Source organism: Nocardia alni (assembly GCF_019038435.1).
Classification (GTDB): domain Bacteria; phylum Actinomycetota; class Actinomycetes; order Mycobacteriales; family Mycobacteriaceae; genus Nocardia; species Nocardia alni.
Window position 1 is genome coordinate 1 of sequence record NZ_JAGPOX010000046.1, and the last position, 57,428, is coordinate 57,428.

Sequence of the window (57,428 nt, forward strand, 5' to 3'; positions counted from 1 at the left end):
GGAGCAAGCAGCGGTGCCCGACCGACGCGCCCCCAGGGCGCCGAAAACCCGCCCCGGAGCGAAGCGGAGGGGCAAATAGACACAGCAAACGCAATAATTACAGTTGGGGGGATAGGGTGGGATGCGCAGGGTGATCTATTCCGAGACATAGGGGCGACACCGGTGGATTTCACTATCGTCGAGCGCCACGAGACGCTGGTGGCGGGTACGGTACTGCGCAGCCCAGCGCTGGCGGTCGAGGGGCCGCGTCGGCTGAGGGTCGAACAGGCCTGGCGGCACGTCCTCAAACGCGACTTGCCTGGACCGCTGGCGAGCGCGTTCGTCGACCATGCGCCCGAGATCGGTTCGTATCTGACCCATATCGTCGGCTATCGCTGCGAGAGCATGGACGATCTGCTGCCCGGCGATGTACTGGCACGGATCCCCGGCGGGCGGTTCGCCCGATTCGTCCGCAGCGGTGAGCATCTGGGCGACACCATCGTGTCCGTCTGGCGAGCGGTGTGGGACCTGGAGACGGCGGGGGCGCTGGTGCGCTCGTACACAGGCGATTTCGAGCACTATCCGGATCGGCATACGGTCGAGGTGTTCGTCGCGCTGGCCGACGAGCCGGACACCGCCGCGAGCGGCACGCCCGAGGCAAGCGACAGGTAGGGGCGCACCATGGATTTCGAGATCGTCACCCTGGACCAGAGCCTGGTCGGTGGGCTGACCATTCCGTTGACCGGGCGCGAGGTGACGGCCCGCGACCTGGATCTGGTCAACTTCACCTGGGACAGATACCTGTCCAGGGAGAAAGACGCCGCGCGGGTCGCCGCGTACATCGGCCAGAACGACCATGCGGTCGCGGTTCTCGGCTATGAGCTCGCGGCGCTGGACGACCTGGACACCGGAGATGTGCTCACCCGCGTCCCCTCCGGCCGCTACGCCAAATTCGTGGTCACCGACAAGCCCTACGACCTGTTGCGCACCGCATGGGCGAAGGTCGCCAAGGCCGAGGCCGCGGGCACCATCACCCGCTCACACGCCGCGGAGGTCGAGCGCTACACGGGCCCAACCTCCGTCGAGGTGTACGTCTCACTGGACTGAGCTGCGCCCCCGCCGACTGGTCCGGTCGTGATATCAACGCGACAACTGATCTCGCAAGATGCGGGTAACTTGCCGGGTACGGGCTGACTCTCCCCCGCCCGACCGCCGGCCGCCAACGCCACTGCCCTGGCACACGAGCCTGGCCTGAGGCGCGGAGAGGCGGATCAGTGCGATTTCGCCGCCGCGACCAGCGCGGTGCGATCGGTGACGATGATCCGGCCGCGCCGCAGTTCGACGATTCCGCGATCCTCGAGCTCACGCAGGATCTTGTTGGCCGTGACCCGGGTGGTCCCGGCCATCGACGCCAGATCGTCCTGGGTGAGCCGGATCTCGGCGATGGGCGCCCGGCCGCCGTACGTCCGGGCCAGATCCACCAGCCGCCGGACCACCCGCGCTTCGACCGGCAGATACAGCGCCTCGAGCACCATCGCGGACAGGCGACGGACCTGGATCACCAGGGTTCGGATGAGCATTCGCTCGATATCGGGATTCGCGGCACGCAACGCCGCCAGCTGTGCGCGGCTCAGGGTGAGGGTCTCCACGTTCTCGGCCGCCTCCACGGTCGCGGTGCGTTTGGAGTCGGCGCTCAGCAGCGCCAGCTCACCGAACGCATCGCCCGGTCCGATGATGGTCAGCGTGGCGGTGTACCCCATCGGGGTGGCCACCCGGATCAGCAGCAGTCCGGATTTGATCAGATGCAGAGTGTCTCCGGGATCGCCCTCATGACAGAGGATTTCGCGGCGTTTGAACTTGCGCGGGGTGCAGGAGGCGAGCACCTGGCGCCGCTCGCCGTCGTCCAGGTCGCGCAGCAGTGCGTAATCGATGGTCATCGCAATCCCTCGAGCACGTAGCAGGTCACCGGCTCCCGTCGGCCCTTGACGGTGATGGTGTCCAATGTGCGCACGGATACCCGATCCCCGAGCTGCGCACACGTCGAGGAGCTGATCACCACGGTGCCAGGCTCGGCCACGCCCTCCAATCGCGCCGCGAGATTGGTGGTGTCGCCGATCGCGGTGTAGTTACGCATCTGTGCCGCACCGATATTGCCGACCAGGGCGGGACCGGAGTTGATCCCGACCCGGAAGTGCGGCCATTCCGGATGCCCCGCGGCGATCTGCCCGACCGCCCACTGCAGTCCCAGCCCGGCCCGCGCCGCCCGGAGAGCATGGTCGGGCTGGGGATTCGGCGCGTTGAACACCGCCATCACCGCATCGCCGACGAACTGCACCACCGTCCCGCCCTCGGTGAGGATCACCGGCACGATCGCGCCGTAGTAGGTGTTGAGCATGTGCACCACCGCCGCCGGATCGGTGTTCTCCGAGAACGGCGTGAACCCGGACAGGTCCGCCATCAGCACGGTAACCTCGGCGATCCGGCCACCGAGGTCGGCCTGGGTGGGATCGGCGAGCAACTCGGTCGCCACCGCGGGGGACATATAGGACCGGAACAGCTCATCGAGCTGACCGTACAGCCGCGCGTTCTGCTCCAGGACCGCGAACTGCCGTTCGGTCATCCCGAACTGCCGCGACAGCCGCACGCCGAGCGATCCGAGGGGTTCGCGCTCGGCCACCCCGCTGGCGGTCCGCTCGCGCAGAATGCCCACCATCTCGGTCAGTGCCCGGCCGTAGTCGCGCTCCAGCGCCGCCATGGTCTGTTGCAGCGTCACGCTGTCGAACAGGCCCAGCGACGAGCCTTCCCTGCGGAATTGCAGGTGGCTGCTCACGGCGATCAACGCGAACGCGACCAGCATCAGCACATGCCATTCCCACCAGGAGGTCCGCCAGCTGCGCCCGAAGCCGATGGCGAGCAATGCCTCGATCAGCAGCACGAACGTGGTGACAATGGTGAGCAGCAGCAGGCCCCGGCGACGCGCGAACTGCCGCGCGTACGCGACCGCCGCGCCCAGGTAGCACAGCGAGCCGAAGAACGCGATGCCGACGAGCGGCCCCGAAGTCTCGGTGGGACTGGGCGTTCCGTTCAGCGGCGGTATCCGGGTCATCGAGATGGCCGCCCAGACCAGGAAACTCGCCGCCGGAAGCGCGGCCAGCAGCCACATCCACCGCTGCAACCGGGCGACGGCCTCGGGCCCGTATTCGACGGCCGAGGCCAGCGCGGCCATACCGCCGAGGGTCAGTCCGATCGGAACCGCGTAGACGAAGCCGGCATTGGGTGAGTTCAGGATCACCCCGGGCGTGGCCACCGCGTGCAGTGCCAGGAACCCGGCGGAGAACTGGAACATCAGCGATATCAGGATGAGTCGCACATCACGGCGGCTGCGCGCGGCCCGGAACAGGATGGTGCCCAGCGCCATCGACAGCAGCGCCGCCGACAACACAAGCCAGAAGTGCTCCACATGATGTTCGTAGTGCGCGTCCAGCATCGGGTCCGCGACGAGCAAGGAAAGTCCCAGCGCGGGCAGTGTTACCGCCACGGCCCAGGTGAGCGCTCTCACGTTGAACACCCGTCGAACCTACCCACCAACCAGATTCGCGGCCACTCGGTCCACGAGACACCGATGCCCCGGCAGCGAGGCTGCCGGGGCATCGGTGATATTCGGTTGTTCGGCGCTGCGGATCAGCGGCCGCGGAACCAGTCGAAGTCGTAACCCGAGTTGTGGTTATGGAAGTTCTGCCAGTCGTTGTGGTGGCTGCCGTGCCACTGGTAGCGGTCGCAGAAGTTGTAGTAGTGCCAGTTGAAGTTCGAGCCCCACGTGCAGTAGGAGTCACCCCACCAGGTCTTGGCGGGCTCGTTGGCGGTGGGCGAGGCCGAGGCGATTCCGGCGCCGGTTCCGGTGAGGACCGCGACGGCCGCCACTGCGGTGGCGATGCGGCGGAAGCTGTTCTTCATGGTGTGCTCCAAGCTGTTTCGTTCTGTCGGGCAACGTGAGACAAAGTTTGCCGTCGAAGCACGAAAGTCTCTGCCGCCCAGACGACACCCGGTGTGTATCCGTCGCGACACAACGCCGGCAGCGCCGGAAGACGACGACACGCCCCCGGTACGACCGGGGGCGTGTCGTGCGCCAACGCGATTCAGGACAGCTCAGGCTCCGATGATGAAGGCCTCGAGCTCGGTGCGGGCGATGTCGTCGGCCATCTGCTTCGGCGGGGACTTCATCAGGTAGGCCGAGGCGGGCAGGATCGGACCGCCCAGGCCGCGGTCCTTGGCGATCTTGGCCGCGCGGACGGCGTCGATGATGATGCCGGCCGAGTTGGGCGAGTCCCAGACCTCGAGCTTGTACTCCAGGTTCAGCGGCACATCGCCGAAGGCGCGGCCCTCGAGGCGCACGTAGGCCCACTTGCGGTCGTCCAGCCAGCCGACGTGGTCGGACGGGCCGATGTGCACATCGCCCGCGCCCAGCTCCTTCTTCAGGTTGCTGGTGACGGCCTGGGTCTTGGAGATCTTCTTGGACTCCAGGCGCTCACGCTCGAGCATGTTCTTGAAGTCCATGTTGCCGCCGACGTTCAGCTGCATGGTGCGATCCAGCTGCACACCGCGATCCTCGAACAGCTTGGCCATCACGCGGTGGGTGATGGTGGCGCCGACCTGACTCTTGATGTCGTCACCGACGATCGGAACGCCCGCGTCGGCGAACTTCTTGGCCCAGACCGGATCGGAGGCGATGAAGACCGGCAGCGCGTTCACAAATGCGACATTGGCGTCGATGGCACACTGCGCGTAGAACTTATCGGCCTCTTCCGAACCGACCGGCAGGTAGGAGACCAGGACGTCCACCTTCGCGTCCTTCAGCACCTGCACGACGTCGACCGCGTCGGTATCGGACAGCTCGATGGTCTCGGCGTAATACTTGCCGATGCCGTCGAGGGTTGGGCCGCGCTGCACGGTGATCCCGGTCGGCGGCACATCGGCGATCTTGATCGTGTTGTTCTCGCTGGCGTAGATCGCGTCGGACAGGTCGAATCCGACCTTCTTGGCGTCGACGTCGAAGGCAGCGACGAACTGCACGTCGCGGACGTGGTACTGCCCGAACTTGACGTGCATCAGGCCGGGCACGGTCGCGTCCGGGTCCGCGTCCTGGTAGTACTGCACGCCTTGGACCAGCGAGGAGGCGCAGTTACCCACGCCCACGATGGCCACGCGAATCCCGGTGACTTGTTCAGCCGTGTTGACATCACTCATGGCCGATATTTCCCTCTTTCTGTGGTGCCGCCTGCATCGACTGCTCGGCGGCAATCAACTCGTTGAGCCAGCGCACTTCGCGCTCGCTTGATTCCAGGCCGAGCTGGTGCAGTTGGCGGGTGTAGCGATCCAGGGTTCCGCTGGCCCGCTTGATCGCCTCCCGCAGTCCCTCCCGACGCTCCTCGACCTGCCGACGCCGACCCTCCAGGATCCGCATCCGCGCCTCGGCGGGGGTGCGGCCGAAGAAGGCCAGGTGCACGCCGAAGCCGTCATCGGTGTAGTTCTGCGGGCCGGTATCGGCGAGCAGTTCGCCGAACCGCACGCGACCGGGCTCGGTCATTTGATAGACCCGCCGCGCCCGCCGGGTGACCACCCCGGCCATGGACTCCTCGGCGATCAACCCGTCGGCCTGCATGCGACGCAGGGTCGGGTAGAGCGAGCCGTAGGAGAAGGCCCGAAACGGCCCCAAGAGGCCGGTCAGCCGTTTGCGCAGCTCATAGCCGTGCATGGGGGCCTCCAGGAGCAGCCCGAGAATCGCGAGTTCGAGCACGGGCTTCACCTCCTGTCTGTTCCGTATCGCTGGATACGATCAGCCACTATATCGCGCCGATATAGTTTCCGACAGATCCGCCCGACACATCGGATGTGACGAGCGTTCCGGGACGCCGGACCCGGGAGCGGTCGTCGGACCTCCGGGCTACTCTGGAACCCGTGCGAATTCAGCGGCAGGTAGTGGACTATGCGCTTCGGCGCCGGTCGCTGCTGGCCGATGTCTATGCGGGCCGCGTGGATGTCTCCGAGGTCTGCGATGCGAATCCCTATCTGCTGCGCGCGGCGAAGTTTCATGGACGAGGCAGTGATGTCACCTGCCCCATATGCCGAAAAGAGCAGCTCACTCTCGTATCGTGGGTTTACGGTGATGGACTCGGGCCGATCGCAGGCTCGGCTCGCGCGCCCGAGGAGCTGATCCGGCTGGCGGAGTCCCGCGAGGAGTTCTCGGTACATGTGGTAGAGGTGTGCCGCAGCTGCAGCTGGAATCATCTGGTGCAGTCCTACGTGCTCGGTCACCCGCCGGCGCCCACACGACGCCGCACCGGCGCCCGCCGGACCGCCGCGGAGTGATGGGGTAGGGGAGCTGAACCTAGCGGAGCACAGGCGTGCCCGCGGCGGCCACAACACCGCCAACCGGACCGTTTCGAGTTATGGAGATCCGAACTGTGACTTCGCCGTACGACGATGGACCAGCCGGCGGCCGTGGCCCGCGAGGCCCGCAACCGGGGCCCGGCGGCTATCCGCCGCCGCGGCCCGGCGGCCCACCGCAGGGCGGGCGTCCGCTGCCACCGGTGCGGCCGGGCGGGCAGGCGCCCGGCGCCGAGCCGCGCCGCGGTGGACCGCCGCCGGGTGATACGCGGGGCCAGCCGCCCAGCGGCGGAATGCGCCGGGTCCCACCGGGCGGCCAGCCGCCACGCGGCCCCGGCGGTCAGCCCCCCCGGCGGCCGGCGCCGGGCCCGCAGCGTCCACCCACCGGTGCGCAGGCCACACAGAAGATCGCGAACCCCGCGCAGGCGACGCAGAAGATCTCCGCCGGAACCCTGGGCGAGGCGATGGCCAACCGGGGTTCGGCGCGTTCCGGTTCCGGCACGGCCACCCGGCCGCGTCCGGGCGAATCCCGCCCGCGCACCGGCCCGTTCGCCGAGTCCGAGCGCCCCACTGCGGGCGGACCGCCCTCGGGCCCGCCCCGGCGGCCCGGTGCGGGCGGCCCGGGTGGTCGCGGTGGAGGCCGCGGCGGCCGGAAGAAGAAATCGCCGTGGCGGATCGTGCGCCGAGTCGTCTACGTACTGGTAGCACTGGGCATCGTGGTGCCCAGTGCGATCTTCCTGATCGCATACTCCGAGGTCTCGGTACCCAAACCTGGTGACCTCAAACCCAATCAGGTCGCCACCGTGATGGCCGACGACGGCACCACCCAGATCGCGAAGATCGTTCCTCCGCAAGGCAACCGGTCCGACGTCACCATCGATCAGATCCCCCCGCACGTGCGCAACGCGGTCATCGCCGCGGAGGACAGGTCGTTCTACACCAACCCGGGCTTCTCGATCTCCGGTTTCGCCCGCGCGTTCCGTGACAACCTGATGGGCAAGGCGACCGCCGGTGGTGGTTCCACGATCACCCAGCAGTACGTCAAGAACGTGATGGTCGGCAATCAGCACTCGCTCAGCCGTAAAATGCGCGAGCTGGTGATCTCGGCCAAGATGGCGCGGCAGTGGAGTAAGGACGACATCCTCGCCGCGTACCTCAACACCATTCCGTTCGGCCGCGGCACCTTCGGCATCAACGCCGCCTCGCAGGCCTACTTCGGCAAGAAGGTGCAGGACCTGACGGTCGAGGAGGGCGCGATGCTGGCCGCCACGATCAACCAGCCCTACGGCCTCGACCCGGCGAACAACTACAAGGGCGCAGTCCAGCGCTGGAACTACGTTCTGGACGGCATGGTGTCGATGGGCAACCTGCCGCAGGCACAGCGCGCGACGATGAAGTACCCGAACGTGCTGTCCCCGGACTCCGCGTCGGCCAACAAGCAGGATCCCGACACCGGCCCCAACGGCCTGATCAAGCGTCAGGTCATGACCGAACTCGCCGCGGCCGGGATCAGCGATACACAGATCAACACCGAGGGTCTGCAGATCACCACGACCATCGACGCCAAGGCACAGCAGTCCGCGGTCGACGCGGTGCACAAGAATATGGAGAACCAGCGGCCCGAGGTCCGCACCGCCGTGGTGTCGGTCGATCCGAAGACCGGCGGTGTGAAGGCCTATTACGGCGGCGACAACGGCCTGGGCTTCGACTACGCCAACGCGGGTCTGATGACCGGTTCGACGTTCAAGGTCTACGGCCTGACCGCGAATCTGGAGATGGGCAAGCCGCTGTCGGCCATGTACAGCAGTGACCCGCTCGACGTGCACGGGATCAAGATCACCAATGCCGAGGGTGAGACCTGTGGCGTCTGTACCATCGCCGAGGCGCTCAAACGGTCCCTCAACACCAGCTTCTACCGCATGGAGCTGGACATGGGCCCCGACGGCCCGTCGAAGATCGCCGACATGGCGCACCGGCTGGGCATTCCCGACACGATCCCCGGCGTCGGCAAGACGCTGGTCAATCCCGACGGATCCCCCCCGAACGACGGAATCATCCTGGGCCAGTACCAGGTTCGCGCACTCGATATGGCCTCGGCCTACGGGACGCTCGGCGCGGAGGGCGTCTATCGCAAACCGCATTTCGTGCAGAAGGTCGTCACCGCCGACGGGCAGGTGCTGCTCGATCGCGGGCAGGACTCCGGTCAGCAGGTCGTCTCCAAGGCCGTGGCCGACAACGTGATCTCCGCGATGGAGCCCATCGCGCATTACTCGTTCAAACACGACCTGGCCGGCGGCCGCGTCTCGGCCTCGAAGACAGGCACCACCCAACTCGGCGACACCGGCCAGAACCGCGACGCCTGGATGATCGGCGAGACGCCGTCGTTGTCGACCGCCGTCTGGGCCGGTACCGATAAGGGTGTCGCGCTGAAGAAGACGAACGGGGCCATCATGTACGGCTCCAACCTGCCGTCCGATATCTGGCAGGACACCATGGACGGCGCGCTGGACGGTACGCCGAAGGAAACCTTCCCGAAGCCGGATCCAATCGGCGGCCAGGCCGGTGTGCCGTCGTACTCGGCGCCCTTCACCCCTCCCTCGACGACCCCGCCGACGTATCAGCCGCCGCTCGAGGCCGCCCCGCCGTCGCAGATGGAGATCTTCCCGGGGCTGCGGATCCCGGTGCCGGGCGGCCTGCAGCCCAATCCGAATTACCAACAGCAGCAACAACAGCAACAACAGGCGCCCATGGGCCCCGGCCCGCTGCCCGGTCAGCCCGTCGCGCCCGACGGAACCTTCTCGGTCACACCGGTTCCCGGCGAGACAGACAGTCAGACGCCCAACGCGGGGCAATCCGGTAACACCGGGTAGCGTCGGTTGGCGTGTTCGAGCAGCAAGCGGTGACGGCGTCTATCGCCGGGGATGAGCCCGCCGAGTTTCCACTCGGGAACTCGTCCCCGGCGGCGCCGGAACCCGAGCCGCGTTCCGCGTCGTGGCGCGACAGACCCAGTCGCACCGATTCCCTCACCGCTCAGCTCTCCACCGCCATCGGCGGCCCGGTCGGCGATCATGCGCTGATCGGGCGTGCGCGCTTCTGGACTCCGCTGCGGGTCATGCTCGCGTTCGGGGTGATATTTCTCGCGCTGAGCTGGTCGGGTAAGGCGGCATGCATCCAGCAGACCACCACCCCCGACGGCCAGGTGACCCTCGACTGGAACAACGGCCGCCAGTACGTGGCCATGTGCTACTCCGACACCGTTCCGCTGTACGGCGCCGAACATCTGGACGAGGGCGCGTTCCCGTACAAGAAGCACTGGACCGAGACCGGCGCCGACGGGCAGCCGCACACCCGATACATGGAATATCCGGTGCTGTCGGGGCTCTACCAGTACGCCGCGATGGAGGTCGGCGCGCTGTGGGACAACCTGCCGCTGCCCGGAGCGCTGCCGGTCGTGGTGTATTTCGATGTCGCCGCGGTCGGCCTGGCACTGGCCTGGCTGGTAACCATCTGGGCCTCCACACAATTGGCCGGGCGGCGGGTCTGGGATGCGGCGCTGGTGGCGTTGTCACCGCTGGTGCTGGTGCACGCGTTCACCAATTTCGACGCGCTGGCGACGGCATTGGCCGCCACCGGAATGCTCGCCTGGGCACGCAGACGCCCGGTGCTGGCCGGCGTGCTGCTCGGTCTGGGCGGGGCCGCGAAACTATATCCGCTGCTGCTGCTGGGCCCGATCGTGCTGCTGTGCCTGCGCATCGATGATCGGCAGCGACTACCCGGTCTGCGAGAGTCGTTGCGGCGGCGCAAGAACAGCATCGTCCCGGCGATGCGCGACTACCTTGCGGGAGCCCGGATCAGGCCGCTGCGGGCGGCCGGGGTGACGGTCGCGGCGGCGGCGCTCAGCTGGCTGCTGGTGAATTTGCCGATCGCGGCGCCGTTCACCGCGGGCTGGTCGGAGTTCTTCCGGCTCAACACCCAACGCCAGGCCGATCCCGACTCGATCTACAACGTGATCACCTCGTTCACCGGATGGCCCGGCTTCGATGGCACGCTGACCTCGGATCAGACCCCGACGGTGCTGAACGTTGTCTCCCTGCTGTTGTTCGTCATCGCCTGTGTGGCAATCGGTTACATCGCGCTGACCGCGCCGCGGCGGCCGCGGGTGGCCCAGCTGGCGTTCCTGGTCGTGGCTGCGTTCCTGCTGACCAACAAGGTGTGGAGCCCGCAATACTCGCTGTGGCTGGTCCCGATCGCGGTGCTGGCCCTGCCGAACCGGCGAATCCTGTTGACGTGGATGACGATCGACGCGCTGGTCTGGTTCCCGCGCATGTACTACTACCTGGGAGTGGACCACAAGGGTGTGCCGGAGCAGTGGTTCACCGCCGCGGTACTGCTGCGGGATCTGGCCGTGATCGCCCTGTGCGCCTTGATCGTTCGTCAGATCTACCGACCCGCACAGGATCTGGTACGCCTCGACGGCGTCGACGATCCGGTCGGCGGAATCCTGGATCGCGCGCCGGATCCGCTACTGCCCTGGCTCCCGACGCCGCTGCGGCCATGGGAGCAGATGCCGTCGAACTCGGCCACCGCGGCGCGCTAGCGGCCTGTCAGCCCGGCGTGGTCACCAGCTCGGCCGCGACGGGCGCGAGTTCCTTCGGGGGAGCGGGCCGGCGGCGAACGCGGGGATTCGCGCGCAGGAATACGACGAAGAAGTACACCAGCAGCAGCGCGCGACCCCAGACCCCGAATTCCACGACGTGCTGTTCGGCTCGGGCCGAATCGCCGGAGCCCAGGACGTGGTAATAGCGGAAGACCCCGATCCCGAGGGCGGCGTCGGCCAGCAGATACGCCGCCACCGCCGGCCACGGAACCTCCAGCAGCACCAGGAACGGGATCAACCACAGCGTGTACTGCGGTGAATCCACCTTGTGGAACAACAGAAATCCACACAGCATCGCGCCGCTCACACCCACCCATTCGAACAATCCACAGATCCGATAGCGCCGCCACCCGAGCCAGATCGCCAGGGCGAACGCGGCCAGCACCAGCACCGGCGAGGCCGTCGCCACAATCTCCCTGTACGAGTGCTCGCCGCCGGGACTCGCATCGAATATCGGCCGAAGACCCCAGTACCAGACCGAGTCGGAGGTGATATCGGCCTGGCGCCACTGCTGAAAAAGGATCGAGGCCCGCCATCCGTCGTATCCGGCCACGGCGAACGGGAGGTTGATGGCCAGCACGGTCACCACGGCGGCGGCGGCCACCGCGAGCGCGCCCTCCGCGTCGTAGCGGCGGGTCAGGCGGGTGCAGCGGGCCAGGAGCCGGCCCTCGCGCGCTCCGGAGTCGGCCGCGGCGCCGATCCGGCCCACGGTGCGATGGCGCAGCGCGTCGAGCCCGTCACTGCCGCCGACCAGCACGTGAATCAGCAACGGCAGGACGAAGATTCCGGGATACACCTTGAGGGCACAGCCGATGCCGAGCAGCACCGCGGCCACCACCCCGCGGGTGCGCACGGAATACCGCGTCAGCGTGGTGACCACGTAGACCGCCGCCACCGCCGTGCATACCACCGGCAGATCCCAGTTGTGGAAGCCGTAGAGCACCAGCGGCGGCCCGGCCGCCCACAGCAGCGCCGCCCTGCCCGACAGCCGCCCGAGCAGCCATGCTGTCGCCAATCCGAACGGCGCCAGCAGCAGCGCCGAACGCAGCAGGAACGTCGCGTCGTTGTGTGCGCCCATCGCGCCGAGCCACATCAGCAGCCCACTGAGCACCGGATATTCCACCGCTCCGCCGGTCAGCGTTCCGTCGGGCGTGATTCCGCCGGACAGGTAGGGGAACACGTGCTCGTTGATATCGCGCCCCACCCACAGGTACTGGATATCGGAGTAGCAGACGCGCGAATCCTTGATGCGATCGAAAATGACGCTGCGGCCGTCGGATTCGAAGGGCGCACCCGCGCATCGCGCCTTGTTCAGATAGGCGAGCACCAGCATCACCCCGCACACCAGCACCGCGACGGCGGCCGTCCGGTCCGAGCGCGCGAGACGCGACCTCGTTCCCCGACGGCTGGTCATGGCATCCACGATAGTGTCGGCCCGCGACGGAGAACGATAGTGCCGCCCGCGACGGAGATCGATTTCTCTGCCGAAGTGCTGGTCATGTAGCCTTGCCAGGTTGCTGACGCAACGACCCTCCTGCCACGGACCGTCCGTGGCCGTACCTAGTCCACAGGAGGTGATGGGTTCCCGTGCGTCATTACGAAGTGATGGTTATTCTCGATCCGAGCCTGGACGAGCGAACTGTCGGTCCGAACCTGGACAATATGCTGGGCGTCGTCAAGACCGACGGAGGCAAGGTCGACAAGGTCGACATCTGGGGCCGCCGCCGTCTGGCCTACGAAATCGCCAAGCACAGCGAAGGCATTTACGCCGTGGTCAACGTGACCGCCGAGCCCGCCACCGTGAGCGAGCTCGACCGCCAGCTGGGGCTCAACGAGTCGGTGCTGCGCACCAAGGTGCTGCGCAACGACAAGAAGTAGTTCCCTTCCCGCCCGCAGTACTCGTTTGCGTCGGTGCCTGTCTCTAGGCTCTAGCGCGAAACCCGCGAGTTATGCGGACTGCACCGGAGAGCTGGAGGAACCATGGCAGCAGGCGACACGGTCATCACCGTCATCGGCAATTTGACGGCGGACCCCGAGCTTCGATTCACGCCCGCGGGCGCGGCGGTGGCGAATTTCACCGTCGCATCCACCCCCCGCGTGTTCGACCGTAATACCAACGAGTGGAAAGACGGCGAGGCGCTGTTTCTGCGCTGCAACATCTGGCGAGAGGCCGCGGAGAACGTCGCCGAGAGCCTCACCAGGGGTTCCCGTGTGATCGTGAGCGGACGGCTCAAGCAGCGGTCCTTCGAGACCCGCGAGGGTGAGAAGCGCACGGTCGTCGAGCTCGAGGTCGACGAGGTCGGTCCCTCGCTGAAATATGCCACCGCCAAGGTCAACAAGACCACCCGTGGTGGTGGCGGTGGCGGCAACTTCGGTGGTGGCGGCAACTCCGGTGGCGGCGGTGGTGGTGGGGGCTTCGGCGGCTCCAACAGCGGTAATCGCGGCGGCCAGAGCGCCGGCGGCGACGACCCTTGGGGCAGCGCCCCCGCGGCCGGCTCCTTCGGAGGCGGCCCTATGGACGACGAACCGCCGTTCTAGAACGGCGTACACATACCGGGCCACCCGCGTGGCTCCCAGGCATTACGGAGAACAAGACCATGGCCAAAGCACCGGCACGCGAAAAGGTGCTGAAGAAGAAGGCCTGTGCCTTCTGCAAGGAGCACAAGGCCGCTGCGAAGGACGGCAAGAAGGTCGCCGCCATCGACTACAAGGACACGACGCTGCTGCGTAAGTACGTGAGCGACCGCGGCAAGATCCGCGCCCGCCGCGTCACCGGCAACTGCGTGCAGCACCAGCGCGACATCGCCATCGCGGTGAAGAACTCGCGCGAGGTGGCGCTGCTGCCGTACGTGTCCACGGCTCGCTGAGAACGGGAGGCACACAATGAAGCTGATTCTGACTGCTGATGTCGACAATCTCGGCGCTCCCGGCGACACCGTCGAGGTCAAGGACGGTTACGGCCGTAACTTCCTGCTCCCGCGCGGGCTGGCGATCGTTGCCACCCGTGGCGCGGAGAAGCAGGTCTCGGGCATCCGCCGGGCGCAGGACGCCCGCAAGGTGCGCGACCTGGACCACGCCAACGAGCTGAAGCAGGCCATCGAAAACCTGACCGGGGTCTCGCTGTCGGTCAAGACCGCGGGCACCGGCAAGCTGTTCGGCTCGGTCACCACGGCCGACGTCGCGTCCGCCATCAAGGCGGCCGGTGGTCCGGTGGTGGACAAGCGCAGCATCGAGCTGCCCAAGGCTCACATCAAGAGCACCGGCAAGCACGGCGTGCAGGTGCACCTGCACCCCGATGTGTCGGCCAAGTTCGACCTTCAGGTCAACGGCGCGGAGTGATCCACGCGCAGAACGTATAGCGTTCGAAGGCCACCCTCGCACTCGAGCGGGGGTGGCCTTCGAATGCGCTGTGCTGCGTGTTCATCGTGGTTAGCTGATAATTCGCCAAATTATGTGACATGTGCATGAATCCACGCTCGGTGATCGCACCGGCTCGACCTCGTGTTATTCGGGATTGTGTGGGGATAACTCGACATGCCGACCGGTCGAAATGTGACCGGAGCCACAAGCGTAGAGAGTGCCGTTAACCCAACACGCCCGACTGTTCATCTCGAAAGACACGCCGAGGCTTTAATAATCCACAGAAGCGGATCCGCAAAAGTGTCGTTCTACCTTGCAAAAAAAGTGAGGTCGAGCACGTTTTCCCCAAGTAATCCACAGGGGCTGCACAACAGCAGGTGAACTATCCCCAGTTTATCCACAGAGGTGTGCACAGCGCGGTTTGGTACTCCCCAACCCGGTCCCATAGGTTCTTTCCGAGGTCGTGATCCCGTACCCGGTTCGTCCCGATTTCCCGAGTCTTGCAGTATGCACCATCGGTTTGCTCCACCGCCGCAGCGATGCTGACGATCATCGCGGCGGCGACACGCCGAATCGGTGCGGCAACACGCTGTGCGGAGGGGAAACGTGTCGGTGCCCCGGCGTAGAAACGGTCTTGCTCAGGTATAGACCGATAGGGTTCGAACCGGGTGTGATGAGAGAGGACGGTCGGGTCTCGTGGCAGTCGTCGATGATCGCGGACACTCGGAATACCCCGACTCACCAGGGGAGGATTTCGGCCGCCAGCCGCCGCACGACATGGCGGCCGAGCAGTCGGTGCTGGGCGGCATGCTGCTCAGCAAGGACGCCATCGCCGACGTCGTCGAGGTCATCCGCCCCGGTGATTTCTACCGTCCGGCCCACCAGGCCGTCTACGACGCCATTCTCGACCTCTACGGTCGCGGCGAGCCCGCCGACCCGGTGACGGTCTCGGCCACCCTCGACAGGCGCGGCGAACTCAAGCGCATCGGCGGCCCCCCGTATCTGGTCACCCTGACCCAAACGGTCCCCACCGCCGCCAACGCCTCCTACTACGCGGAAATCGTCGCGGAGAAGGCGATCCTGCGCCGTCTGGTCGAGGCAGGCACCCGCATCGTCCAATTCGGCTACGCCGGCGCCGACGGCCAGGACGTCGCCGAGGTCGTCGACCGCGCCCAAGCCGAGATCTACGAGGTCACCGAGCGCCGCTCCTCCGAAGACTTCCTCCCCCTGGAGGAACTCCTGCAACCCACGATGGACGAGATCGACTCCATCGCCAGCCGAGGCGGCATCTCCCTCGGCGTCCCCACCGGCTTCACCGAACTGGACGAGGTGACAAACGGCCTGCACCCCGGCCAGATGATCATCGTCGCCGCCCGCCCCGGCGTCGGCAAGTCGACCCTGGGTCTGGATTTCATGCGCAGCGCGTCGGTGAAACATGGATTGGCCAGCGTTATCTTCTCGCTGGAAATGAGTAAGACCGAGATTGTGATGCGTCTGCTGTCGGCAGAGGCGCGGATCAAGCTCGGCGATATGCGGTCAGGACGTATGAGTGATGACGACTGGACCAAGTTGGCGCGGCGGATGAGTGAGATCAGTGAGGCGCCGTTGTTCGTCGACGATTCGCCGAACCTCACCATGATGGAGATTCGCGCCAAGGCTCGCCGTCTCAAGCAGCGCCATGATCTGCGCCTGGTAGTAGTCGACTATCTCCAGCTGATGAGCTCTGGAAAAAAGGTTGAATCGCGACAGCAGGAAGTCTCAGAATTCTCCCGAAGCCTAAAACTTTTGGCCAAGGAATTGGAAGTTCCGGTTGTTGCAATCAGTCAGCTCAACCGCGGCCCGGAACAGCGAACGGATAAGCGTCCTATGGTATCTGACCTGCGCGAATCTGGATCTTTGGAGCAAGATGCGGATATGGTAATTTTGCTTCATCGGCCCGATGCATTCGAACGGGACGATCCGCGCGGCGGCGAGGCGGACCTCATTCTCGGAAAGCATCGAAATGGCCCTACTGCGACGATTACCGTCGCACACCAGCTGCACCTCAGTCGATTTGTCGATATGGCCCGGGGCTGAGCTGTTCATATCGGGTCTCAGAACTCGTGTCAGCGGGGATGGGGGGCGAGTTCGAGGGCGGTTAGCCAGCGGTCGAGCGTAGCGACTGCGTCCTCGTCGACCGCCTCCCTGATCCAGGCCTGCGCCCGTTCCCAGGCCGGCTCGGCGTCCGTCAGCGCCTGACGGCCGGCGTCGGTCACTACGACACGGGTCGTTCGGCCGGTCGCCGACGTCTCTGCGATACGGACGTAGCCGAGTTGGGCGAGCAGATCGAGGTTCCGGCTGATCGTGGAGCGCTCGATGCCGAGCCAGCCGGCGATCTCCGACGGGCGAACGGGCTCGCCGGAGACGGCCATTTCGGAGAGCACTTCGAGTTGCGGCGGGGTGAGCCCCGACTCCCGCAGCTCCGCCTCGAAGCGCCGCGAGACCAGCCGATGCAGCCGCGCGATGCGCCTGCCGAGACACCGGTCCGCCATCCACAGAGCCTGCCGTCGCGACCCTTCCGGCCCTTGGTGTTGCATATACACCTCCTCGTGATTAGTGTAGCCGACGAGATCAATGTTGTAGATACACCACATGGAGGAATCGTGTCCGACCTCAACGAATTCTTGAAGCGCAACCAGGCTTTCGCGGCAAATATCGACCTCGCTCGGTTGGCGATGCCCACATCGATGCCTGAGCGGCTCCCGCTGGTGCTGACCTGCGCCGATCCGCGAGTCGAGCCCGCGGGTTTCCTCGGGATCGGAACTGGGGACGCGGGGGTGCTGCGGAACACGGGCGGACGGGTGGACGGTCGCGTGATCGAGGACATCGCATATCTGGCGGTGCGGCTCGGAGTCAGGATGGACGTCGCGATCGTGCATCACACGCAGTGCGGTACCGGTCTGCTCGCCGACCCGGCGTTCCGCCGCTCGTTCGCCGCTCGCACCGGAGGCGACGACACCGTACTCGCCGAGCGCGCGGTCACGGACCCCGCCGCGACCGTGCGGCGCGATGTCGAGAAGCTCCTCGCCGACCCGCTGATGACCAGCGAGATTCTCGCGTCGGTGTCGGGGCACGTGCTCCGGTTGGAGACCGGGCTCGTCGAGACCGTCGTCGAATCCGTCATGCCGGCCAACCGATAGCCGGGCGCGGTAGCCGGGCGGAAGGCGAGCGACCGGGAGGCGAGCGCCGCACTGTCAGTCGCGGATCGTCGCCGCCTGCCAGGCGCCGGGGCGCACGCCCGTCGCGTTCTGAAAGAACAGCGAGAAGTTCGACGGGTCCGGGAACCCGAGCTGGCTCGCACACCGTGCCGCGGTGACGCGTTCGTGGGCGAGCAGGCGCTTCGCCTCGAGCACGATCCGTTCCACGATGTACGCCTTCGCGGTACGTCCGGTTACCTGCTGCACCGCCCGGCTCAGGGTGCGTGGGGCGAAACCGAGCGTACGTGCGTAGTAATCGGCGTCGTGGTGAGTCCGGAAATGCGCCTCCACACTCGAGCGGAACAGCTGAAACGTCGGGTTCGCCGAGCGCGCCTCGGAATGCGGGGGCTCGACGCGGGTGATCAGCGCGGACAGCAGGATCTGGGGCAACTCGGTCGACGGATCCTCGGCCAGGGCGGCCGCCTCGAGGACGAGATGCCTGCGCGCCGCGTCGACGAATGGCCGGGCCTCGGCGGGAACCGCCCACCGGGCGACCAGATCGGGAGAAGCGACCAGTTCCCGCGTGCGGTGCGTTACCGGCGCGGTCGGGACGAACAGCACCAGATGACCTGCGACGTCGGCGATGTCGTCCCACCGGTGCACCGCGCCGGGCGAGATCCACACCGCGGTCCACGCCGAAAGCGGGTGGGCGACGAAGTCGACCGTGACCGTGCCGTCCCCTTCGTCGATGAGCGCGAGTACGTGGAAATCGGCTCGTTGCGTGCCGCTGTCGTTGATCTCCCGGAGCCGTTCGAACGTCATCACCTCGACCGACGAGGCCCCGCGGTCGACAGGCTCATAGGTCATATGCCGGATCGTCGCCACGAGTCCAGTTTTCACCATCGGCCGTCCAGTCGTGCCGATGTCTCGTTCCGCGTGCTGCGGTCCAATGGAAACACGGCGGAACCAGCCGGAAAGCGAGACCGAAGGATCCCCGCATGACCAGCACACAGCAGCTTTCACTGCCCATATACGACCATCGCAGGGGCACGGGCCCGACCTTGGTGTTCCTGCACTACTGGGGAGGGTCCGCCCGTACCTGGGACCTGGTCGTGGACCGTCTGCCGGGTCGCGACACGCTCGCGGTCGACTTCCGCGGGTGGAGCCGTTCGAACACGCTCCCCGGGCCCTACACGCTCCGCCAACTCGCCGACGACACCGTCAGCGTCCTTGCCGACGCCGGAATCGACGACTACGTCCTGGTCGGACACTCCATGGGCGGCAAGGTCGCGCAGCTCGTCGCCGCGAGGCGACCCATCCGTCTGCGGGGGATCGTCCTCGTCGGATCAGGACCGGCCAAGCCGGCCGCGGAGATCACCGCCGAGTACCGCGAGTTCCTCTCCCACGCCTACGACACCGAAGAGTCCGCCGCCGGCGCGAGGGACACCGTCCTGACCGCCACCGACCTGCCGATACGGATCAAGGCACAGATCGGCGCGGACTCCCGGGCCGGCGCCGACGCGGCTCGCACGGAATGGCCGCTGCGCGGCATCGCCGAGGACATCACCGAACACACCCGCATGATCAGCGTCCCGGCCCTCGTCGTCGCCGGCGAGCGCGACCGCGTCGAACCTGCCGACGTGCTGCGCCGGAACCTCGTCCCCTACCTCTCCGGAGCGCAGTTCGCGGTGATTCCGAACACCGGGCACCTCATCCCGCTCGAAGCCCCCGACGAACTCGTCGAGGCGATCATCGCATTCGCACCGGCCGCCTGACCGGCGATCCGTCCGCCCACCTCTCCTAATCAACACGAAAGGCACAACCATGACCGACACGACCAGAACCGAAGCCAAGCCCACCATCGTCCTCCTCCACGGCGCGTTCGCGGACGCGTCCGGCTACGGCGGACTGATCTCCGGCCTCGAAGCCGACGGGTTCACCGTGGTCGCCCCGCCGAACCCGCTGCGCGGCATCGCATCCGACGCGGCGTCGATCCGGACCCGCGTCGCGGCCATCGACGGCCCCGTCGTGCTCGTCGGCCACTCCTACGCCGGCGCCGTCATCAGCCACGCCGTCGACAGGCTCGACAACGTGATCGGGCTGGTCTACCTGGCCGCGTTCGGCCTCGAGGTCGGCGAGAGCTGCCTCAGCGCACAGGATGGGTACGCACCGTCGCTGCTCGCCACCGAGAACGCGCCGACCCCGTACGACGCTCCCGGCGCCCCGGGCGGCCCCGACCTCTACATCAACCCCGGCCGGTTCCGCGAGGTGTTCTGCGGCGACTCCTCCGATGAGCTGGCTCGCGCGATGTACGCGACGCAGCGGCCACTGTCCGCATTCGCGTTCACCGAGGCCGCCACGATCCGGGGATGGGACCGGAAGCCGACCTGGTACCTCGTCTCCAACGAGGACAACTCCATCCCGCCGCAACTGCAGCGGGACATGGCCGACCGGATGCACGCGCACACAGAGGACATCGACGCCTCCCACACGGCCTTCATCGCACATCCGAAGCGCGTCGCCGACTTCGTCGAGCGCGCCGCCAAGGACTTCGCAGAGCGCATCTGACCCACGCCCGCCACCACGGCAGGACCATGCGGTCATGCCGTGGATCGGTGGGCCGTCGGGGCTGAGGATCTACACGTACAGTGCAGCCGAAGGGGGAATCCGATCGGTTTTCACCAATCAGGGTCCCGGATGCCGTCCGGTCCGTGCCACGGGGCTATCCGTCGCGTGCGCGCGGCCTCGGATGGAGTCGGGTATTGCGGAGAGGTTGGTGCCCTGGTGGAGGGAACCGTCGAAAAGTTCGACGCGGCGCGTGGCGCGCGTTTGTCTGCTTACAGTGCTGTCTCCACGTCATTGGCGCTGCGCAGTGATCGCGAACTGCGCGAGCTTGTGGATACGGCTGTGCCGCTGGGATCCGGCATCGGCGGGACCTCGGCGTTGCTGGAGGTCGACGGGACCTCGGTCTTCGTCAAGCGGCTGGCGCTGACCGATCTGGAAAGGCAGCCGGACAACGTCCGGTCCACGGCGAACCTCTTCGGGCTACCTGTCTTCTGCCATCCCGGCCTCGGGGTCCCCGGGGGCCCGGGTTGGGGGGCCTGGCGGGAGTTGGCCGTGCATAGCATGACGACGAATTGGGTGCTCGCACAGGATCATGAGGGCTTTCCCCTGATGTACCACTGGCGGGTGTTGCCGCGCACCGGGTCGGCGCTGCCCGAGGAACTGGCTGACGTGGAGAACGTGATCGCCTATTGGGAAGGCGTGCCACAGGTGCGCCGCCGGATCGAGGCAGTGCGGGATTCCACGACCTGCGTCGCACTGTTTCTGGAGTACATCCCGCAGAACCTGCACGACTGGTTGGACATTCAGGTCAAGGCCGACGATGAGACGGCCGTGTGGGCATGCGCCATGGTGACGAAGGAGCTCGAGGCCGCAATCTCTTTCATGAACGCCCGCGGGCTCCTGCATTTCGATGGCCACTTCCAGAACATCCTCACCGACGGCGAGCGGCTGTTCTTCACCGACTTCGGCCTCGCGATCTCCTCCCGGTTCGACCTGTCGAAGGAGGAGATCGACTTCTTCGCCGAACACCAGACCTATGACCGCAGCTACACCCTCACCCACCTGGTGCAGTGGCTCGTCGTCGCCCTGTACGGGTACAAGCACGACGAGCGCATCGAGTTCATACGCGCCTGCGCCCGAGGGGAACCGCCGACGGGTATTCCGCCGCAGATCGCGGCGATCCTCACGCGCCACGCCTCAGTCGCAGCGGTAATGACGGACTACTATCGCGAGTTCCGTTTCGAGAGCAGGCAGACCCCGTATCCGCTGGAGGCGATCCGCCGGATCGGCGGGCCGGACCTGAGCCCCTAGCCACACGGGATGGACCGCGGCGAACGCACCTACCGATCGGCGGGAGTGATGGCGCGGGGGCGGATAAGGGTATCGGAGGCGTACTCCTCCAGGGCGTGGGCGACCCAGCCCGCGGTCCGTGCCACGGCGAACACGGCCTCGCCGGCGCCGGGAATCATGTCGAAGACGCCGCCCAGCACTGCCAGGGGAAAATCGCTGTTGAATTCGGGCAGGCGTCGGATTCGTAATTCGGACAGAATCGTCTCGGCGACAATGACTTTCGGGTGAACGGGCGCGATGGTGCGCAGCATGCGCCACAGGTGCGCGGCGCGGGCGTCGCCGGATTTGTAGACCGCGTGGCCGAAGCCCGGGACGGGCTCGCCACGGCGCAGGCGGTCGCCGACGACCCGGGGGACGGCGGCCGGGTCGGTGATCTCGGCGAGCATGCGCTCGAGGGCCAGTGAGCTGCCGCCGTGCATCGGGCCGCCGAGAACGCCCAGACCACAGCCGACGACGGCGTACGGATCCGCACGGGCCGAGGCAGCCACCCGGGCGGCGAAGGTCGAGGACGCCAGTTCGTGATCGGCGAGCAGAATGAGCGCCGTATCGAGCACCTTCAACTCGTATGCGCCGGCGGGTCGGCGTGCGGACAGTCGCGACCAGAGCATGGCCGCGACGGACCGGTCCAGCGGCTCGGACAGCTCCGGCAGCGCCTCGACCATGCCCGCGATCAGCGTGCGACCGGTGGCGGCGACGGCGTCCGGATCACGCTCGAAGCGCAGGGGATCGCTGACCGCCAGGGCGGCGACCGCGATCTGCAGCCGATCCAGCGGGAGCAGCTCGCCCGGCAGAGCGCCCTGCACGGTACGCGCCGTGGCCGCCGACGCTGCCCGGCAACGCCAGGGGCCGGTATCGGAAAGTTCACCGCACCACAGCAATTCGGCGACCTCCTCGAAGCCGTGGCAGTCGGCCAACTCCAGCGCGTCGTGACCGCGATAGTACGGCCGGTCCTCGCCGAGGGCGGTGATCCGGGATTCGATGGCGATCTCGGTCGGGGCGGGCGCGCGACGCGGTCTGCCGCGCCTGGCCAGCCGTTCGACCTCGGCGGGATCGAACAGGCTGCGCCGATCGCCTGGGTCGAACCGACGATGCAACACCCCGCGGCTGACGTAGGCATACAGCGTCGCGGGCTTCACACCGAGCCGCTCCGCCGCGGATTTGGCGTCGATCCACTCCATAGGTTGACTGTAATCAACATTGATTCATATTGACCGTATAGCGCACAGTAGACCCGTGACGACCCTCATCTCCCAGTTCGAGTACCAGTCCAAGGCGTGCGCGAAGCTCGGCTCCCCGCTGTACGCCGAACTGCTGGCCGCCGGCGCGCGGGATGTCCTCGACGGTGGGCCGTGCGCGGCGGCCGTGGCCGGTTTCGAGGACGAACCGCGCGACGCCGCGCTACCACTGCGATTCATGGCCGCGGTGCACGCGTTGGTGCTGTCCGGCGCCGCACCGGACTTGGCCGCGTACTACCCCAGCGCCGGGGCGAGCGCCCGGCCGTACGATCTCGACGCCTGGCCGATCTTCCGTGAGGTCGTTATCGGACAACAGGATTGGATACGAACCTGGCTCGCGACCCCGCCGCGCGCGCCGCAGACCAACGACGTGGGTCGCGCGGTGCCGCTGCTGGCCGGCCTGCTGGCGGCGGTGGACGCGACACCCCTGCCGGTCCGCCTATTCGAATTGGGCAGCAGCGCCGGACTGAACCTGCGCGCGGACCATTTCCACTGGCGCACCGGCGATCTCGAGTGGGGCCGGACGGACTCGCCGGTCACCCTCGGCGATGCCTGGGAGGGCCCGATCCCGTCGTGGCTGGAAACGGCGGTGCGACATCATCCCACGGTGCCGGTGATCGAGCGCCGGGGTTGCGATCCCGCGCCGATCGATCCGCTGTCTGCGCGGGGGGCCTTGGCGCTGCGTTCATATCTCTGGCCCGACCAGGTCGAGCGGGCCGCACGGCTGAACGGCGCACTGCGCCTGGCCGAATCGGTCCCGGCCGAGGTAATCCACACGGGCGCAGCGGAATTCCTGAGCAAGGTGGATCTGGTCCCCGGCACGCTGACCGTCGTCTGGCATTCGGTCATGCGGCAGTACGTCCAGGTCCAGGAATGGAAGGCGGTGAGTGCGGAGTTGGATCGGCTCGCCGCGGCCAGTCGCGCGGATGCCGCATTCGCTCACATCGCCTTCGAACCGCAGTTGAATCGGGACGACCGCAACGGTTTTCGACTAACGGCCCGGATAGGCAGGCAACCCGAGACCGTACTGTCTCGGGCCAAACCACACGGCGTTCCGGCCTTCGTCTTTCCGGATGACCGGATTTGATCACCACGGGTCGCCCGGGTGCACTGGCGGTTCGTGCACCGACCCGGCGTCCATGATCGACCTGCGGGCGGGCCCGATCTACATGAAGCGCCTCATCCGGGGAAGGCCGATCAGCTGAGGCTGGATCGGTGTACTCGCGGCGGCGGTGCTGGTGGTCTGGGGGCGCCCGGGCTCCAGCGATCGAATGACGACCGCCCAGCCTCACACCGCGGCGGGCAGGTTCGCGGGACGCACGAACAGGTGCCCCCAGGCGATCTGCGCGACCGAGGCGATGCCGTCCGGGTCCTCACCGATTCGGTCTCCGGCCAGGTCGACGAGCGCCCGGGCCAGGCCCAGGGCGGGCACCCCGTGGATTCGGGAGATCTCGAGGATCTCGGCGAACGCCTCGGCCGGGCTGTACCGGCGCTGGGCGATCAGCACCCCCTCGGCGGTGTCCAGCATGCGGGCCGGGTTGCGGTGGAAGGTCTCTGTGCTGGTCTGCATGGTGATGTCTCCTGGGGCAGTGGTGTCGGTCGTCAGCCGCCGCAAGGGATTTCGATCGCGGCGGATTGAGGGGAGCAGAGACAGGACTGTCGAGCCGTACTCGGATACGGACCGTCATTGGATGGCATCTGGTATCCCTCACCTCCTCGCCGTCGAATCAGTATGACCGAGCGAACGCGCCCGTCACCGGATGCCAGGATAGGAGCAGCCCGGCATCGGGGCAAGACCGGCGCTCCGCCCGTCGGATCTTCGGCGCCGCACGACGTAACCCCTGGTGGGTGGCCGGGCCGATCAGTCGCTCGCACCCGGGTTGTCGGTGGTGCTCGCTACTGTGCCGGTGTGACCGAATCGACCACCACCGAACCCGTCGATATCCGGGCCACCCGCGAGGCATACGACCGGATGGCCGAGCTGTACACCCGGCGATTTGCGAACGCGCTGGCGGCCGAGCCGTTCGATCGCGCCATGCTCGGGGTGTTCACCGAGCTGGTGCAGGCCGACGGCGGCGGTCCGGTCGCCGATATCGGCTGCGGCCCCGGCCGGATAACCACCCATCTGGACGCCCTGGGCCTGGACGTATTCGGGATCGACCTGTCCCCGGAGATGATCCGGCTGGCCCGCGCGGCGCGCCCCGATCTGCGCTACGAGGTCGGCACGATGGAGGCCCTGCCGCTCGGCGAGGGCGCCCTGAGCGGGCTCGTGGCCTGGTACAGCATCATCCATCTGCCGCCCGAGCGGGTGCCCGGCATGCTGGCCGAATTCGCGCGGGTGCTGTGCGTGGGCGGGCGACTGCTGATGGCGTTTCAGACCACCGACGTCGGACTCGATCTGCAACCGCACGATCACAAGGTGACCAGGTCCTATCGCTGGTCGGTATCCAGAGTGGAGGAACTGCTGCGGCCGTGTGGATTCGAGGTCATGGCGCAACTGCTGCGCGCCCCTGAGCCGGAGAGTGCGTACGGAGCCGGGTATCTGATCGCGACCCGCGTCGACCGGGGATAGACGACAGGCCGGCACGGCTTGCGGGGTCGGCGAGGTGGACGAGCTCAGGAGCGATTTCGTGGTAACCAGGACTATGCGCACCTCGTATGACGTGGTCATCGTCGGCGGCGGCCATAACGGGCTGGTGGCGGCCGCGTATCTGGCGCGGGCCGGGCGTTCGGTGCTGGTGCTGGAACGAGGCTCGCGGGTCGGCGGGGCGGCCGTATCGGAACGGATCTTCGCCGGGTTCGACGCGCGGATGTCGCGATATTCGTATCTGGTGAGCCTGCTCCCGCGACAGATCGTGGACGATCTCGGGCTGTCGTTCGCCACCCGTCGGCGCAGGATCTCCTCCTACACTCCCGTCGGTGACACCGGGCTGCTGGTGGATACCGAGGACGCGGCCCGCACCAGGGACAGCTTCCTGAAGCTGACCGGATCCGATGCGGATTTCCGTGCGTGGCAAGAGTTTTACGGGATGACAGCGCGACTCGCCCGGCGAGTGTTCCCGACGATGACCAGCCCCCTGCCCACCCGTGCCGAACTGCAACGCATCGTGGACGATTCCACGGCCTGGGAGGCCATCTTCGAACGCCCGCTGGGGGAGACGATCGAGTCCGGATTCGCCGACGACACGGTCCGCGGCGTCGTACTCACCGACGCGCTGATCGGCACGTTCACCCACGCGCACGACCCGTCGCTGCGCCAGAATCGGTGCTTTCTCTACCACGTGATCGGCGGCGGCACCGGCGAGTGGAACGTTCCGATCGGCGGCATGGGCGCACTCACCGACGCACTGGCCGCCGCGGCCCGCGGCGCGGGCGCCGAGATAGTCGTGAACGAGGCGGTCACGGCGATCGATACCGATGGCGCGATGGCCGAAATCCACTGTGCGAGTGCGACCGTCGGGGCACGATACGTCTTGATGAACGCCGCGCCGCACGAGTTGTCCCGGCTACTGGGCAAGACCCCTGCCGAAACCCCCGAGGGTTCCCAGTTCAAGGTGAATATGCTGCTGCGTCGGCTGCCCCGGCTGCGCGATGCGGTCGACCCACGCGAGGCGTTCGCCGGCACATTCCATATCGCCGAGGCGTATTCCCAGCTCGAGCACGCCTATCGCGAGGCGGCCGACGGAGCGCTGCCCACCGTCCCGCCCTCGGAGATCTACTGCCACACTCTCACCGATCCCTCGATCCTGTCCCCGGAACTGTCCGCCCTGGGCATGCACACCCTGACCCTGTTCGGATTACACACTCCGGCAACTCTTTTCCGCGCCGATCCCGAGCGTTCCGCGGAGCTGCTGCTCGATTCGACGCTGGCACAGCTCGATTCGGTACTGGCCGAGCCCATCCGTGACTGCCTGGCCACGGATGCGAACGATCGCCCCTGTGTGGAAGCCCGTACGCCAACCGATCTCGAACGTGAGGTCGGCCTGCCCGGCGGTCATATCTTTCACCGCGACCTGAGCTTTCCCTACCGAACCGACGACGATCCGAGCCCGGCCGCTCGCTGGGGCGTGCGAACCGAGCATCGCAACGTATTCCTGTGCGGCGCAGGGGCAGTACGCGGCGGCGGTGTCAGCGGGCTCGGTGGCCACAATGCCGCGAAAGCGGTGCTGGAGTCCTGGGAAACATAGACCCCCGCGAACCTCAGCGCAGCACGGTGCGGATCACCAATGTGCGCAGGGGAAGCTCGAATTCGCCATCCGCGGTCTCCGGAATCTCGCGCAGATAACCGGTGACCCGGCCCAGCAGTTCGGCGCGCTCCCGCGGCGACACCACCAGCGTATGCGAGTGGGTGCCGATCGTGGCAGCGAGCGATTCGGCGGTCCGGCGCTGCGTATGCGGGAAGCGATGCTCCGCGAACTCCTGGAACAGCGGGTGCGAGGGCATGCCGCGAGCCACCGTGCGACGGCGGAAAGATGCGCTGTCGATGGATATCCGCTCCAGCTCGGCCACCCACTCCACCTCGGTGTCGTTCATATTCCACAACGCCGCGAAGACCCCGCCGGGACGCAGCACGCGCGCGATCTCCGGGAACGCACGCTCCTGATCGAACCAGTGCAGGGCCTGTCCCACGAGCACCGCGTCCACCGAACCGTCGGGCAGCGGGATGGATTCCGCGGTACCGGCCAGGGCCTCGATATCGGGAAGGCGCATCGCGAACGCTGCGCGCATCGCCTCGTCCGGCTCGACCGCCCGCACGCGCGTACCGGCCGCCACCAGCCCCGCCGTCAGCTTGCCGGTCCCGGCGGCGAGATCCAGCACGTCCGGATCCGCACCGCGCGGACCCAGCGGTTCCAGCGCCCACCGGATCGCCGCCGGCGGATAGTCGGGCCGATGTTCCTCGTAGGCGGCCGCGGCGGGGCCGAAGGAGCCGGCCCTGCGAGCCCGCAATTCGGCGTCGTCGAGTTCCGGGTCGCTCGCGCTGGTCACGAATTCGAACTTACCTCGGTGACACTCTGCTCGACGACCTCCTCGACGATGCCCTCCTCGGTCTTGCCGAGCAGCCCGATCTGGGACAACCGACGCGGCGGCTCCCCCTCGTGGCCCTCCGCCCACGCCTCGGCCACCGACAGCCGGATCAGGCGGCGTGCGACATAGAACAGCAGCGCGGCCAGCGGGAGTTCGCCCAGACAGGCCGTGAGCAGGGAGACGTACAGGTCGGACGTGTTCCAGTCCATGACGACGTCGAACCAGGCATCGCAGCACAGCAGGGTCGCGGTGACGATGGCCCAGGGAATGAAGATGCGGCGGCGCAGCCAGGCCCACAGGGCCGTCATGCCGATAGCGGCAACGAGGAAGCAATCGAACCCGACCCAGGCCACATCCCACTGACGCACCTCTTGCCGGGACGGCAGGCTGGTGGCCAGATAGACGATCCAGGGGATGAGGAATACGAAGCTGCCGGTCACGACAGCCAAGAACAGCCGGCGCAGATGAACCGCGGCGGGATGGTTGGGTGCCAGTCTCAGTGTCATACCCCTACCTCCCTGGCAGGTTCTCGCCCCGGCGAGTCGATGGACGATTCAACCGATAATGCCTAGTAACCGCTTCGTCAGCCGAATTAATTCCGCTGGTCAGGCGGAACCAGATCACATTCGCCTGCCAACCTGTGCGCGTCACCATCCAGCATCCCATGAGCAACCGCACCTCGCACGCGCAGACCTCGGCTGGGGGCGCACCCGGACCACTCGGCGCCTTCCTCGGGCGACGCGCTCGCACTGTCCCCGCCCGACGCGATGCGGCGCTCGACGAAGGCACACCTGGCACACCCGACGCGGCTGCTGTGCAGGCCCGCGTTCCGGATGCTCATGCCCCACGCCGCCGACGATAATGTCCATCGCATTCACGGCACGGTTCGGTCATCGCCCGGCGATCGCATCCGATGTCGACCAGGGTGTTGCCGCCGAAACCGGCCGGGGCTGCCTCAGCGAATGACGGGTAGCGCCGATCCCGGCTCGGCCAGCCACAGCAGCCAATTCGGCACGATGAGCGCCGAGAACTCCTCGTATCCGGCCGCGGCGGGGTGGAAACCGTCGCCCTCGGCGACCGTGCGCATCCAGGCGGTGTTCTCCCGCAACGGCTGATGTACGCGCACATAGGGAATGCCCTGTGCCGCACAGATCTCCGTGAACTGCGCATCCAATGCCGCACTGCGGCGGTTGTGTTCGTCGTCGGAGACCGGCGGCGGGGCGACCACGAGTGCGGACCAGCCGCGGTCGGCGGCGCGGCGCAGCATCGCGGTCAGATTCGCGACCGAATCCTGTTCGGGTACCCGTGTCCGGCCGTCCAGCACGGCGGCGTCGTTGACGCCGAAGGAGAACACCACGCGCGCATCGAGGCCCTCGATATCGGCCGAGAGGCGCTGCGCGCATTCGGCCTCCCAGCGCACCGCGATATCCGCCGAGGTCTGCCCACGCACGCCGAGGTTGTAATGGGTCAGCGGCTGACCGGCCGCGATGGCCCGCTGCACGAGCCGACCCGCCCAGCCCAGGCACTGCGGATCACCCACACCGGCCACCAGCGAGTCACCCACGAAGCAGATTCGGACATCACGGATCACGGGGGTGATACTCGCACGGACACCTGCGGGACTCACGGTGAAAGCGGGAAATGGCACATCGACGGCAAGCTCGGTAGCCCATAAGATCGTCCTGGTTCGTCCGGAGGGGAGTTCGTCATGGAAGCGCAGGCGCCGCTGCCGCGGTGGTTCACCGATCTGCTGGCGCATCGCCGCTGGGTTCACCGGACCCATCCGTTCCCGCACGTGTATGTGCGCGAGGTGTTCGATCGACGCTTCTACGAGCGGCTCGCGGCGGAATTCGAGAAGGTGAGCGACCCCGCGTCCGGCCTGTTCGGGCCGGTGGCGCAGGGGTACAGCGCGACGGGGGCGAACCTCACCGCGATACGCGACAGTCCGCTGGAGATATTCCTGTCGCGGGCCTGGCACGACCTGATCGCCGGGGTGGTGGGCGCGCGCGGCGCGGTCACCGGCGATGTCGAGGGCTCGCTGCACCACCACGAGCCGAACAGTCCCCGCGGCTGGCCGCACAACGATCTGGCCCCGGCATGGTTTCCGGACCGTGTCCCCGGGCCGGGCGAGGTGGGGCTGCCCGCGAAAGATATCGACCTGAAATCCGGCGCCCGGCCGGACGGCGTGGAGGCGCGCGAGCTGGTGCGCGCAGTGGCGGTGCTGTTCTATCTCGGCAATGGCGACTGGCAGCCGGGCCACGGCGGGGAGACCTCGCTGTTCACCGCGCCCGACTCTGCGGCGCCGGAGTCCATGGTCAAGGTTCCGCCGCTGAACAATTCGATGATCGTGTTCGAGTGCGCTCCGCGCACGTGGCATACCTTCGCGGGCGGCAACACCGCCGCGCGCAACAGTGTGGTGATGTGGCTGCATCAACCACGTGAGCAGGCGGTACGCCGCTGGGGAGGTACCGGAATTGTCGACTGGTGATCAGCGCCGGGTCGTGCTTCTGACCGGGGCCGGCGGGCTGCTGGGCAATGCGTTCTGTCAGGCGTACTCCCAGCAGTACGACATCGTCGCGGTCTGCCGCACCCGGGTGCCCGGGGTGCCCTCGCAGCAGGAGTGGTTCATCGATCCGCTGGCGCCGCAGGATCCCGTGCCCGAGAACGAGTCCCGGGTGTTCGTGGTACGCGCGGATCTGACCCGCGCCGGTGAGGTGGAGCGCGTGGTGGATATCGCGCTGGCCCGCTACGGCGCCGTGGATCTGCTGGTGAACAATGCCGCGTACTGGCGGCACACCCCGAACGGCATGGTCGACGGCGAGACCGCGCTGGAGGAGTTCGAACCGCACTTCGCGATGAATGTCGGTGTGCCATTGCGGTTGTCGACGCGGCTGGCGCAGCGATGCTGGCTGCATACCGGCCCGCAGAACCGGGACCGCGGTCGCAATATCGTCAACGTGTCGAGCCTGTCGGGTTCCCGGGTGTATCCCGGCGGTCAGGCGCTCTACGCGGCGTCCAAGGCGGCGCTGGAGCACCTCACCCGGCATCAGGCCGCCGAATTCGCCGAATTCGGGGTGCGGGTCAATGCCATCGCACCCGACGCCTTCCCCGCGAACGTGCCGACCCTCCGGGTGGCCGCCTCCATCGTCGAAATCGACGGTGGCACCATGAACGGCGATGTATTCGGAATCGCCGCACGGGAGGCACAGGACCCCGAACCGGAGACGCAGCCGGAACCGGCCGCCGGCCGGCACGGGAGATGAGCGTCACGTCACGGCGTGTTGCCTCCGGCAGGCCAGGTAGCCTCCTGCATACTCACAGCTAGTCGACCGAGAGGACCGACGCAGCTCCTCGATCCGAAAGTGCCGAAACGACATGCGAGTCGACGGGCGGGAGATCCCGGTCTCGGGCAGCCTCCTGCAACCACGAAACCGCCGCACCAGCGATATTCTGCGCGTGATCGCGTCCGCGGTGCTGGTGGCGCTGGTCGTGGCGGGCTCGCTGATCACCCGGTCGCGCTGGGAGGCCCTGGAACGGTCGGTCTCCGGCATTCTCGGCATCCTGACGCCCGAGCAGTCCAATATCGTTTATCTGTCATACGGCATCGCTATTCTGGCGCTACCGTTCGCGATCCTGGTCCGGTTGATCTTCCGCTGGCAGTGGAAGCTGCTCGGCGGATACCTCGCGGCCGGGCTGATCGCCGTGCTGGCACTGTCGATCACCGGCACCGGGATCTCCGGGCCGCGCTGGCACCTCGGCCAACCACGACAACTCAATACCTTCCTGTCCCAGTTCCTGGACGATCCGCGCTGGATCGCGATGCTGGCCGCGGTGCTGACGGTGGCCAGTCCGTGGCTACCGGCCTCTTGGCGGCGCTGGTGGTGGGCGCTGCTGCTGGTGTTCGTACCCCTGCACCTGTTCGTCAGCCTGGTGGTCCCCTCCCGGGCCATGCTGGGCCTGGCGGTCGGCTGGCTGGTCGGTGCGGTGATCGCGCTGGTCGTGGGCACGCCCGCACTCGAGGTGCCGCTGGACGACGCGGTACGGGTGCTGGCGCGGCGCGGATATACCGTCACCGCGGTGCGAGTGGTCCGCCCGGCCGGGCCCGGGCCGTTGCTGCTGTCGGTCGACACCGGACCGGACCATCGGCTGACGGTGGAGCTGTACGGGCAGAACCAGCGCAGCCGCGGCATGCTGCGTCAGCTGCGGCGGTGGGTGGCCTTCCGCAGCAGCGAGCGAACCCCGGCCTTCGCCTCGATGCGCCGCAGCGTGGAACATCGCGCGCTGATGGGCATCGCGATCGGGGATCTGGGTCTGGCCAGCAATAAGCCGCTGACCGTCGCCGCGCTCGAGCGTGGCTGGATGCTGTACGCGCACACCGTGCCCCGGGGCAATGTGCTGGCGCAATCGCACGGCGACGCCGTCCATCTGCAGGTGTGGCAGGCGCTGGCGAATATGCATCGCGCCCAGATCTCGCACGGGGATCTGCGCGCCGACGAGATCCGCGTGGTGGACGGCCGGGCGCTGTTCGGCGGATTCTCCGCGGCCGAATTCGGCGCCTACGGCACGCGATTCCAGGCCGATGTCGCGCAGTTGCTGCTGACCACCGGATCGCTGTTCGGGGCGGAATCGGCGGTGCGCACCGCGATCGGCGCACTGGGCGAGCAGTCGGTGGTGGATGCCTCGCGGCGACTGACGAAGACGGCGATGCCCAGGCTGCTGCGCTCCTCGGTCCCGGACGCGGGCGAGGTGATGGCGGCGATGCGCGACGAGGTGTTGCGCCAGACCGACGAGGACCGCATCGAGGCCGCGCGCACCACGCGGTTCTCCCGCAACCAGATCATCCAGCTGGTGCTACTGATCGCCCTGGTGTACGTGGCGTATCCGTACATCAGTCAGGTGCCGACCTTCTTCACCGAACTGCGCTCGGCGAACTGGTGGTGGGGCCTGCTGGGTCTGACGGTGTCGGCGCTGACCTATATCGGTGCGGCGATGGCGCTGTGGGGATGCGCGGGTGAATCGGTGAATCCGCGCAACCTGCTGCTGATGCAGATCGCCAATACCTTCGCCGCGACGACCACCCCGGCCGGAGTGGGCGGTCTCGCGCTGAGCGTGCGGTTCTTGCAGCGCAGCGGCCTGGGCGCGGTCAAGGCGACCGCGGCGGTGGCGTTGCAGCAGGCGGTGCAGGTGATCACGCACGTGGTGCTGCTGGTCATATTCAGCGTGGCGGCGGGCGTTTCGACGAACCTGGCGCATTTCGTGCCGAGCGCCACGGTGCTGTACCTGGCGGCCGGCGCCCTGCTGGGCGCGGTGGGCATCGCCCTGTTCGTACCCAAGGTGCGCCGCTGGCTGCGTGTCGAGGTGCGCCCGCAGCTGGCCGAGGTCGTCGCCGAATTGCGCACGCTCGCACACGAACCCAAGCGCCTGCTGATGATCGTGCTGGGCTGCGCCTCGATCACGCTCGGCGCGGCCGGGGCGCTGTGGGCCTCGACCGAGGCGTTCGGCGGGCACACCACCTTCGTCACGGTCACCGTCGTGACCATGATCGGCGGCACGCTGGCCTCGGCCGCGCCGACCCCGGGCGGTGTCGGCGCGGTGGAGGCCGCCCTCATCGGCGGTCTGGCCGCATTCGGCGTCTCGGCCGCCATCGGCGTGCCAGCCGTCCTGCTCTACCGCGTCCTGACCTGCTGGCTCCCGGTCTTCTGCGGCTGGCCGATCATGCGCTGGATGACCACCAACGACATGATCTGACGGGTCATGCTGTTCAGGCGAGCATCGAGGCCAAACGAGAATTGATCAGGGATTCGGCCTCGGCGACCATGCGGGTGATCAGTTCGGCGCAGGTCGGGATGTCGTGGATGAGGCCCTGGACCTGGCCGGCGGACCAGATGCCCGCGTCCAGATCCCCCTCCTCGAACACACGGCGGCCGCGAGCCCCGGCGACCAGATCGCGGACGTCCTCGAACTTGCCTCCGGCCTTTTCGATCTCGACGACCTTGCGGCTGATCTCGTTGTCCGCCACGCGCGCGGTGTTGTGCATCGTGCGGAAGATGAGCTGGGTGTCGCGCTCGGTATGGGCGACGATGCGCTCCTTGACCTTCTGATGCACTGCGGATTCCTGTGTGCACAGGAAGCGGGTGCCCATGTTGACCCCGTCCGCGCCCAGGGACAGCGCCGCGACCAGGCCACGGGCATCCGCGATGCCGCCGGAGGCGACGATCGGGATCTCCAGCGCCCGTGCGGCGGCGGGGATCAGGATCAGGCCGGGCACATCGTCCTCGCCCGGATGCCCGGCGCATTCGAACCCGTCGATGGATACGCCGTCGACGCCGATCTTCTGGGCCTTGAGCGCATGCCGCACGCTGGTGCACTTGTGCAGAACCTTGATTCCGGCGGCCCGGTACGCGGGCAGGAAGGGCTCCGGGTTGCTGCCCGCGGTCTCGACGATCTTCACCCCGGACTCGATGATCGCCTCGACATACCGCTGGTACGGCGGCGGGTTGATCGAGGGCAGGATCGTCACGTTCACGCCGAACGGCTTGTCGGTCAGCTCGCGGGTGCGGGCGATCTCGCGGCGCAGATCGTCCGGGGTGGGCTGGGTGAGCGCGGTGATGAAACCGAGGCCGCCGGCATCGGCGACGGCCGCGACGAGTTCGGCACGGCCGACCCACATCATGCCGCCCTGCACGATCGGGTGTTCGACACCGAACGTCTCGGTGAACCTGGTGCGCAACATCGGTGTCCTCCTACGGTCCGGATGCCGTCGATAGTGGCATGCGGCGGATGGCGCGGACAAGCCCGATGTGAGTCCAAGTTTGCGTTATAGCCTATGAATACCTTCGAGATACAGGTGTCCGAAAGAGCTGGAAAATCAACTAACTATGCATCTGAACTGCTGATTAGTACGATGAGAAGATCTTCATCGATCTTTCTCTGTAACCCTTGTCACGCCAAAAAGTTAGCTGGTATTCTCAATCGTGTTCCGCCGTGGACGCCGCCGGGGTAGGCCGGTGCGCGCCAGCGGCGGTTCCGAAGGGAGTTCGTGCATGACCACCGGCGCCCAGTCGCTCACCGAGCCCATCCGGTCCAGGCGCAACCACTGGAACAATCAGGTCGCCGTCCACGCGGCGATGCGCCCGGATACGGTGGCATTCCGCTTCAAGGGGCAGGACACCACGTGGAAGCAGTTCCACGAGCGGTCGCAGCGGTTCGCCGACGCGCTGTCCCGGCGCGGGGTCGGGCTGGGCGATCGGGTGCTGCTGCTGGCGCTGAACTACACCGAATACATCGAGGCGGTCTTCGGCATCAACGCGCTGGGCGCGATCGCGGTGCCGGTGAATTTCCGGCTGACCCCGCCGGAGGTCGCGTACATCGTCGCCGACTCGGGCGCGAAGGCCATCGTCACCGACACCCTGCTCGCCCCGCTGGCCACCGGCGTGATGGGGCAGGCCGCAGCGCTCGAGACCTGCGTCGTCATCGGCGGCAGGAGCGGTGACGGCGTCCTCGGATATGACGAACTCCTGGCCGAGCAGGGCGAGGGCCATGTGCCGCTGGACATTCCGGAGGACACCCCGGCGCTGATCATGTACACCTCGGGCACCACGGGCAGCCCCAAGGGCGCGGTGCTGACCTACGAGAATATGAACGCCCAGGCGCTGACCTGTATCCGTGCCATGGAATTGGACGGCGAGGCGATCGGCTTCTGTACCTCGCCGCTGTTCCACATCGCCGGACTCGGCAGTCTCACACCGTATTTCATGCTCGGCGGCACCACCGTTCTGCATCCGCTGGGCGCCTTCGACGCGGGCGAATGGCTCGACGCGGTCGAGCGCGAGCGGGCCACCGCGGCCTTCTGCGTCCCCGTGCAGTGGCAGATGATCTGCGAGGATCCGACGCTCGGGCAGCGGGATCTGGCGCTGCGGATGCTGTGCTGGGGCGCGGCGCCCGCGTCGGACACCGTGCTGCGGGCGATGGCCGAGCGCTTCCCGGACGCGCGCAACGTCGCGGTGTTCGGCCAGACCGAGATGTCGCCGATCACCTGCGTACTGGACGGCAAGGACGCGATCCGCAAGCTGGGTTCGGTCGGCAAGCCCATCCCCACCATCGCCGCGCGCATCGTCGACGACGAGATGAACGATGTCGCACCCGGAGAGATCGGCGAGATCGTCTATCGCGGACCGACCCTCATGCGGGGCTATTGGAACAAGCCCGAGGCGACCGCGGAGGCCTTCGCCGGCGGCTGGTTCCACTCCGGGGATCTGGTCCGCCAGGACGAGGAGGGCTTCGTCTACGTGGTGGACCGCAAGAAGGACATGATCATCTCCGGGGGTGAGAACATCTACTGCGCCGAGGTGGAGAACGTGCTGTTCGCGCACCCCAAGATTCACGAGGCCGCGGTCGTCGGCCGCACGCACGAGAAGTGGGGCGAGGTCCCGGTGGCGATTGTCGCCCTGACCGATTCGGACGACTCGCTGACGCTCGAAGAACTCACCCCCTTCCTCAACGAGAACCTGGCCCGCTATAAGCACCCCAAGGATCTGGTGATCGTGTCCGAACTACCGCGAAACGCCAGCGGAAAGGTCGTCAAGCTCCAGCTCCGCAAGGATTACTCGGCCTAACGCCCGGCATGCCGCCGCATCCGATTTCCGCGGCGGAGGCGGATTCGACACCCGGAAAGGCCACAGTGTGCCTATTCTCTCTTGTCGTAGTCGCAAGGAGGTTTCGTGTCGATTCGTCGGACTGCGCTGGTCGCGACCATCTGTGCCGCGCCGCTGCTGAGCGCGCCGCTGGGCCACGCCCAGCCGCCGGTGCAGGGCGCCGGCGGCTGTGGTCAGGGCGGCCTGATGACCGGTCGTCTCACCCCAGGTAGCGGTAGCGCGGGCCAGACCATCCGCCGCGAGGCCACCCTCACCGACTGTGCCAGCCCTTTGCTGCCGGGCATCACCGCCGGACGTTTCGAGGTCTCCATCCCCTGGAACGTCACGACCGCCACCACCACGGCCACATTCGCCTGGTCCAACGGCGCCACCAGCATCGGCCGGGGCTACGGCAACGGCATATGGCTGATCACCGAGGGTCCGGCCACGGGCCACGGCATCCAGATCAACGCCGCCGACACCTGGAGCGGCTGGTACCTCAGTTCCATGGACGTCCCGGTCACCTCGGCCACCTTCGTGTCCTGAGCCGATCCCTGCGCGGGCGGCGTGCGACGGGCAGGATGGGATCATGCCCATCGATACCACCCGCACCGCGGTCCTGGCTCTGCACTGGCAAGTGAATGTCATACGGCCAGAGGGCTTTTTCGGTCCCCTGCTGGCCGGCCCGGTGTCCGAGAGCGGGGTCGTCGACCGGGCCCGCGACTTTCACGCCGCGGCTCTGGCCGCGGGAATTCCGTTGATCTTCACCAGATTCACCGTCCCCGCGGGCGAGGGCGGGCTGGTTCGCAACACCGGATTCATGCGCTCGGTGGCAGCCGCGCAGATCGACTTCCGCCCCGACAGCCCTGGCGCACAGCTCATCCCGGAGATGAGTGAGCAGGCCGCAGCGGGTCTGGTCTTCGACAACCAGAAGCTCTCCGGCCTGGCCGGCTCGGCGTTACCGGACTGGCTGGCCGGTCACGGCGTGGACACCCTGTTGATCACCGGCGTCGCAACGAATCTCACCGTCGAGCAGACCGCCCGCCACGGCACCGACCTCGGTTTCACGGTCCACCCGATCACCGACTGCCTCACCGCGGCCACGCCGCAGGAGCACGCGGCCGCCCTGTCCAACCTCGAATTGACCACCGCCGGTGGTTTTTCCGCACAGCAGGCGCTGTCGTCGGCTCAGGTCGGCTGACGCGTGCCCCTCACGCCCTCGCCAGGACGGCGTCGAAATCGTGGCTGGGGATCACCTCGATGCCCTCGGGAAGGGCATGCAGGCGCTGGATGGTCTCGAAGGCCCGATCGCGGTCGGCGTCGAAGAGCTGGCCGGGCATGGGCGCCTTCTCGCGGATCAGCTTGATCTGCAGGGTGTTCCAGATGGCGTCGCCGACCAGCAAAACCCGGGTGCCGTCGTCCACGGCGAGCATGACGCCGATGCTGCCGGGTGTGTGGCCGGGGAGGTCGACCAGCAGGACCGAGCCGTCGCCGAACAGGTCGTGGCTGCGGGTGAAGGTGAGCACGGGCGGGCCGTCCAGCTCGAGATTGCCGATCGCCCGGCCGCGCAAGGGCGCGCGCACCACACCGTAGGGCGCGATCTCACCGCTTGTCGCCCATTCGTATTCGATTGCCGGAACGCGCAATTCGACCGAATCGGGCAGCTCCAGCAGGCCGGAGACGTGATCCCAGTGCAGGTGGGTGGCGAGGGTGAAATCGATGTCGTCGCCGGACAGATCGCGTGCGGCCAGTGCGTCGGCCAGGCCGAGTACCGGCTTGTCCGGTGAGACCAGCAGGCCGACCGGAAACGGCAGCCCCGGCAGCACCCGATCGTGCACGCCCGCACACAGCGCGGGATCGACCAGGAACCGAGCCTGGGCATGCTCGATCAGGAAGGCCCCCATGGCCATCGGCAGATGCCCCAGACTGCGCGCCCCCTCGGCAACGATCGCGGTCGGCGCCGACATGCGGGCCTGCGGCAGCGCGGTCAGGCGAACAACGCCCTTCGCGGGCGGCAGCGGCGCGGCCCGCACACGCGACAGGAACGCCTCGTCCGGCCGGCGCGGACGCAGCAGCCGCCGGGGAGTCGCGGCCAAGGCCGCGCAGCAGTGCCCGAGAGTGCTCAGCACACCGGGCTTGCCATCGGACAAATCGGTCACACCGTCGTTCACGGTGCCGCCCTGAGGCATTCGGTTCGACCGGACCATTCTGCCCTGCGACTGGGCTTCGCGCGCTGACTCACAGCGCCAAAGTAACAGCCGCGCCTGAAAACGCTTTCCAGACGCCCTGAAAGTCCGACCACCGGCAACGACACCCGGGCGGACAAGCGCTTCGGATCCAGGCGACTGACAAGTACATCTGGGCCTACCGGTGCTTTGGATGCATAATCGCGGAGGTACCTGACGACCGGCGGCTGCGTCGGATGCGGTGAGGAGAACCCGTGGGGAACAGTTCTTCGCTCGACAACTCGGCGACCGGGAGTACCACGCGCGATCGGCGCACCCGTCTGACCGCGGCGGCCACCGAGGCCATCGCGGAACTGATAGGCGTACCCGCGGATACCGTCTCGACCAGCACGCCGTTCAACGACCTCGGATTGTCCTCGGTGCAACTCGCGCGCCTGAGCGCCGTGCTCGAGGACGCGCTGGACGTCGAGATCCCGCTGACCGCCCTATTCGATCATCCCGATATCGCGCAACTGGTCGACCACGTAGCGACACCATGACCGGGACGCCCGTCTCGATCATCGGAATCGGTTGCCGGGTACCAGGTGCGCATGGTGTCCGCGAATTCTGGGAGCTGCTGTCCGAGGGCCGGGACGGTACCGGCGCACCGCCGCCCGGCCGTTCGGGAACCCGCAGGGCCGGCTATCTGGACCGCCTGGACAGATTCGACAACGGCTGGTTCGCGATCTCCGATCGGGAAGCCGCGGTGATGGATCCGCAGCAGCGCCTGAGCCTGGAGGTGGCGGTCGAGGCCCTGGACGACGCGGGAATCGGCTATCGAATTCGCGGCTCGCGCGCGGCGGTGCTGTTCGGGGCGTGCGGATACGACCACGGCACGATGGTGCTCGGGCACAGCGGGTACGACGCACCGTACGCGGTCACCGGCTCCGCGCTCAGCATCATCGCGGGCCGGCTGTCCTATGCGCTGGATCTGCACGGCCCCAGCCTGGTGCTGGACAGCGCCTGCTCGTCCTCGCTGGCCGCGGTGGATCTGGCGATGCGGCTGCTGGCCGACGACACGGTGCCGCTGGCGATCGTCGGCGGGGTGAACCTGACCCTGCTGCCGCATACCTCCGACTATCTGGACCAGGGCGGATTCCTGGCCGCGGACGGGCGCTGCAAACCCTTCGACGCCGACGCGGACGGTTACACCCGCAGCGACGGATGTACCGTGCTGATCCTGCAGCGCACCGCGGACGCACGCCGCGAGGGCAATCGGATCTACGCCGAAATCGCCGGTGCGGCGGTCGGATCCGATGGTCGCTCGAACGGGCTCTACGCTCCCAACGGCCTGGCCCAGCAGCAGGTCGTCCGAACCGCTTGGGCGCGTGCGCACACCGATCCGCGCACCGCCGGATATTTCGAATGTCACGGCACCGGCACGGCATTGGGTGACGCCGTGGAGGTGGGCGCGCTGGCCGAGGTCCTGTCCGGTGGGCGGGACAACCCCATCTGGATCGGGTCGGTGAAATCGAACCTCGGTCACCTCGAGGCCGCGGCCGGGGTCACCGGGCTGGCCAAGGCCGCGCTGAGCATCGCGCACGCGAGAATCGTGCCCACCATCAACTTCCGCCGCGAGAATCCGCTGTTGAAGCTGACCGATCGAGGCCTGCGCGTGCCCACCGAGCCGGTCGACTGGCAGGCGCAGGCGCCCCGCGACCGATGGGCCGGGGTCAGCTCGTTCGGATTCGGCGGGACCAACGCGCACGCGGTGCTGCGCGGCGTCGATGCGCCGCCACCGGCCCGCGATATCGCCCCTGCGGCACTGATCCCGATCACCGGCCGCGACCTGAGCGAGGTCCGGGAGCGGGCCGCGCGCTGGGCCGCGGCTCTCGCCGACGAGGGCGCTCTCGGTGACATCGCCTCGGCCACAGCGCGATTGATTCCGGAGAGCGTGCGGGCGGCGGTCCTCGCCAGGGATCGCGCCGACGCTGTCACGCAGCTGGGGGCCCTCGCGGCAGAGCGACCGAACCAGCCCGACTCGGATGCGAGCACGCGGATCGACGCGGAGCGCGGCCGATCCGATACGGTCGAATCCCCTGCTCGGCAAGGTGTTTGCGCAGCCGCCGAGCGCAGGGGCCGGGTATACGGCCCCACCACGCCCCGGCGCGGCGGGATCGTGCTGGTGTTCTCGGGACAGGGTGGGCAGCATGCCGAGATGGGGCGGGGCCTGGCGGCCCGGTACCCGGTGTTCGCGCGGGCCCTGGCCGAGGCCGCCGAGGCGGTGGCCGACTGCGGCGGACCGCGGGTCTGGACGCCGCGAGACGGATTCGCGCACAGCCTGGACGGCACCGCGACCGTGCAGCCGGCCCTGTTCGTCTATCAGGTGGCGGCGGCACACCTGCTGGCGCACTGGGGGATTCGACCGGATGCGGTGATCGGGCACAGTCTCGGCGAGATCGCCGGGGCCGTGGTGAGCGGTGCGCTGTCGCTCACCGACGGCGCCTGGCTCGCGGTGGCGCGCGGCACCCTGCTGGCGCGCCTGGACGGGCTCGGGGCGATGGCCCTGCTGGAGGCCGAGCCCGAGGAGGCCGAGCGGCTGGTGGAGCCGCTGCGCCGGCGGGTCGGGATCGCGGCGGTCAACGGCCCGCGGTCGGTGGTCGTCTCCGGGACCGAACCGCATATCGACACGCTGGTCCGGCGAGCGCGGCGGCAGAATCTGTTCGCGCGGCGGATCGCCGTCGACTTCGCCGCGCACGGTCCGCAGGTGCGCGAGATCGCCGGGGAACTGATCCCGCTGCTGGACGGCATCGATCCGCACGCGCCGCGCGTTCCGGTGTATTCGACCGCACGCCGGGGCGCGGTCCTCACCTCGGCCGCCATGGACGCGCACTACTGGGCCGACAATGCGGCGGCCACCGTGGAATTGGCCGCGGCGCTGGAGGCTGCCACGGCCGACGGCCTGTCCACGGCGATCGAGGTGTCGCCGCATCCGGTGCTGACGCACGCGATCCGCGAATATCCGGACCTGCGCGATTCGACCTATCCCATGGCCGATCGGGACGACGAGTCCGCGGCCCTGCTCGACGCCATCGCCCGGCTGTACCGCGAGGGCCGGTCCGTGGACTGGTCCGCACAGGGGCCGTTCGGCGGACCGATGCTCGAGCGGCGGTGGCGGCGCCAGGATTTCCCGCTCGTGATCGACGCGGGATCCGATCCCGGCCGTGACGATCTGGCGGATCACGTCGTCCAGGGCGTCCCGACCGTCCCGGCGATGTACTGGCTGCGGCAGCTACAGCGCACTACCCGCGACGGCGCCACCCGTCTGGTGGATTTCACCGTGCACGATCGCACCGACCTGTCCGCCCTGGCACAGGTGAGCTATCGCGTCGGCGGTGAACTGGTCGAGGCGGCCGGTCCGCTCACCCTGGCCTCGGCCCGAATCGCCGTGGCCCCCGCGCCGGCCGAGATCGTCGGCTGGATGCGCACCGTCGATGCCCACCGCGCGCACACCGGCCTGCGCCCCCTGGACCCCGCCCGGTTCTACGCCGCGCTGCGCGCACGAGGACTCGAATACGGCCCGCGATTCCGGCCGCTGCGTGGCCTGTTTCACGGTCCACGCAGTGCCATAGGACTTTTCGACCACATCGCGCTCGACTCCGCGGCCCTGGACGGCTGCCTCCAGCTGATCGCCGCGGCGGCCCAGGAGCTGCTGCCCGCCCGCGCCCTCCCGCTGCCGGTGTCCATCGATTCCGCCTGGGTCACCGACACGCCGGCGATCCTGCTGGCACAGGCGCACGCCTTCGTACGCACCGGCGATTCCAGCGGGCTGCACTGCGATGTGCTGGCCACCGACCAACACGGCACGCCGGCGGTCGCCCTGCTCGGGGTCCGTATCCGCTATGCCGAACTGCCCGCTGACCATTCCACCGCCGCACGGCGTCTCGAGTCGCGGCCCGAGGATTCGGCGCCGGCGGTGCGGACCGGCGCGGACAATCCGGCGGCGGGCCGCATCGCGAACTCGTATTCGGCCGCAACGGGTTACGAATGGCTCGCGCCCGAGGCGGTGGATGGCCACGGTCCGTGGGCGCCCGCCCTGTACGCCGCGGGCATATCGCGGCCTCCCGACCCTCCGGCCCAACCGGGACGCAACGGCAGCCCGCGGCTCGAATCGCCCGTCGAGCATCCGGTGCTGCGACGTCCGCAGTGGTATCCGGTCGAGCTGCCGAAGACGAATTCGGCACAGCGGGATTCGCTCGTCGGCAGGGTGCTCGTCATCGGCGAGTCCCGGCTGGCGGTGACGTTGACGCAGGCCGTGGGCGCGCGGCTGGCGGCCGAGCGGATCGCGCGCGATCCCGGCGAGGCGAGCCCGATCGTCCCCGCCGTGCTGACCGGGCGCACCGAGCCGACCGCGGTGGTGGCCCTCTGGCCCGCGGCCGAACCGTCCGGCGCCGTGCTCGCCGAGGTCGGGCGCGCGCTGGAACTGCTGCAGCGGATTCAGGACTGCGCCGCCATGGCCTCGCTGACAGTCGTACTGCGCGAGCGGATCTCACCGGCACAGCAGGGGATCGCCGGGCTGGTCCGATCGCTGCAACTGGAGTCGGGACGTCCCGTACGTCTGGTCTGGGTCCGCGACGACCGCACCGAACCCGGACCGCTCACCGACCTGGTGCTGCGTACGCACGGCCCGCAGGAGATCCGCATCGGACCGGACGGCCTGCAGGCCCGCCGCTTCGTGCCGGTGCTGGACTCGGGTTCGCCCGTCCAGATCTCGGCGGCCGGAACATATGTCGTGACCGGCGGTCTGGGCGCACTCGGCGCGGTCGCGGTGCGCTGGCTACTGGACGCCGGCGCCGGGGAGGTGGTCGCGCTGACCCGCCGCCCGCGCCCGGTACCCCCATTGCTCGAGGCCTTCGAGGATCGGATCGTCGTGGTGCGGTGCGATGTCACCGATCGGCGCGATCTGGCCACCGCCCTGCACGATATCCGCGAATGCGGGCTGCCCATCCGTGGATTCGTCCATTCGGCGGGTGCATTGACCGATGCCGAATTCGGGTCGGTGACACCAGATCTGCTGGCATCGATGTTCGAGCCCAAGCTCACCGCGGCCACCACGCTGCTCGAGCTCACCGCCGAGGACCCGATCGATATCGCACTGCTTTTCTCCTCGGCCACCGGGGTTCTGGGCGCACCCGGGCAAGCCGCGTACGCCGCGGCCAATGCCGCGCTCGACGCCGTGGCGCTCGCCCAGCGGGATCGCCGGGTGATCAGCATCGGCTGGGGCAGTTGGGCATCCGGTCTGGTCTCCGGCGCGGGCGGCGCGGCGCATCTGCGCCGCGCTGGGATCGTCCCCTTCGATCCGGCGCGCGGTACCGCGGTGCTGGCCGCGCTGCGCGGAGTCCGGGATCCCTACGTGCTGGCGCTGGACTACACGCCCACCGCGGATACCTCCGCGGTGGCGCTGCGTCTGCGCGCCATGCTGCCGGTGGACGCCGCCCCGCCACCGGCCGCCGACCCACCCTCTCCCGCACCACATTTCAGCAGTCCGAATCCGGCGTCCACACACCCGCTGCCGACCAACGGATCCCATGAGCCCGTGGCCGCGGTGATCCGCGCGGCCTTGGCCGGCGCGCTCGACCTGCCCACTGAAAACCTGGCGGCCGACGCCGATTTCACCGCCCTGGGCCTGTCGTCGCTGCTGGCGATCGAGGTGCGGCGCACCCTCGAGGCCCGGCTCGGCATTCGGATCGCCACCGCCGAGCTGTTCGAACACCGCACCATCGCGGCCCTGGACGCCGCACTGTCCGACCGGGTTCCGGCCCGCTGAATATCGAACCGGCCATCGGCAAGGGGATGAACATGCACGATCCAGTCGACGCGCTGGCCGCGGCGGTAGCGCGCCACGCGGCAGCGCGCCCACACGAGGTGGCGTTCACCGCCCTGTCCTATTCCGGCCGGACATGTACCCCCAGCTCCTTGACCTTCGGCGAATTGCACAGTGCGGCGGGAAGTCTCGCCGAGCGTCTCGGCGCGACGACGAATCCCGGTGACCGGATCGCGATCCTGTGCGAACACGGGCTCGATTACGTGGTGGGGTTCCTGGCCTGCCTGTACGCCGCGCGGATCGCGGTCCCGCTGTTCCCGGTCGACACCCGGCGCAATACCGATCGCCTCGCTGCCGTGCTCGGCGATGCCGATCCCGTGCTCAGCCTCGTCAGTCCGCAACACGAAACGCGCACCGCGGAAACCGGATTCGCGCTGGGCCGGATCATGCCGGTCTCGATCCGGACCACATCGCGGGCGGTGGCGCCGACGCCGGTCACCGGGCATCCTGCCTATCTGCAATACACCTCCGGATCCACGAAATCCCCGGCCGGCGTCGAGGTCACCCATGCGAATCTCGCCGCGGCATTGAATCAACTGCGCGCCGGAATGCCCGCGGTGCGACACAAGCCGATGGTCAACTGGCTGCCGTTCTTCCACGATATGGGTCTGGTGTTCACGCTGTCGCTGCCGCTGTATACCGGCGTCCGCGCGATCACCCTGCCACCCGGCGAATTCGCCAAACGCCCGATCCGGTGGCTGCGTGCGTGCGGCGACTACGGTGCGGGGGCGACGGCGAGCCCGAATTTCGGTCTCACCCTCGCGGTGTCGGGCACCTCGGCCGACGAGCGCGCGGAACTGGACCTGTCCGAAATCGACCTGCTGCTCAACGGGTCGGAGCCGGTCCGCGCCGAGGCGCTGGCGATATTCACCAAAACCTTCGCCCCGCACGGCTTCCGGCATGCGGCGCATACCGCCGGATACGGTCTGGCGGAGGCAACTCTGCCGGTGACCTTCGGAGTCGCGGACCTGCCGCCGACGGCCGTGGAGTTCGATCGGACCCATCTGGCCGCCGGACGGACGGTGCTCGCGCAGGCTCCGGGCGGCATCGCGCTGGTCGGATGCGGAAGCGCGGCCGGTCAGCAGGTGTGCCTTGTCCATCCCACCCGCGGCGTCGAGGTCGGGCGCGGCGAGGTCGGCGAGATCTGGGTCCGCGGGCCGAATGTCTGTGCGGGATACTTCCGCAAACCCCGCGACACCGCCGACACCTTCGGCGCCCGCCTACCCGGTCGCAGCGGAACCTGGCTGCGCACCGGCGATCTCGGCTTTTTCCACGACGGTCAGCTGTACATCGCGGGCCGGCTCAAGGACATGATCGTCGTCGCGGGCCGCAACCACTATCCGGCCGATATCGAGGCCACGGCCGGGGACGCCGCGCCGGAGCTGCGCACCGGTCACCTGGCCGCCTTCGGCGTCGATGACGGCGCGCGCGAAACCCTCGTGTTGGTGGCCGAACTCGACGATCCGCTGGCCGACCCGGACGAGGTCGGCCGCCGCATTCGCTCGGCGATAACCAGCGCGCACGACATCGTCCCCGCCGAGGTGGTGCTGGTGGAACGCGGCCAGATACCCAAGACCTCGAGCGGCAAGATCCGCCGCGGCGATTGCCGAGCTCGGTATCGCACCGACGAATTGATCCGGATCGCGGCAGCGCCCACGGCCTGACTTGTCGACTAGCATTCACCTTCTATTCACCGACGGAGGAGGCGAAGGATGACCAGCACCGAGCAACTCGTGCTGTGGCGGGCCGAGCCCGAGGCCCATGACTATCCGGCCGCGGCCGACTATCTGGCGCTACTGGCCGATTCGGAGACCGTTGCGGCCCTGGTAGAGCTGCTGCACGCCGCACCGATCGTGCACAAGAAGGCCAAGGACATCCTGCGGGCCGCTCAGCTTCCACTGCTGCCCCCGGACAATCCGCATGTTCGCAAGGATCTGGCGAAGATCCTCAGCGGCACATCACTCTCGCCGATTCTGCTGGTGCAGGGCGATCTGAGCATCGGCATACCCATGCAGATCGCCGACGGCTATCACCGAGTGTGCGCGTGCTACCACGCCGACGAAAACATCCCGATACCGACGAAACTCGCGCCCACGCGAGACGGCAAACCGAAGATCGCACGGACTGCGGACAAGAAAGTCGTGAAAAAGGCGGCGAAGTCCAGCAGGAGTAAGTCCAAGAAGTAGACGAGACTTCGAGGTTGTCGCGCGGCCGGGCACTCGTGGATCACGGGGCGCTCGGCTGGGCCACGTGGTGTCTACTCGTCGTGCGGCGGCGGGGAATCGTCCCGTCCGAGCAGCCGATCCGTCTCGCGTCGTTCGCGTTTGGTGGGACGTCCGGCGCCGCGGTCGCGGCGGGGCATGGCCGCCACGATCTCGGGGGCCGGTGGCGGAGGACTCTTATCGATCAAGCACTGTGCGGCGATCGCGGCGCCGACACGCTTGGTGATGATCTGCTCGACGATGACGATCCGTTCGAGCCCACTGATGCGGACGCGAACCTCATCACCGGCTTTGACCTGATGGGCGGGTTTGACCGCCACACCGTTGACCTTGACATGCCCGCCGCGACAAGCGGTCGCGGCGGCAGATCTGGTTTTGAACAGCCGAGTTGCCCAGGTCCAGGAGTCGACCCGGGCTGAACTCGGTTGTGTCGGTGGCAGTGTCAGGCGACCCGACGGGCGGTGTCGACCTGGTCGGGGCTCAGATGCGCATAGCTGACGGTCTCACCCGACTGCGGCGCCTGCAGGATCTTGCCGTCACCGGCGTACATCGCCACGTGACCGCCGCCGCTCATGATGACCAGATCGCCGGGCTTCAGGTCCTGGTAGGCGACCGGCCTGCCGACATGCATCTGCTCGAAGCTGGTGCGCGGCAACTCGACCCCGGCCTGCTTGTAGGCCCACTGCACGAGGCCGGAGCAGTCGAAGTTCTGCGGGCCCGAGGCGCCCCACACATACTCCGAGCCGATCTTGCTCTTGGCGGCGCTGAGGGCTACATCGGAGGCCGTGTTGTGAGTCTGGGTGTCGAACATGCCCGCGAGATCGGGCATATTGGGCTGCTGCAACTGCGGCGCCCACTGCTTCTGCGCGCCCTTGATCTGATCGGCGTGCGCCTTGAAGAAGTCAGCGTGGTCGGCCATCGCCTGATTGGCGGCCTTGACCTGCTGAGTGAATGAGGAATCAATCGGCACATCGAAGTTGCCGACACCGGGGACGCTGATGGTCTGAGCCATCGCGGACACCGCCGGCATGGCAGCTGTCGCCGAAGCCACGGCGCCCATAACCATGGCGCCCTTCACGGAATTCGGGAGCCGAGATTCCCGTTGCAAACTGTGTCTACCCACCGACCTGCATCTCCTGTTTCTTCCAGCCAGCCAGCCGCCGACCAAGTTAGCTGACGGGTTCGGGCCGGGAAGACTCGGCCCTACCTCAACGACCAACTGGTCGATGAGGATTCACCCCAGTACCTCTGGGTCCTCGGTTCGGCTACCGGGCCGCGACCCGGATGCCGATTAGGCGGCAACCTACCGGATCACTTCCCCTAAGAAGCGACTCGCTCCGGCAAGTCACGAAGAGATTACGACGCTCCGGCGAAGTTGTCTACCCGAACGCACGGCGTGTTGGCCCGGGGCGGGAAATCCCCAGGACAGAACCAGATTTCGGCTGTCCGGTTCGGCGGTAACGATTCGGTCTCGGTGCGGACACAACCGTTATCGATGCGGACTCGACCGTTATCCATCCGGTTGCCGAGGTATCGCCGCGGCCTGCCGACGCCGTTACACACGGTGCGGCCATGCGTCTCATCGCGGGTCTCCCGCACCCTCGGCGACCACTCGTTCGAGCACCTCGATGCGCCGTTGTGCCTGCGCCAGACCCACTTCGAGCTGCGCCAGCGCCATGACCAGGGGCCCGACGGCAAGGTCCGCGACCAGCTGCGGATCGTCGAACCCCTGTTTGATCGCCGCCAGGATGTTCGTGCGAATGCGCGCGGCGACGGGGGCGGCGGCGGGCAGTTGCCACGACTCGACCACCTCGGTGACGGTGGGGACGGACTCCTCGGTCATACCCCTAGCGTAGAGAGCCCCGAAGCCCGTCGACCCGCGCGCGCGAAACGAGGAGGGCGATTCCCCCGGACGCTCGAACCGGCGGTTTGCCGGAATATTGCTTCGCGCCAGTCCCTTTCGTCCACCCGGCGCAGCACGCTAGCCGCCTCTAGGAATTGCCCTAGATATCCGAAGATTCCCCTTCACACGCGCTACGGTGTACGGGCATGGACCCCGTGCGGAACCCGTATGCCCCGGGCGCCGGCCAGCGCCCGCCGGAATTGGCCGGTCGCGCCCGGCAACTCGATGCCTTCGATATCGTGCTCGAGCGGGTCTCCCGCGGCCGCCCAGAGCGCAGCGTGATGCTCACCGGCCTGCGTGGGGTCGGAAAAACCGTACTGCTCAACCAGCTTCGTTCGGCCGCGCGCACACGCGGCTGGGGCACCGGCAAATTGGAGGCCCGGCCCGATCAAGAGCTACGCCGCCCCCTGGCCTCGGCGCTGCACATGGCGGTGCGCCAGATCGCGGTGGCCAACCGCAACCTGGAACTGGTCGACGACTTCCTGGGCATTCTCAAGGCCTTCGCGATGCGCGCCACCGCGGACAAGGGGGTGCGCGAGCGCTGGCAGCCCGGCATCGACGTCCCGGCGGTGACCGGCCGCGCCGATTCCGGGGACATCGAGATCGATCTGGTGGAGCTGCTGATGGAGGCGGCGCAGGTCGCCCGTGACATCGGCGTGGGCATCGCGATCTTCATCGACGAGATGCAGGATCTCAGCGCGCCGGATATCTCCGCGATCTGCGGAGCCTGCCACGAATTGAGCCAGGAGGCAGCGCCTCTGATCGTCGTCGGCGCCGGGCTGCCGCATCTTCCGGCCGTGCTGACGGCCTCGAAGAGCTACTCCGAACGCCTGTTCGGCTATCACCGGATCGATCGGCTCGACCGTGAGGCGGCGGATCTGGCGCTGATCGCGCCGGCCGAACGTGAAGAGGTGAAATTCACCTCCGAGGCGCTGGATTCGCTGTATCTCAAGGCCGACGGCTATCCGTACTTCGTGCAGGCCTACGGCAAGGCGACCTGGGACGTGGCCGCGCAGAGCCCGATCACCGCCGAGGATGTGGAGCTGGCCGCGCCCGCCGCGGAGGAGGAACTGGCGGTCGGCTTCTTCGGCTCGCGCTATGAGCGCGCCACCCCCGCGGAGCGGGAGTACATGCGCGCCATGGCCGAACTGTCCGGCGACGACGGACCGGTGGCCACCTCGGCCATCGCCAGCGAGCTGGGCCGCAAGCCCGCCTCGTTGTCACCGGCCCGCGACGGGCTGATCAAGAAAGGACTGATCTACTCCGCCGAGCGCGGCACCATCGGCTTCACCGTGCCGCACTTCGGGAGATACCTGCGCAGCGTTCCGTGACCAAATTCCCCTACCGGTGAGTAACCAGGGCTCCTACACTGGATTGTGATTGCGGTCACGTCCAAGGAGGACACCATGGCGACCACCGCGAAAGTCGATGCCACCGAAGAACAGGCTCGTGCGCTCGTCGAGGAATCCCGCGAAACCACCTGGGTCAAACCATCGTTCGCGAAGGAGATGTTTCTGGGCCGGTTCCGCCTGGATCTGATCCATCCCTTCCCCCAGCCGGCCGACGAGGCCGAGATCGAGGCGTACCTGACCCGGCTGCGCGCCTACTGCGAGACCATCGACGGCGCGCGCATCGAGGCCGAGGCGAAGATTCCGCCCGAATACGTGCAGGGGCTGGCCGAGCTCGGCTGCTTCGGTCTGAAGATCCCGCAAGAGTACGGCGGCCAGGGGCTTTCGCAGGTCGGCTACAACCGGGCGCTGATGCTCGTCGGCTCCGCACATCCCAGCCTGGGCGTGCTGCTCTCGGCGCATCAGTCGATCGGCGTGCCCGAACCGCTGAAGCTGGCCGGAACCCCGGAGCAGAAGCGGGAGTTCCTGCCCCGCTGCGCCCGCGGCGCGGTCAGCGCGTTCCTGCTCACCGAGCCCGACGTCGGCTCGGATCCCGCCCGCATGGCCAGCACCGCGACCCCGACCTCCGACGGCCAGGCCTACGAACTCGACGGCGTGAAGCTGTGGACCACCAACGGGGTGGTGGCCGAACTGCTCGTGGTCATGGCGCGGGTGCCCAAGAGCGAGGGGCATCGCGGCGGTATCTCGGCCTTCGTGGTCGAGGCCGATTCGCCCGGAATCACCGTCGAGCGCCGCAATTCGTTCATGGGGCTGCACGGCATCGAGAACGGGGTCACCCGCATGCACGGCGTGCGCGTGCCCGCGCCCAATCTGATCGGCCGCGAGGGTGAGGGGCTGAAGATCGCGCTCACCACCCTCAATGCCGGACGCCTGGCCATCCCCGCGCTGTGCACCGCGGCGGCCAAATGGTCGTTGAAGATCGGCCGCGAATGGTCGGTCAACCGGGTCCAGTGGGGTCGTCCGGTCGGCGAGCACTCCGCGGTCGGCGCGAAGCTGTCCTATATCGCCGCGACGACCTTCGCGCTGGAGGCGGCGCTGGATCTGTCGGGCGCGATGTGCGACGAGGGGCGCAACGACATTCGCATCGAGGCCGCGCTGGCCAAGCTGTGGGCCTCGGAGATGAGCTGCCGGATCGCCGACGAGCTGGTGCAGATCCGGGGCGGGCGCGGTTACGAGACCGCCGCCTCGCTGGGTGCGCGCGGCGAGCGGGCGGTCGGGGCCGAGCAGTTGGTGCGGGATCTGCGCATCAACCGGATCTTCGAGGGGTCCAGCGAGATCATGCGGCTGCTGATCGCCCGCGAGATGGCCGATGCGCATATGGCCGCCGCCGGCGCGCTGGTCGACCGCAACGCCCAGCTCAAGGACAAGGCCAAGGCGGCGGTGGGCGCGAGCGGCTTCTACGCGCGCTGGTTCCCGCAGCTGGCCGTCGGCCCCGGCACCGCCCCCACGGCCTTCGCCGAATTCGGGCCGCTGGCAAAGCATCTGCGCTTCGTGGAACGCTCGGCCCGCAAACAGGCCAGATCACTGATGTACGCGATGGGCCGCTGGCAGGCGAAACTCGAGTATCGCCAAGGCTTTCTGGGGCGCATCGTGGATATCGGCGCGGAGCTGTTCGCGATGTCGGCCGCCTGCGTGCGGGCCCAGGACCTGCGCGTGGCGGGCAACCCCGACGCCGACACCGCGACCGAACTCGCCGACGTGTTCTGCCGCCAGTCCCGCATCCGGATACGCCAGCTGTTCGACGGCCTGTGGGACAACACCGACGACGCCGACACCGCCTTGACCCGCGGCGTACTGGACGGCCGCTTCACCTGGCTGGAGCAGGGCATCCTCGACCCGAGCGAGGGCACCGGCCCCTGGATCGCCGAATGGGCCCCCGGCCCCTCCACCGAGCCCAACCTGCACGCCCCCTACCTCCCATCGACCCGCACCACAGCAACCACCTGAATTCCGGGGCTACTCACCGGAAACCACGCGCCGCCGGGGTGAAACCGCCGGTACCGGTTCACCTCCGGCACGGACGGACCCGGCGGCGTGCGGTCTCGTATAGGTCTATAGGGACTTATAGTAAATTTCCTAGATTGACTTAGAAATATATCCCCAGCCACGTTGTAGGGTAAATATTATGTAATCTAGTAAATTTGCTAGATTGTCATATATAGAGCCGAATCGTGCACGTATTGCTGCACATTCGATGCCGCGAAAGCGGCTGGGTGACGACTGATTTCGCAAGATCATGGGTAACCTGCCGGGTACGGGCTAACTCCTCCACCACCTCACCGCCGGCCGCCAACGGCACTGGCGCTGCAGACGAATCTGGCCTGAGGCGCGGAGAGGCGGATAAGCCAACCGGGCAAGAGGGTTTTTTCGCCCAGGAGACAACGATGTCTGTTACCGCGCTGCATGTCGCCGATCACGGCGGCCACCGTGTCACCGTCAGTGCCGATGACGGCACCCTGATCTCCGTGCGGGAATTCGGTACGGCCGGACCTGCGGCTACCGTTACCGTCGTCTTCGTCCACGGGCACTGTCTGCGTGGGGATTCCTGGTTGTTCCTGTGCGAAAGGCTGCTGCCGCAATGGGATTCGACCATTCGCATGGTGTGTTACGACCATCGCGGCCATGGCGAGTCCGGTACGGCCGATCCCGCCACCTACACCATCGACCAGCTCGGCCGCGATCTCCATGCGGTGCTGCGCACCATGGCGCCGACCGGCCCCGTCGTGCTGGTGGGCCATTCGATGGGCGCGATGGTGGTGCTGGCCTACGCCCGGCAGTTCCCGGAGGCGATCGGCACGCGCGTGGTCGGCATCGGGCTGCTCGCCGCCGCGTCCGCGGGGATCACCAGTTTCGGCCCCGCCCGGCTGCTCAATCGGCGCACCGTGATCTCGTTGCAGGTCGCCGTGCGGCGCGCGCCGCGAATCATGCGGGCGTCCAAACGACTCGGGCGCCGACTGGCCGAACCGATCGTGCGCGAGGCGAGTTTCGGCACCCGGGCGGTGAGCCCGCGCATGGTCGCGGTGGCCACCGCCATGCGCAACGACACCCCGCTGCCGACCATGGCCGGATTCCTGGATTCGCTGATCCGGTTCGACGAGACCGCGACCCTGCGGCTGCTGACCGATCTGCCCGCGCTGGTGCTGGCCGGTTCGGCCGACATCATGATCCCGTTCGCGCATTCGGTCGTGCTGGCCTCGCAGCTGTCGCAGGCCCAGCTCGTGCGCCTGGACGGGGCCGGGCACAGCGTGATCCTCGAACGCGTCGAGGAGGTCGCCGCCGCGATCACCGCACTGGTCGAGCGGATCGGGGCCGCCCCGAACGGATCCGGCGCCGTCTATGCCGCAGCCGGATGACAGCACCGCGGGGCGGGTCGGGACACGACCGACACCGCGCAGGTAAGTGACTGTTTTTCCGTTTCGCACGAGCCAGATCCGGAAAGATCGCGTACTGTGGTGGAGATCACGATGTGCGGTCCATCACAAGATCGAATGCTCCGGTGCCACGGCGCAGCGACCGCCCACCACACGGGCCCGAGGAGGTTTCGATGACACGCAGCGAGATTGCGGAGCTCCACTTCGCGGTCGGGCAGCTCCGGCAATGCATAGGCTCACTGCGCGGCCAGTATGGCGACGCCAACTCCGTGCGACGCCTGGAGAACGACCTCGAACGACTTCTGCTCGACACCGAGGACTTCGAGCAGACGCCGCCGCCGAAGGTCACCCAGCGCGAGCAAGAGGTCATCTACGTCCCGGACAGCAAGTCCGACGAGGCGGCCTGGATGGGCGCGCAGGACGAGGGCCTCGGCTTCCACTCCCGGCCCCGCACCAAGTAAGGCGCCCGCGTCCGTCCGGCGTAGGGCGGATCGGTAGCCCTGCCACTACGGCGGGTCGTCATTTGCCGCAAGGCAAGCGACGACTCGCCGTTTCGCATGTCCGAACGCCGATCCACGCAGGGGTCCGGTCCACCGGTACCAGGAATTCGCCACCGGGAGATTCGACCGCTCGCCGGGGCATGGATCCATCGCCAGCTATCCCCTCGGCCCTCTCGCCGCCGCCCGCCGCGCTTGTGGCGCGGCCACTGGAATTCGATCTTGCTATCACCCGCTCCGCCACCGGCTCGTCGATCATGTACCGCCGGGTTGTTGCTGGTATGCGGCGGCGTGACGGACGAAATTCCGGTGTGAAACATCCCGCTTCCGCACACGTGCCGAATCAGCTTGTAAGCCAACCCCGTTCGTTGGAGTTGCTTAAGGTTCGCCCGCGCCCGCCCCGTCGAATGAAGATCAGAAAATGTGGCGCAAATCATATGAGCACCAGGGAATCGATATCCCCGAGACCCGTGACAGGCCATAGTCCCGGTGCCGTATGGTGCTCAGCATCACATTCGATGCCGGAGGTAACGATGACGTTCCGCGGGGTAGATCAGCGAGGCATGCTGTCGTGAGTGAGCTTGTGACACGTCCAGCCACCGAATCGGGCACGGGAGTTTTCGCGGCGAGTCGCGCGCGTATCGCCGACCGGACATTGCGCACCGATAGATGGTGGCTCTCACCACTGTTCACGGTGCTCGGACTGGCCGCGTTCATCATCTACGCGACCGTCAGAGCCTTTCTCCGAACCGCCTACTGGGTTCCGGACTACCACTACCTGACACCCTTCTATTCACCGTGTATCAGCACCTCGTGCGCACCCGGTGCCAGCCATTTCGGACACTGGATCGGCGCACTGCCGAGCTGGATTCCGCTCGGCTTCATCGCGCTGCCGTTCCTGCTGCTGTTCCGGTTGACCTGTTACTACTACCGCAAGGCCTACTACCGGTCGGTGTGGTTCTCCCCGCCCGCCTGCGCGGTGGCCGAACCGCACGCGAAGTACACCGGTGAGACCAAGCTGCCGTTGATCATCCAGAACGCGCACCGCTACTTCTTCTACATCGCGGTCATCGTCTCGCTGGTCAACACCTACGACGCGATCATGGCCTTCCACGGCAAGACCGGCGGCTTCGGCTTCGGCCTGGGCAACATCATCATCGTGGCCAACGTGATCCTGCTGTGGGCCTACACGCTGTCGTGCCACTCCTGCCGCCACATCGCGGGCGGGCGCCTCAAGCACTTCTCCGCGCATCCGGTCCGCTACTGGTTCTGGACCCAGGTGTCCAAGCTGAACACTCGTCACATGACGCTGGCCTGGACGACGCTGGGCACGCTGGCGCTGACCGACTTCTACGTCATGCTCGTGGCCAGCAACACCATTTCGGACCTGCGCTTCGTCAACTGACGTTCCTCTCATCTCTCACCATCCCCATCGAGGAGTATTCGGTTCCATGCCTGAAGTAGAACGGCATAAATACGACGTCGTGGTGATCGGTGCCGGTGGCGCCGGACTGCGCGCGGTGATCGAGGCGCGCGAACAGGGCCTCTCGGTGGCGGTGGTGTGCAAGTCGCTGTTCGGCAAGGCGCACACCGTGATGGCCGAGGGCGGCTGCGCGGCGTCGATGGGCAACGCCAACGAGAAGGACAACTGGCAAACCCATTTCCGCGACACCATGCGCGGCGGGAAGTTCCTCAACAACTGGCGCATGGCCGAACTGCACGCGCTCGAGGCCCCCGACCGGGTGTGGGAACTGGAAACCTATGGGGCGCTGTTCGATCGGACCGCGGACGGGCGGATCAGCCAGCGCAACTTCGGCGGCCACACCTATCCGCGCCTGGCCCACGTCGGCGACCGCACCGGCCTCGAAATCATCCGCACCATGCAGCAGAAGATCGTCTCGCTGCAGCAGGAGGACTTCGCGGAGACCGGCGACTACGAGGCCCGCATCAAGGTCTTCGCCGAATGCGCGATCTCCGATCTGATCAAGGACGGCGACCGGATCGCCGGCGCGTTCGGATACTGGCGCGAAACGGGCAACCTCGTGCTGTTCGAGACCCCCGCGGTGGTGCTTGCCACCGGCGGAATCGGCAAGTCCTACAAGGTGACCTCGAACTCCTGGGAGTACACCGGCGACGGCCACGCACTGGCGCTGCGGGCCGGGGCGACGCTGATCAACATGGAGTTCCTGCAGTTCCATCCGACCGGGATGGTCTGGCCCCCGAGCGTCAAGGGCATCCTGGTCACCGAGGGTGTGCGCGGCGACGGCGGGGTGCTCAAGAACTCCGAGGGCAAGCGGTTCATGTTCGACTACATCCCGCCGGTCTTCAAGGGGCAGTACGCCGAGACCGAGGAGGAGGCCGATCAGTGGCTGCGCGACAACGATTCCGCGCGCCGCACCCCCGACCTGCTCCCGCGTGACGAGGTGGCCCGTGCGATCAACGAGGAGGTCAAGGCGGGCCGCGGCACCGAGCACGGCGGTGTCTATCTCGACATCGCCTCCCGGCTGCCCAAGGAGGAGATCCTGCGGCGGCTGCCCTCGATGCACCATCAGTTCAAGGAACTCGCGGACGTGGACATCACGGCCGAGCCGATGGAGGTCGGCCCGACCTGTCACTACGTGATGGGCGGCATCGAGGTCGATCCCGATACCGGCGCCGCGGTGGTGCCGGGCCTGTTCGCGGCCGGTGAATGCTCCGGCGGCATGCACGGATCCAACCGCCTCGGCGGCAACTCGCTGTCCGATCTGCTGGTCTTCGGCCGGCGCGCGGGCCTGGGCGCGGCGGCCTATGTCGAGCAGCTGAAAGAGCGTCCGGCAGTATCCGACGAGGATATCGCCGAGGCCTCGAAAACCGCTCTCGCACCGTTCGATCCGGTCGAGGGCAGCGCGGAGAACCCGTACACCCTGCACGCCGACCTGCAACAGTCCATGAACGACCTGGTCGGCATCATCCGCAAGGAGCACGAACTCGAACAGGCCATCGAGCACCTGGGCGAGCTTCGCGAACGCTACGACCACGTGACCGTCGAGGGGAAGCGGCCGTTCAACCCCGGCTGGCATCTGGCGCTGGATCTGCGAAACATGTTGCTGGTCAGTGAATGTGTGGCCCAGGCGGCGCTGCTGCGCACCGAGAGCCGCGGCGGGCACACCCGCGACGATCACCCGCAGATGGACGCGGACTGGCGCAATACGCTGCTGGTCTGCCGGGTGGATCCGGACGACGACACACAGACCGTCCCCGGCGTCACCGTGGTCCGCCAGCCGCAGAAGGCGATGCGCGACGAACTGCTGGCCCTGTTCGACATCCACGAGCTCGAGAAGTATTACACCCCTGCCGAAATCGCCGATCATCCGGCGGCAGCAGATCCCGATGCGAAAGCGGAGGCGTAGCACATGGGTTACGACGCCAAGTTCCGAGTATGGCGCGGCGACACCGAAGGCGGTGCACTGCAGGACTTCACCGTTCCGGTGAACGAGGGTGAGGTCGTCCTCGACATCATCCATCGTTTGCAGGCCACCCAGGCTCCCGATCTGGCGGTGCGCTGGAACTGTAAGGCGGGCAAGTGCGGATCCTGTTCGGCCGAGGTGAACGGGCGGCCCCGGCTGCTGTGCAT

General features: G+C 67.6%; 51 protein-coding genes, 1 pseudogene and 1 riboswitch (1 of these 53 running past the window's edge). Of the genes and pseudogenes, 34 read left to right on the plus strand and 18 right to left on the minus strand.

What is annotated here, in order from left to right; translation table 11 throughout:
* Positions 1-162: 162 nt before the first annotated feature.
* On the plus strand, positions 163-651 hold the full coding sequence (locus tag JZ791_RS18980; RefSeq protein WP_216896488.1) for a GyrI-like domain-containing protein: 489 nt from the start codon (positions 163-165) through the stop codon (positions 649-651).
* A 9-nt stretch (positions 652-660) separates the two neighbouring features.
* The gene (locus JZ791_RS18985) at positions 661-1,086 is read left to right on the plus strand and encodes a GyrI-like domain-containing protein (protein ID WP_216896489.1); all 426 of its coding nucleotides are present in this window, start codon (positions 661-663) and stop codon (positions 1,084-1,086) included.
* Positions 1,087-1,250: 164 nt separating this feature from the next.
* Here JZ791_RS18985 and JZ791_RS18990 read toward each other — a convergent pair whose 3' ends face one another.
* The 5 genes from JZ791_RS18990 to JZ791_RS19010 form a co-directional block, all read right to left on the minus strand.
* The gene (locus JZ791_RS18990; RefSeq protein ID WP_216896490.1) at positions 1,251-1,916 is read right to left on the minus strand and encodes a Crp/Fnr family transcriptional regulator; all 666 of its coding nucleotides are present in this window, start codon (positions 1,914-1,916) and stop codon (positions 1,251-1,253) included.
* Complete coding sequence (locus JZ791_RS46550; RefSeq protein WP_216896491.1) at positions 1,913-3,547, minus strand: adenylate/guanylate cyclase domain-containing protein; 1,635 nt, start codon at positions 3,545-3,547, stop codon at positions 1,913-1,915. Before JZ791_RS46550 ends, JZ791_RS18990 begins: the two co-directional genes overlap by 4 nt.
* A 113-nt stretch (positions 3,548-3,660) precedes the next feature.
* A complete protein-coding gene (locus JZ791_RS19000) occupies positions 3,661-3,933 on the minus strand; it encodes a hypothetical protein (protein ID WP_216896492.1) in 273 nt (90 codons plus the stop codon).
* Positions 3,934-4,125: 192 nt separating this feature from the next.
* Positions 4,126-5,223: an inositol-3-phosphate synthase gene (locus tag JZ791_RS19005; protein WP_216896493.1), complete on the minus strand. Its 1,098-nt coding sequence runs from the start codon at positions 5,221-5,223 to the stop codon at positions 4,126-4,128.
* Complete coding sequence (locus tag JZ791_RS19010) at positions 5,216-5,773, minus strand: PadR family transcriptional regulator (RefSeq protein ID WP_216896494.1); 558 nt, start codon at positions 5,771-5,773, stop codon at positions 5,216-5,218. The genes JZ791_RS19005 and JZ791_RS19010 overlap by 8 nt, the downstream gene beginning before the upstream one ends.
* Positions 5,774-5,934: 161 nt before the next feature.
* Here JZ791_RS19010 and JZ791_RS19015 point away from each other — a divergent pair, with 161 nt between their 5' ends.
* The 3 genes from JZ791_RS19015 (at position 5,935) to JZ791_RS19025 (ending at position 10,960) form a co-directional block, all read left to right on the plus strand.
* The gene (locus JZ791_RS19015) at positions 5,935-6,345 is read left to right on the plus strand and encodes a DUF5318 domain-containing protein (protein WP_216896495.1); all 411 of its coding nucleotides are present in this window, start codon (positions 5,935-5,937) and stop codon (positions 6,343-6,345) included.
* A gap of 311 nt (positions 6,346-6,656) precedes the next feature.
* The gene (locus JZ791_RS19020; protein WP_438804537.1) at positions 6,657-9,233 is read left to right on the plus strand and encodes a transglycosylase domain-containing protein; all 2,577 of its coding nucleotides are present in this window, start codon (positions 6,657-6,659) and stop codon (positions 9,231-9,233) included.
* Positions 9,234-9,262: 29 nt separating this feature from the next.
* Positions 9,263-10,960, plus strand: a complete 1,698-nt coding sequence (locus tag JZ791_RS19025) for a glycosyltransferase family 87 protein (RefSeq protein WP_216896534.1) — start codon at positions 9,263-9,265, stop codon at positions 10,958-10,960.
* A gap of 7 nt (positions 10,961-10,967) precedes the next feature.
* Here the strand turns inward: JZ791_RS19025 and JZ791_RS19030 are convergent, their stop codons facing one another.
* Positions 10,968-12,434 (minus strand): glycosyltransferase family protein, encoded by a 1,467-nt coding sequence (locus JZ791_RS19030; RefSeq protein WP_216896497.1) that lies wholly within the window; start codon positions 12,432-12,434, stop codon positions 10,968-10,970.
* Between the two features lie 173 nt (positions 12,435-12,607).
* Here JZ791_RS19030 and rpsF point away from each other — a divergent pair, with 173 nt between their 5' ends.
* From rpsF to dnaB, 5 genes are all read left to right on the plus strand, one after another.
* Entirely contained in the window at positions 12,608-12,898 is a 291-nt protein-coding gene (rpsF, locus tag JZ791_RS19035) for a 30S ribosomal protein S6 (protein WP_216896498.1), read from the plus strand.
* A 102-nt stretch (positions 12,899-13,000) separates the two neighbouring features.
* Positions 13,001-13,558, plus strand: coding sequence for a single-stranded DNA-binding protein (locus tag JZ791_RS19040; protein ID WP_216896499.1), 558 nt, complete (start codon positions 13,001-13,003; stop codon positions 13,556-13,558).
* 59 nt (positions 13,559-13,617) lie between these two features.
* Complete coding sequence (rpsR, locus tag JZ791_RS19045) at positions 13,618-13,887, plus strand: 30S ribosomal protein S18 (RefSeq protein ID WP_216896500.1); 270 nt, start codon at positions 13,618-13,620, stop codon at positions 13,885-13,887.
* 16 nt (positions 13,888-13,903) lie between these two features.
* The gene (gene rplI / locus JZ791_RS19050; RefSeq protein WP_216896501.1) at positions 13,904-14,359 is read left to right on the plus strand and encodes a 50S ribosomal protein L9; all 456 of its coding nucleotides are present in this window, start codon (positions 13,904-13,906) and stop codon (positions 14,357-14,359) included.
* A 717-nt stretch (positions 14,360-15,076) separates the two neighbouring features.
* Positions 15,077-16,456, plus strand: a complete 1,380-nt coding sequence (gene dnaB, locus JZ791_RS19055) for a replicative DNA helicase (protein ID WP_216896502.1) — start codon at positions 15,077-15,079, stop codon at positions 16,454-16,456.
* Positions 16,457-16,485: 29 nt separating this feature from the next.
* Here dnaB and JZ791_RS19060 read toward each other — a convergent pair whose 3' ends face one another.
* Positions 16,486-17,013, minus strand: a complete 528-nt coding sequence (locus tag JZ791_RS19060) for a MarR family winged helix-turn-helix transcriptional regulator (protein ID WP_216896503.1) — start codon at positions 17,011-17,013, stop codon at positions 16,486-16,488.
* A gap of 9 nt (positions 17,014-17,022) precedes the next feature.
* On the opposite strand from JZ791_RS19060, the gene JZ791_RS19065 reads away from it, so the two are divergent.
* Complete coding sequence (locus JZ791_RS19065; RefSeq protein ID WP_216896504.1) at positions 17,023-17,559, plus strand: carbonic anhydrase; 537 nt, start codon at positions 17,023-17,025, stop codon at positions 17,557-17,559.
* A gap of 54 nt (positions 17,560-17,613) precedes the next feature.
* Here JZ791_RS19065 and JZ791_RS19070 read toward each other — a convergent pair whose 3' ends face one another.
* Positions 17,614-18,423 carry a helix-turn-helix domain-containing protein gene (locus JZ791_RS19070; protein WP_216896505.1) on the minus strand — a complete coding sequence of 270 codons (810 nt, stop codon included), beginning with the start codon at positions 18,421-18,423 and terminating at the stop codon, positions 17,614-17,616.
* Between the two features lie 131 nt (positions 18,424-18,554).
* Between JZ791_RS19070 and JZ791_RS19075 the strand changes: the two genes are divergently transcribed.
* From JZ791_RS19075 to JZ791_RS19085, 3 genes are all read left to right on the plus strand, one after another.
* Entirely contained in the window at positions 18,555-19,331 is a 777-nt protein-coding gene (locus tag JZ791_RS19075; protein ID WP_216896506.1) for an alpha/beta fold hydrolase, read from the plus strand.
* A 49-nt stretch (positions 19,332-19,380) separates the two neighbouring features.
* Positions 19,381-20,124: an alpha/beta fold hydrolase gene (locus JZ791_RS19080; protein WP_216896507.1), complete on the plus strand. Its 744-nt coding sequence runs from the start codon at positions 19,381-19,383 to the stop codon at positions 20,122-20,124.
* Positions 20,125-20,340: 216 nt separating this feature from the next.
* Positions 20,341-21,432, plus strand: coding sequence for a BUD32 family EKC/KEOPS complex subunit (locus JZ791_RS19085; RefSeq protein WP_216896508.1), 1,092 nt, complete (start codon positions 20,341-20,343; stop codon positions 21,430-21,432).
* A 29-nt stretch (positions 21,433-21,461) separates the two neighbouring features.
* On the opposite strand, the gene JZ791_RS19090 is transcribed toward JZ791_RS19085, so the two are convergent.
* Positions 21,462-22,649 carry a citrate/2-methylcitrate synthase gene (locus JZ791_RS19090; RefSeq protein ID WP_216896509.1) on the minus strand — a complete coding sequence of 396 codons (1,188 nt, stop codon included), beginning with the start codon at positions 22,647-22,649 and terminating at the stop codon, positions 21,462-21,464.
* Positions 22,650-22,704: 55 nt separating this feature from the next.
* Between JZ791_RS19090 and JZ791_RS19095 the strand changes: the two genes are divergently transcribed.
* On the plus strand, positions 22,705-23,793 hold the full coding sequence (locus JZ791_RS19095) for a DUF2332 domain-containing protein (protein WP_308162984.1): 1,089 nt from the start codon (positions 22,705-22,707) through the stop codon (positions 23,791-23,793).
* Positions 23,794-23,994: 201 nt separating this feature from the next.
* On the opposite strand, the gene JZ791_RS19100 is transcribed toward JZ791_RS19095, so the two are convergent.
* Positions 23,995-24,276, minus strand: coding sequence for an ANTAR domain-containing protein (locus tag JZ791_RS19100; RefSeq protein WP_216896510.1), 282 nt, complete (start codon positions 24,274-24,276; stop codon positions 23,995-23,997).
* 339 nt (positions 24,277-24,615) lie between these two features.
* Between JZ791_RS19100 and JZ791_RS19105 the strand changes: the two genes are divergently transcribed.
* Positions 24,616-25,278 (plus strand): class I SAM-dependent methyltransferase, encoded by a 663-nt coding sequence (locus tag JZ791_RS19105; RefSeq protein ID WP_308162985.1) that lies wholly within the window; start codon positions 24,616-24,618, stop codon positions 25,276-25,278.
* A 73-nt stretch (positions 25,279-25,351) separates the two neighbouring features.
* The gene (locus tag JZ791_RS19110) at positions 25,352-26,893 is read left to right on the plus strand and encodes a phytoene desaturase family protein (protein WP_216896537.1); all 1,542 of its coding nucleotides are present in this window, start codon (positions 25,352-25,354) and stop codon (positions 26,891-26,893) included.
* A gap of 13 nt (positions 26,894-26,906) precedes the next feature.
* Here JZ791_RS19110 and JZ791_RS19115 read toward each other — a convergent pair whose 3' ends face one another.
* The 3 genes from JZ791_RS19115 to JZ791_RS19125 all read right to left on the minus strand — a co-directional run bounded on the left by JZ791_RS19115 (position 26,907) and on the right by JZ791_RS19125 (position 29,322).
* Entirely contained in the window at positions 26,907-27,692 is a 786-nt protein-coding gene (locus JZ791_RS19115) for a class I SAM-dependent methyltransferase (protein WP_216896511.1), read from the minus strand.
* On the minus strand, positions 27,689-28,237 hold the full coding sequence (locus tag JZ791_RS19120) for a hypothetical protein (protein ID WP_216896512.1): 549 nt from the start codon (positions 28,235-28,237) through the stop codon (positions 27,689-27,691). The genes JZ791_RS19115 and JZ791_RS19120 overlap by 4 nt, the downstream gene beginning before the upstream one ends.
* Before the next feature lie 449 nt (positions 28,238-28,686).
* Positions 28,687-29,322: a GDSL-type esterase/lipase family protein gene (locus JZ791_RS19125; protein ID WP_216896513.1), complete on the minus strand. Its 636-nt coding sequence runs from the start codon at positions 29,320-29,322 to the stop codon at positions 28,687-28,689.
* Positions 29,323-29,439: 117 nt separating this feature from the next.
* On the opposite strand from JZ791_RS19125, the gene JZ791_RS19130 reads away from it, so the two are divergent.
* The 3 genes from JZ791_RS19130 to JZ791_RS19140 all read left to right on the plus strand — a co-directional run bounded on the left by JZ791_RS19130 (position 29,440) and on the right by JZ791_RS19140 (position 33,479).
* Positions 29,440-30,219, plus strand: a complete 780-nt coding sequence (locus tag JZ791_RS19130; protein WP_216896514.1) for a 2OG-Fe(II) oxygenase family protein — start codon at positions 29,440-29,442, stop codon at positions 30,217-30,219.
* Positions 30,206-30,994 (plus strand): SDR family oxidoreductase, encoded by a 789-nt coding sequence (locus JZ791_RS19135; protein WP_216896515.1) that lies wholly within the window; start codon positions 30,206-30,208, stop codon positions 30,992-30,994. Before JZ791_RS19130 ends, JZ791_RS19135 begins: the two co-directional genes overlap by 14 nt.
* 112 nt (positions 30,995-31,106) lie before the next feature.
* A complete protein-coding gene (locus tag JZ791_RS19140) occupies positions 31,107-33,479 on the plus strand; it encodes a lysylphosphatidylglycerol synthase transmembrane domain-containing protein (RefSeq protein ID WP_216896516.1) in 2,373 nt (790 codons plus the stop codon).
* Between the two features lie 13 nt (positions 33,480-33,492).
* On the opposite strand, the gene JZ791_RS19145 is transcribed toward JZ791_RS19140, so the two are convergent.
* Entirely contained in the window at positions 33,493-34,464 is a 972-nt protein-coding gene (locus JZ791_RS19145; RefSeq protein ID WP_216896517.1) for an NAD(P)H-dependent flavin oxidoreductase, read from the minus strand.
* A gap of 310 nt (positions 34,465-34,774) precedes the next feature.
* Between JZ791_RS19145 and fadD5 the strand changes: the two genes are divergently transcribed.
* The 3 genes from fadD5 to JZ791_RS19160 all read left to right on the plus strand — a co-directional run bounded on the left by fadD5 (position 34,775) and on the right by JZ791_RS19160 (position 37,565).
* Positions 34,775-36,346: a fatty-acid--CoA ligase FadD5 gene (gene fadD5, locus JZ791_RS19150; protein ID WP_216896518.1), complete on the plus strand. Its 1,572-nt coding sequence runs from the start codon at positions 34,775-34,777 to the stop codon at positions 36,344-36,346.
* A gap of 105 nt (positions 36,347-36,451) precedes the next feature.
* The gene (locus JZ791_RS19155) at positions 36,452-36,910 is read left to right on the plus strand and encodes a hypothetical protein (RefSeq protein ID WP_216896519.1); all 459 of its coding nucleotides are present in this window, start codon (positions 36,452-36,454) and stop codon (positions 36,908-36,910) included.
* A 43-nt stretch (positions 36,911-36,953) separates the two neighbouring features.
* On the plus strand, positions 36,954-37,565 hold the full coding sequence (locus tag JZ791_RS19160) for a cysteine hydrolase family protein (protein WP_216896520.1): 612 nt from the start codon (positions 36,954-36,956) through the stop codon (positions 37,563-37,565).
* Positions 37,566-37,575: 10 nt separating this feature from the next.
* On the opposite strand, the gene JZ791_RS19165 is transcribed toward JZ791_RS19160, so the two are convergent.
* Positions 37,576-38,535 (minus strand): MBL fold metallo-hydrolase, encoded by a 960-nt coding sequence (locus JZ791_RS19165; protein WP_308162986.1) that lies wholly within the window; start codon positions 38,533-38,535, stop codon positions 37,576-37,578.
* Positions 38,536-38,804: 269 nt separating this feature from the next.
* Here JZ791_RS19165 and JZ791_RS19170 point away from each other — a divergent pair, with 269 nt between their 5' ends.
* The 4 genes and pseudogenes from JZ791_RS19170 to JZ791_RS19185 form a co-directional block, all read left to right on the plus strand.
* Positions 38,805-39,089 (plus strand): acyl carrier protein, encoded by a 285-nt coding sequence (locus JZ791_RS19170; RefSeq protein ID WP_216896522.1) that lies wholly within the window; start codon positions 38,805-38,807, stop codon positions 39,087-39,089.
* Entirely contained in the window at positions 39,086-44,356 is a 5,271-nt protein-coding gene (locus JZ791_RS19175; protein ID WP_216896523.1) for a type I polyketide synthase, read from the plus strand. The genes JZ791_RS19170 and JZ791_RS19175 overlap by 4 nt, the downstream gene beginning before the upstream one ends.
* A 32-nt stretch (positions 44,357-44,388) precedes the next feature.
* Positions 44,389-46,077 (plus strand): fatty acyl-AMP ligase, encoded by a 1,689-nt coding sequence (locus tag JZ791_RS19180; protein ID WP_216896524.1) that lies wholly within the window; start codon positions 44,389-44,391, stop codon positions 46,075-46,077.
* 48 nt (positions 46,078-46,125) lie between these two features.
* Positions 46,126-46,512 (plus strand): annotated as a pseudogene (locus JZ791_RS19185) (hypothetical protein); the annotation flags it as partial.
* 158 nt (positions 46,513-46,670) lie between these two features.
* On the opposite strand, the gene JZ791_RS19190 reads toward JZ791_RS19185, so the two are convergent.
* The 3 genes from JZ791_RS19190 to JZ791_RS19200 all read right to left on the minus strand — a co-directional run bounded on the left by JZ791_RS19190 (position 46,671) and on the right by JZ791_RS19200 (position 48,478).
* Positions 46,671-47,081, minus strand: a complete 411-nt coding sequence (locus tag JZ791_RS19190) for an RNA-binding S4 domain-containing protein (RefSeq protein ID WP_216896538.1) — start codon at positions 47,079-47,081, stop codon at positions 46,671-46,673.
* Positions 47,078-47,647, minus strand: a complete 570-nt coding sequence (locus JZ791_RS19195) for a C40 family peptidase (protein ID WP_254205947.1) — start codon at positions 47,645-47,647, stop codon at positions 47,078-47,080. The genes JZ791_RS19190 and JZ791_RS19195 overlap by 4 nt, the downstream gene beginning before the upstream one ends.
* 129 nt (positions 47,648-47,776) lie before the next feature.
* A riboswitch (cyclic di-AMP (ydaO/yuaA leader) is annotated at positions 47,777-47,943 on the minus strand.
* A 271-nt stretch (positions 47,944-48,214) separates the two neighbouring features.
* Complete coding sequence (locus JZ791_RS19200; RefSeq protein WP_216896526.1) at positions 48,215-48,478, minus strand: hypothetical protein; 264 nt, start codon at positions 48,476-48,478, stop codon at positions 48,215-48,217.
* Positions 48,479-48,684: 206 nt separating this feature from the next.
* Here JZ791_RS19200 and JZ791_RS19205 point away from each other — a divergent pair, with 206 nt between their 5' ends.
* The 7 genes from JZ791_RS19205 to JZ791_RS19235 all read left to right on the plus strand — a co-directional run.
* Positions 48,685-49,869, plus strand: coding sequence for an ATP-binding protein (locus JZ791_RS19205; RefSeq protein WP_216896527.1), 1,185 nt, complete (start codon positions 48,685-48,687; stop codon positions 49,867-49,869).
* Positions 49,870-49,944: 75 nt separating this feature from the next.
* Positions 49,945-51,894, plus strand: coding sequence for an acyl-CoA dehydrogenase family protein (locus JZ791_RS19210; protein WP_216896528.1), 1,950 nt, complete (start codon positions 49,945-49,947; stop codon positions 51,892-51,894).
* Between the two features lie 437 nt (positions 51,895-52,331).
* Positions 52,332-53,300 (plus strand): alpha/beta fold hydrolase, encoded by a 969-nt coding sequence (locus JZ791_RS19215; RefSeq protein WP_216896529.1) that lies wholly within the window; start codon positions 52,332-52,334, stop codon positions 53,298-53,300.
* Positions 53,301-53,491: 191 nt separating this feature from the next.
* Complete coding sequence (locus JZ791_RS19220; RefSeq protein ID WP_216896530.1) at positions 53,492-53,779, plus strand: Rv0250c family protein; 288 nt, start codon at positions 53,492-53,494, stop codon at positions 53,777-53,779.
* A gap of 619 nt (positions 53,780-54,398) precedes the next feature.
* A complete protein-coding gene (sdhC, locus tag JZ791_RS19225) occupies positions 54,399-55,220 on the plus strand; it encodes a succinate dehydrogenase subunit SdhC (protein ID WP_216896539.1) in 822 nt (273 codons plus the stop codon).
* Between the two features lie 46 nt (positions 55,221-55,266).
* Positions 55,267-57,204, plus strand: a complete 1,938-nt coding sequence (locus JZ791_RS19230) for a fumarate reductase/succinate dehydrogenase flavoprotein subunit (RefSeq protein WP_216896531.1) — start codon at positions 55,267-55,269, stop codon at positions 57,202-57,204.
* Between the two features lie 3 nt (positions 57,205-57,207).
* Positions 57,208-57,428 carry the beginning of a succinate dehydrogenase/fumarate reductase iron-sulfur subunit gene (locus JZ791_RS19235; protein WP_216896532.1) on the plus strand. 526 nt of this gene lie beyond the right edge of the window, so only the first 221 of its 747 coding nucleotides appear in the window; it begins with the start codon at positions 57,208-57,210; its stop codon lies beyond the right edge, outside the window.

Bases quoted from the DNA above. Each gene is read 5' to 3' on its own strand.
- JZ791_RS19175 (WP_216896523.1), top strand. From the start codon at position 39,086: ATGACCGGGACGCCCGTCTCGATCATCGGAATCGGTTGCCGGGTACCA.
- JZ791_RS18990 (WP_216896490.1), bottom strand. From the start codon at position 1,916: ATGACCATCGATTACGCACTGCTGCGCGACCTGGACGACGGCGAGCGG.
- JZ791_RS19060 (WP_216896503.1), bottom strand. From the start codon at position 17,013: ATGTGGTGTATCTACAACATTGATCTCGTCGGCTACACTAATCACGAG.
- JZ791_RS19205 (WP_216896527.1), top strand. From the start codon at position 48,685: ATGGACCCCGTGCGGAACCCGTATGCCCCGGGCGCCGGCCAGCGCCCG.
- JZ791_RS19230 (WP_216896531.1), top strand. From the start codon at position 55,267: ATGCCTGAAGTAGAACGGCATAAATACGACGTCGTGGTGATCGGTGCC.
- JZ791_RS19080 (WP_216896507.1), top strand. From the start codon at position 19,381: ATGACCGACACGACCAGAACCGAAGCCAAGCCCACCATCGTCCTCCTC.
- JZ791_RS19070 (WP_216896505.1), bottom strand. From the start codon at position 18,423: ATGACCTATGAGCCTGTCGACCGCGGGGCCTCGTCGGTCGAGGTGATG.
- JZ791_RS19075 (WP_216896506.1), top strand. From the start codon at position 18,555: ATGACCAGCACACAGCAGCTTTCACTGCCCATATACGACCATCGCAGG.
- JZ791_RS19090 (WP_216896509.1), bottom strand. From the start codon at position 22,649: ATGGAGTGGATCGACGCCAAATCCGCGGCGGAGCGGCTCGGTGTGAAG.
- JZ791_RS19220 (WP_216896530.1), top strand. From the start codon at position 53,492: ATGACACGCAGCGAGATTGCGGAGCTCCACTTCGCGGTCGGGCAGCTC.
- JZ791_RS19040 (WP_216896499.1), top strand. From the start codon at position 13,001: ATGGCAGCAGGCGACACGGTCATCACCGTCATCGGCAATTTGACGGCG.
- JZ791_RS19140 (WP_216896516.1), top strand. From the start codon at position 31,107: ATGCGAGTCGACGGGCGGGAGATCCCGGTCTCGGGCAGCCTCCTGCAA.
- fadD5 (WP_216896518.1), top strand. From the start codon at position 34,775: ATGACCACCGGCGCCCAGTCGCTCACCGAGCCCATCCGGTCCAGGCGC.
- JZ791_RS19200 (WP_216896526.1), bottom strand. From the start codon at position 48,478: ATGACCGAGGAGTCCGTCCCCACCGTCACCGAGGTGGTCGAGTCGTGG.
- JZ791_RS19180 (WP_216896524.1), top strand. From the start codon at position 44,389: ATGCACGATCCAGTCGACGCGCTGGCCGCGGCGGTAGCGCGCCACGCG.
- JZ791_RS19130 (WP_216896514.1), top strand. From the start codon at position 29,440: ATGGAAGCGCAGGCGCCGCTGCCGCGGTGGTTCACCGATCTGCTGGCG.
- JZ791_RS19100 (WP_216896510.1), bottom strand. From the start codon at position 24,276: ATGCAGACCAGCACAGAGACCTTCCACCGCAACCCGGCCCGCATGCTG.
- JZ791_RS19020 (WP_438804537.1), top strand. From the start codon at position 6,657: ATGCGCCGGGTCCCACCGGGCGGCCAGCCGCCACGCGGCCCCGGCGGT.
- JZ791_RS19210 (WP_216896528.1), top strand. From the start codon at position 49,945: ATGGCGACCACCGCGAAAGTCGATGCCACCGAAGAACAGGCTCGTGCG.
- JZ791_RS19195 (WP_254205947.1), bottom strand. From the start codon at position 47,647: ATGGCTCAGACCATCAGCGTCCCCGGTGTCGGCAACTTCGATGTGCCG.
- JZ791_RS19120 (WP_216896512.1), bottom strand. From the start codon at position 28,237: ATGACACTGAGACTGGCACCCAACCATCCCGCCGCGGTTCATCTGCGC.
- JZ791_RS19000 (WP_216896492.1), bottom strand. From the start codon at position 3,933: ATGAAGAACAGCTTCCGCCGCATCGCCACCGCAGTGGCGGCCGTCGCG.
- rplI (WP_216896501.1), top strand. From the start codon at position 13,904: ATGAAGCTGATTCTGACTGCTGATGTCGACAATCTCGGCGCTCCCGGC.
- JZ791_RS18985 (WP_216896489.1), top strand. From the start codon at position 661: ATGGATTTCGAGATCGTCACCCTGGACCAGAGCCTGGTCGGTGGGCTG.
- rpsR (WP_216896500.1), top strand. From the start codon at position 13,618: ATGGCCAAAGCACCGGCACGCGAAAAGGTGCTGAAGAAGAAGGCCTGT.
- JZ791_RS19005 (WP_216896493.1), bottom strand. From the start codon at position 5,223: ATGAGTGATGTCAACACGGCTGAACAAGTCACCGGGATTCGCGTGGCC.
- JZ791_RS19030 (WP_216896497.1), bottom strand. From the start codon at position 12,434: ATGACCAGCCGTCGGGGAACGAGGTCGCGTCTCGCGCGCTCGGACCGG.
- JZ791_RS19145 (WP_216896517.1), bottom strand. From the start codon at position 34,464: ATGTTGCGCACCAGGTTCACCGAGACGTTCGGTGTCGAACACCCGATC.
- JZ791_RS19110 (WP_216896537.1), top strand. From the start codon at position 25,352: ATGCGCACCTCGTATGACGTGGTCATCGTCGGCGGCGGCCATAACGGG.
- JZ791_RS19215 (WP_216896529.1), top strand. From the start codon at position 52,332: ATGTCTGTTACCGCGCTGCATGTCGCCGATCACGGCGGCCACCGTGTC.
- JZ791_RS19160 (WP_216896520.1), top strand. From the start codon at position 36,954: ATGCCCATCGATACCACCCGCACCGCGGTCCTGGCTCTGCACTGGCAA.